The organism is Bradyrhizobium sp. SOJA106 (assembly GCF_059448745.1).
Map to the genome: position 1 here is coordinate 6165856 of NZ_CM182549.1, position 54990 is coordinate 6220845.

Annotated in this window: 57 protein-coding genes and 5 pseudogenes (1 of these 62 only partly in view); 35 read left to right on the top strand and 27 right to left on the bottom strand. The window is 63.6% G+C overall.

The window, feature by feature from the left end; all coding sequences use genetic code 11:
• Positions 1–43, bottom strand: the start of a protein-coding gene (locus AC5V87_RS29005; RefSeq protein ID WP_495371966.1) for a hypothetical protein. Its footprint begins 257 nt before the window's first position; the window shows 43 of its 300 coding nt (coding positions 1–43); the start codon lies at positions 41–43; the stop codon falls past the left edge of the window.
• Between the two features lie 807 nt (positions 44–850).
• On the opposite strand from AC5V87_RS29005, the gene AC5V87_RS29010 reads away from it, so the two are divergent.
• Entirely contained in the window at positions 851–1048 is a 198-nt protein-coding gene (locus AC5V87_RS29010) for a hypothetical protein (RefSeq protein ID WP_495368525.1), read from the top strand.
• Positions 1049–1192: 144 nt separating this feature from the next.
• On the top strand, positions 1193–2719 hold the full coding sequence (locus AC5V87_RS29015) for an FAD-dependent monooxygenase (protein WP_456843266.1): 1527 nt from the start codon (positions 1193–1195) through the stop codon (positions 2717–2719).
• Positions 2720–3459: 740 nt separating this feature from the next.
• Here the strand turns inward: AC5V87_RS29015 and AC5V87_RS29020 are convergent.
• Positions 3460–3648, bottom strand: a complete 189-nt coding sequence (locus AC5V87_RS29020; RefSeq protein ID WP_456836994.1) for a hypothetical protein — start codon at positions 3646–3648, stop codon at positions 3460–3462.
• A 331-nt stretch (positions 3649–3979) separates the two neighbouring features.
• On the opposite strand from AC5V87_RS29020, the gene AC5V87_RS29025 reads away from it, so the two are divergent.
• Together AC5V87_RS29025 and AC5V87_RS29030 are read left to right on the top strand one after the other, a co-directional pair.
• Entirely contained in the window at positions 3980–4180 is a 201-nt protein-coding gene (locus AC5V87_RS29025) for a hypothetical protein (RefSeq protein WP_456836993.1), read from the top strand.
• Entirely contained in the window at positions 4177–4398 is a 222-nt protein-coding gene (locus AC5V87_RS29030; RefSeq protein WP_456836992.1) for a hypothetical protein, read from the top strand. Before AC5V87_RS29025 ends, AC5V87_RS29030 begins: the two co-directional genes overlap by 4 nt.
• Here the strand turns inward: AC5V87_RS29030 and AC5V87_RS29035 are convergent.
• The 5 genes from AC5V87_RS29035 to AC5V87_RS29055 all read right to left on the bottom strand — a co-directional run bounded on the left by AC5V87_RS29035 (position 4384) and on the right by AC5V87_RS29055 (position 6327).
• Entirely contained in the window at positions 4384–4569 is a 186-nt protein-coding gene (locus tag AC5V87_RS29035; protein ID WP_456836991.1) for a hypothetical protein, read from the bottom strand. The two genes, AC5V87_RS29030 and AC5V87_RS29035, sit on opposite strands and share 15 nt — an antisense overlap.
• A 198-nt stretch (positions 4570–4767) precedes the next feature.
• A complete protein-coding gene (locus AC5V87_RS29040) occupies positions 4768–5055 on the bottom strand; it encodes a hypothetical protein (RefSeq protein WP_495368527.1) in 288 nt (95 codons plus the stop codon).
• A gap of 114 nt (positions 5056–5169) precedes the next feature.
• Positions 5170–5418 (bottom strand): hypothetical protein, encoded by a 249-nt coding sequence (locus tag AC5V87_RS29045; protein WP_456843265.1) that lies wholly within the window; start codon positions 5416–5418, stop codon positions 5170–5172.
• Between the two features lie 232 nt (positions 5419–5650).
• A complete protein-coding gene (locus AC5V87_RS29050; protein WP_456836990.1) occupies positions 5651–5869 on the bottom strand; it encodes a hypothetical protein in 219 nt (72 codons plus the stop codon).
• 5 nt (positions 5870–5874) lie between these two features.
• Positions 5875–6327 (bottom strand): hypothetical protein, encoded by a 453-nt coding sequence (locus tag AC5V87_RS29055; RefSeq protein WP_456836989.1) that lies wholly within the window; start codon positions 6325–6327, stop codon positions 5875–5877.
• A gap of 168 nt (positions 6328–6495) precedes the next feature.
• On the opposite strand from AC5V87_RS29055, the gene AC5V87_RS29060 reads away from it, so the two are divergent.
• Both AC5V87_RS29060 and AC5V87_RS29065 read left to right on the top strand, forming a co-directional pair.
• Entirely contained in the window at positions 6496–6681 is a 186-nt protein-coding gene (locus tag AC5V87_RS29060) for a hypothetical protein (RefSeq protein ID WP_027562464.1), read from the top strand.
• 255 nt (positions 6682–6936) lie between these two features.
• On the top strand, positions 6937–8223 hold the full coding sequence (locus AC5V87_RS29065; protein ID WP_456836988.1) for an NRAMP family divalent metal transporter: 1287 nt from the start codon (positions 6937–6939) through the stop codon (positions 8221–8223).
• A gap of 378 nt (positions 8224–8601) precedes the next feature.
• On the opposite strand, the gene AC5V87_RS29070 is transcribed toward AC5V87_RS29065, so the two are convergent.
• The 4 genes and pseudogenes from AC5V87_RS29070 to rocF all read right to left on the bottom strand — a co-directional run bounded on the left by AC5V87_RS29070 (position 8602) and on the right by rocF (position 11071).
• Entirely contained in the window at positions 8602–8886 is a 285-nt protein-coding gene (locus tag AC5V87_RS29070; protein WP_456836987.1) for a hypothetical protein, read from the bottom strand.
• 110 nt (positions 8887–8996) lie between these two features.
• A pseudogene (locus AC5V87_RS29075) lies at positions 8997–9508 on the bottom strand (c-type cytochrome).
• Positions 9444–9931: pseudogene (locus tag AC5V87_RS29080) on the bottom strand (molybdopterin-dependent oxidoreductase); the annotation flags it as partial. The pseudogenes AC5V87_RS29080 and AC5V87_RS29075, both read right to left, overlap by 65 nt.
• Before the next feature lie 165 nt (positions 9932–10096).
• Positions 10097–11071, bottom strand: a complete 975-nt coding sequence (gene rocF / locus AC5V87_RS29085; RefSeq protein ID WP_456836986.1) for an arginase — start codon at positions 11069–11071, stop codon at positions 10097–10099.
• 267 nt (positions 11072–11338) lie between these two features.
• On the opposite strand from rocF, the gene AC5V87_RS29090 reads away from it, so the two are divergent.
• Positions 11339–11599 (top strand): hypothetical protein, encoded by a 261-nt coding sequence (locus AC5V87_RS29090; RefSeq protein ID WP_456836985.1) that lies wholly within the window; start codon positions 11339–11341, stop codon positions 11597–11599.
• A gap of 13 nt (positions 11600–11612) precedes the next feature.
• Here AC5V87_RS29090 and AC5V87_RS29095 read toward each other — a convergent pair.
• Positions 11613–12078: pseudogene (locus AC5V87_RS29095) on the bottom strand (EAL domain-containing protein); the annotation flags it as partial.
• Between the two features lie 202 nt (positions 12079–12280).
• On the opposite strand from AC5V87_RS29095, the gene AC5V87_RS29100 reads away from it, so the two are divergent.
• On the top strand, positions 12281–13111 hold the full coding sequence (locus AC5V87_RS29100) for an alpha/beta fold hydrolase (RefSeq protein ID WP_456836984.1): 831 nt from the start codon (positions 12281–12283) through the stop codon (positions 13109–13111).
• A gap of 273 nt (positions 13112–13384) precedes the next feature.
• A complete protein-coding gene (locus AC5V87_RS29105; RefSeq protein ID WP_456836983.1) occupies positions 13385–13705 on the top strand; it encodes a c-type cytochrome in 321 nt (106 codons plus the stop codon).
• Between the two features lie 192 nt (positions 13706–13897).
• Here the strand turns inward: AC5V87_RS29105 and AC5V87_RS29110 are convergent, their stop codons facing one another.
• From AC5V87_RS29110 to AC5V87_RS29120, 3 genes are all read right to left on the bottom strand, one after another.
• Positions 13898–14242: a phasin gene (locus AC5V87_RS29110; RefSeq protein ID WP_456836982.1), complete on the bottom strand. Its 345-nt coding sequence runs from the start codon at positions 14240–14242 to the stop codon at positions 13898–13900.
• A 144-nt stretch (positions 14243–14386) separates the two neighbouring features.
• Positions 14387–14572 (bottom strand): hypothetical protein, encoded by a 186-nt coding sequence (locus AC5V87_RS29115; RefSeq protein ID WP_007612798.1) that lies wholly within the window; start codon positions 14570–14572, stop codon positions 14387–14389.
• A gap of 379 nt (positions 14573–14951) precedes the next feature.
• Entirely contained in the window at positions 14952–15368 is a 417-nt protein-coding gene (locus tag AC5V87_RS29120; RefSeq protein ID WP_495368529.1) for a hypothetical protein, read from the bottom strand.
• 14 nt (positions 15369–15382) lie between these two features.
• On the opposite strand from AC5V87_RS29120, the gene AC5V87_RS29125 reads away from it, so the two are divergent.
• Positions 15383–15739 (top strand): hypothetical protein, encoded by a 357-nt coding sequence (locus AC5V87_RS29125; RefSeq protein WP_456836981.1) that lies wholly within the window; start codon positions 15383–15385, stop codon positions 15737–15739.
• Positions 15740–15786: 47 nt separating this feature from the next.
• On the opposite strand, the gene AC5V87_RS29130 is transcribed toward AC5V87_RS29125, so the two are convergent.
• Together AC5V87_RS29130 and AC5V87_RS29135 are read right to left on the bottom strand one after the other, a co-directional pair.
• Complete coding sequence (locus AC5V87_RS29130; RefSeq protein WP_456836980.1) at positions 15787–16362, bottom strand: hypothetical protein; 576 nt, start codon at positions 16360–16362, stop codon at positions 15787–15789.
• A gap of 50 nt (positions 16363–16412) precedes the next feature.
• A complete protein-coding gene (locus AC5V87_RS29135; protein ID WP_456836979.1) occupies positions 16413–16943 on the bottom strand; it encodes a GcrA family cell cycle regulator in 531 nt (176 codons plus the stop codon).
• A 165-nt stretch (positions 16944–17108) separates the two neighbouring features.
• Here AC5V87_RS29135 and AC5V87_RS29140 point away from each other — a divergent pair, with 165 nt between their 5' ends.
• Both AC5V87_RS29140 and AC5V87_RS29145 read left to right on the top strand, forming a co-directional pair.
• Positions 17109–17717: a S24 family peptidase gene (locus tag AC5V87_RS29140; RefSeq protein ID WP_456836978.1), complete on the top strand. Its 609-nt coding sequence runs from the start codon at positions 17109–17111 to the stop codon at positions 17715–17717.
• Positions 17718–17817: 100 nt separating this feature from the next.
• Positions 17818–18092, top strand: a pseudogene (locus AC5V87_RS29145) (hypothetical protein).
• A 43-nt stretch (positions 18093–18135) separates the two neighbouring features.
• On the opposite strand, the gene AC5V87_RS29150 reads toward AC5V87_RS29145, so the two are convergent.
• Positions 18136–19110, bottom strand: a complete 975-nt coding sequence (locus AC5V87_RS29150) for a quinone oxidoreductase family protein (protein ID WP_456836977.1) — start codon at positions 19108–19110, stop codon at positions 18136–18138.
• A gap of 224 nt (positions 19111–19334) precedes the next feature.
• On the opposite strand from AC5V87_RS29150, the gene AC5V87_RS29155 reads away from it, so the two are divergent.
• The 3 genes from AC5V87_RS29155 to AC5V87_RS29165 all read left to right on the top strand — a co-directional run bounded on the left by AC5V87_RS29155 (position 19335) and on the right by AC5V87_RS29165 (position 22000).
• Entirely contained in the window at positions 19335–19520 is a 186-nt protein-coding gene (locus AC5V87_RS29155; protein ID WP_456836976.1) for a hypothetical protein, read from the top strand.
• Positions 19521–19667: 147 nt separating this feature from the next.
• Positions 19668–20615 (top strand): AAA family ATPase, encoded by a 948-nt coding sequence (locus AC5V87_RS29160; protein ID WP_456836975.1) that lies wholly within the window; start codon positions 19668–19670, stop codon positions 20613–20615.
• A gap of 5 nt (positions 20616–20620) precedes the next feature.
• Complete coding sequence (locus tag AC5V87_RS29165) at positions 20621–22000, top strand: vWA domain-containing protein (RefSeq protein ID WP_456836974.1); 1380 nt, start codon at positions 20621–20623, stop codon at positions 21998–22000.
• A gap of 21 nt (positions 22001–22021) precedes the next feature.
• Here the strand turns inward: AC5V87_RS29165 and AC5V87_RS29170 are convergent, their stop codons facing one another.
• Positions 22022–22204, bottom strand: a complete 183-nt coding sequence (locus tag AC5V87_RS29170; protein ID WP_456836973.1) for a hypothetical protein — start codon at positions 22202–22204, stop codon at positions 22022–22024.
• A 351-nt stretch (positions 22205–22555) separates the two neighbouring features.
• On the opposite strand from AC5V87_RS29170, the gene AC5V87_RS29175 reads away from it, so the two are divergent.
• The 3 genes from AC5V87_RS29175 (at position 22556) to AC5V87_RS29185 (ending at position 25335) form a co-directional block, all read left to right on the top strand.
• On the top strand, positions 22556–22777 hold the full coding sequence (locus AC5V87_RS29175; protein ID WP_456836972.1) for a hypothetical protein: 222 nt from the start codon (positions 22556–22558) through the stop codon (positions 22775–22777).
• Positions 22778–22912: 135 nt separating this feature from the next.
• The gene (locus AC5V87_RS29180) at positions 22913–23926 is read left to right on the top strand and encodes a formamidase (protein ID WP_456836971.1); all 1014 of its coding nucleotides are present in this window, start codon (positions 22913–22915) and stop codon (positions 23924–23926) included.
• Between the two features lie 89 nt (positions 23927–24015).
• Complete coding sequence (locus AC5V87_RS29185; protein ID WP_456836970.1) at positions 24016–25335, top strand: dicarboxylate/amino acid:cation symporter; 1320 nt, start codon at positions 24016–24018, stop codon at positions 25333–25335.
• Between the two features lie 12 nt (positions 25336–25347).
• Here the strand turns inward: AC5V87_RS29185 and AC5V87_RS29190 are convergent, their stop codons facing one another.
• Entirely contained in the window at positions 25348–26721 is a 1374-nt protein-coding gene (locus AC5V87_RS29190; RefSeq protein ID WP_456836969.1) for a hypothetical protein, read from the bottom strand.
• Positions 26722–26824: 103 nt separating this feature from the next.
• Positions 26825–28099, bottom strand: coding sequence for an allantoate amidohydrolase (locus tag AC5V87_RS29195; RefSeq protein WP_495371967.1), 1275 nt, complete (start codon positions 28097–28099; stop codon positions 26825–26827).
• A 389-nt stretch (positions 28100–28488) separates the two neighbouring features.
• Here AC5V87_RS29195 and AC5V87_RS29200 point away from each other — a divergent pair, with 389 nt between their 5' ends.
• The 6 genes from AC5V87_RS29200 to AC5V87_RS29225 are packed head-to-tail and all read left to right on the top strand — an operon-like array spanning position 28489 to position 34350.
• Positions 28489–29601 (top strand): BMP family ABC transporter substrate-binding protein, encoded by a 1113-nt coding sequence (locus AC5V87_RS29200; RefSeq protein ID WP_495368530.1) that lies wholly within the window; start codon positions 28489–28491, stop codon positions 29599–29601.
• On the top strand, positions 29598–30710 hold the full coding sequence (locus AC5V87_RS29205; RefSeq protein ID WP_495368531.1) for an ABC transporter permease: 1113 nt from the start codon (positions 29598–29600) through the stop codon (positions 30708–30710). The genes AC5V87_RS29200 and AC5V87_RS29205 overlap by 4 nt, the downstream gene beginning before the upstream one ends.
• A complete protein-coding gene (locus AC5V87_RS29210; RefSeq protein ID WP_495368532.1) occupies positions 30710–31636 on the top strand; it encodes an ABC transporter permease in 927 nt (308 codons plus the stop codon). Before AC5V87_RS29205 ends, AC5V87_RS29210 begins: the two co-directional genes overlap by 1 nt.
• A gap of 11 nt (positions 31637–31647) precedes the next feature.
• Positions 31648–32331: a biuret amidohydrolase gene (biuH, locus tag AC5V87_RS29215; RefSeq protein WP_456836964.1), complete on the top strand. Its 684-nt coding sequence runs from the start codon at positions 31648–31650 to the stop codon at positions 32329–32331.
• A complete protein-coding gene (locus AC5V87_RS29220; protein WP_495368533.1) occupies positions 32328–33860 on the top strand; it encodes an ABC transporter ATP-binding protein in 1533 nt (510 codons plus the stop codon). Before biuH ends, AC5V87_RS29220 begins: the two co-directional genes overlap by 4 nt.
• A 4-nt stretch (positions 33861–33864) precedes the next feature.
• On the top strand, positions 33865–34350 hold the full coding sequence (locus AC5V87_RS29225) for a nucleoside deaminase (protein ID WP_456836962.1): 486 nt from the start codon (positions 33865–33867) through the stop codon (positions 34348–34350).
• Positions 34351–34536: 186 nt separating this feature from the next.
• On the opposite strand, the gene AC5V87_RS29230 is transcribed toward AC5V87_RS29225, so the two are convergent.
• The gene (locus tag AC5V87_RS29230) at positions 34537–35646 is read right to left on the bottom strand and encodes a hypothetical protein (RefSeq protein WP_456836961.1); all 1110 of its coding nucleotides are present in this window, start codon (positions 35644–35646) and stop codon (positions 34537–34539) included.
• 567 nt (positions 35647–36213) lie between these two features.
• On the opposite strand from AC5V87_RS29230, the gene AC5V87_RS29235 reads away from it, so the two are divergent.
• The 4 genes from AC5V87_RS29235 (at position 36214) to AC5V87_RS29250 (ending at position 40916) form a co-directional block, all read left to right on the top strand.
• The gene (locus AC5V87_RS29235; RefSeq protein WP_495368534.1) at positions 36214–37785 is read left to right on the top strand and encodes an ABC transporter ATP-binding protein; all 1572 of its coding nucleotides are present in this window, start codon (positions 36214–36216) and stop codon (positions 37783–37785) included.
• A complete protein-coding gene (locus tag AC5V87_RS29240) occupies positions 37769–38860 on the top strand; it encodes an ABC transporter permease (protein ID WP_456836959.1) in 1092 nt (363 codons plus the stop codon). The genes AC5V87_RS29235 and AC5V87_RS29240 overlap by 17 nt, the downstream gene beginning before the upstream one ends.
• Complete coding sequence (locus AC5V87_RS29245; RefSeq protein WP_456836958.1) at positions 38847–39764, top strand: ABC transporter permease; 918 nt, start codon at positions 38847–38849, stop codon at positions 39762–39764. The genes AC5V87_RS29240 and AC5V87_RS29245 overlap by 14 nt, the downstream gene beginning before the upstream one ends.
• A gap of 75 nt (positions 39765–39839) precedes the next feature.
• Positions 39840–40916, top strand: coding sequence for a BMP family ABC transporter substrate-binding protein (locus AC5V87_RS29250; protein WP_456836957.1), 1077 nt, complete (start codon positions 39840–39842; stop codon positions 40914–40916).
• Between the two features lie 110 nt (positions 40917–41026).
• Here the strand turns inward: AC5V87_RS29250 and AC5V87_RS29255 are convergent, their stop codons facing one another.
• Complete coding sequence (locus AC5V87_RS29255; RefSeq protein ID WP_456836956.1) at positions 41027–42376, bottom strand: 8-oxoguanine deaminase; 1350 nt, start codon at positions 42374–42376, stop codon at positions 41027–41029.
• Positions 42377–42524: 148 nt separating this feature from the next.
• Here AC5V87_RS29255 and AC5V87_RS29260 point away from each other — a divergent pair, with 148 nt between their 5' ends.
• Both AC5V87_RS29260 and AC5V87_RS29265 read left to right on the top strand, forming a co-directional pair.
• Positions 42525–43352 carry an FAD binding domain-containing protein gene (locus AC5V87_RS29260; protein ID WP_456836955.1) on the top strand — a complete coding sequence of 276 codons (828 nt, stop codon included), beginning with the start codon at positions 42525–42527 and terminating at the stop codon, positions 43350–43352.
• Entirely contained in the window at positions 43349–46090 is a 2742-nt protein-coding gene (locus AC5V87_RS29265; RefSeq protein WP_495368535.1) for a molybdopterin-dependent oxidoreductase, read from the top strand. Before AC5V87_RS29260 ends, AC5V87_RS29265 begins: the two co-directional genes overlap by 4 nt.
• Before the next feature lie 67 nt (positions 46091–46157).
• Here AC5V87_RS29265 and uraD read toward each other — a convergent pair whose 3' ends face one another.
• The 4 genes from uraD to AC5V87_RS29285 form a co-directional block, all read right to left on the bottom strand.
• The gene (uraD, locus tag AC5V87_RS29270; RefSeq protein ID WP_456836953.1) at positions 46158–47045 is read right to left on the bottom strand and encodes a 2-oxo-4-hydroxy-4-carboxy-5-ureidoimidazoline decarboxylase; all 888 of its coding nucleotides are present in this window, start codon (positions 47043–47045) and stop codon (positions 46158–46160) included.
• Between the two features lie 4 nt (positions 47046–47049).
• The gene (puuE, locus tag AC5V87_RS29275) at positions 47050–47985 is read right to left on the bottom strand and encodes an allantoinase PuuE (RefSeq protein WP_456836952.1); all 936 of its coding nucleotides are present in this window, start codon (positions 47983–47985) and stop codon (positions 47050–47052) included.
• Positions 47986–48399, bottom strand: coding sequence for a DUF3830 family protein (locus tag AC5V87_RS29280; protein ID WP_456836951.1), 414 nt, complete (start codon positions 48397–48399; stop codon positions 47986–47988).
• Between the two features lie 87 nt (positions 48400–48486).
• On the bottom strand, positions 48487–48765 hold the full coding sequence (locus AC5V87_RS29285) for a hypothetical protein (RefSeq protein ID WP_456836950.1): 279 nt from the start codon (positions 48763–48765) through the stop codon (positions 48487–48489).
• Between the two features lie 223 nt (positions 48766–48988).
• Between AC5V87_RS29285 and AC5V87_RS29290 the strand changes: the two genes are divergently transcribed.
• From AC5V87_RS29290 to AC5V87_RS29310, 5 genes and pseudogenes are all read left to right on the top strand, one after another.
• Positions 48989–49207, top strand: a complete 219-nt coding sequence (locus AC5V87_RS29290) for a hypothetical protein (protein ID WP_456836949.1) — start codon at positions 48989–48991, stop codon at positions 49205–49207.
• A gap of 353 nt (positions 49208–49560) precedes the next feature.
• Positions 49561–50661 (top strand): IS4 family transposase, encoded by a 1101-nt coding sequence (locus AC5V87_RS29295; protein ID WP_495368536.1) that lies wholly within the window; start codon positions 49561–49563, stop codon positions 50659–50661.
• Between the two features lie 392 nt (positions 50662–51053).
• Positions 51054–51398 carry a hypothetical protein gene (locus AC5V87_RS29300; RefSeq protein WP_456836947.1) on the top strand — a complete coding sequence of 115 codons (345 nt, stop codon included), beginning with the start codon at positions 51054–51056 and terminating at the stop codon, positions 51396–51398.
• A gap of 2439 nt (positions 51399–53837) precedes the next feature.
• Positions 53838–54187, top strand: a pseudogene (locus tag AC5V87_RS29305) (response regulator).
• Between the two features lie 102 nt (positions 54188–54289).
• On the top strand, positions 54290–54463 hold the full coding sequence (locus AC5V87_RS29310; RefSeq protein ID WP_495368537.1) for a DUF6894 family protein: 174 nt from the start codon (positions 54290–54292) through the stop codon (positions 54461–54463).
• Positions 54464–54990: the final 527 nt, after the last annotated feature.

Here is a 54990-nt window from a genome sequence, read left to right on the forward strand (position 1 = left end):
TTTTGGCGACAATCGCTCGAATCTCGTCGACTTGAACCTTCACCGCTTGATGATCTTCGCAACATTCTCGAACCCGCGATTGGCGAAGAAGGACACCACGAGATTGGCCGCAATGGCGGCAAAGCCGACCAACGCGTCGGTCGTAATGAGGGCGAGAACCTTGTCCCAGGCAACGAGCTTGACCCCAAGCGCGATCGAGAATCGCGTTAGCGGCGGCGACGCGCGCCGGCGGCGTTGCGTTATCGCTGCGCATTATGCCGACGAGCACATGGATAGCCGTTCTGGTATAGCTGCGCGCGAGCGAGCGGATCTCAGTCAGGGTGCGCGCCCTCGACATCTTCCTGGTCGCCAGCAAGCGAACCGGCGCACGCTCGAGCTCGCATTCGATAATTTCCTCGTTCACGAGAACTCTCCTACAGCACGATTGCAACAGGGAGGCGAGCGCGCGCAATATTAGATAAGCGCTCATAATCTCTCCTTCATAAGAAGATGCGCGGCAGATCGCGTGACCAAGCGCGATCGTTTCAGGCGCGAACCCTGTCTCCGGCCTTGGAAAACGCAGCCGCACGAGCGAACAGGCCCAGCATCGCGAGGCCGGCACGTTCGCAGTGCACGGCCAGCACTGGTTAGGACGTCGCCATGCCGATCGCTCAACGCGGATAAGCGAGTGCGTGGCCGGGACGCGTGGGCCACCGTCCGATTCTGGAATCGAAAATGAAAAAGCCCGCCGCGGATTGTCCGCGCGGGCTGAACCAAACTCGTTCGATGATGCCAGTATGCCAGTGTTTTGCCCGGCGTGTCAAACGAACGAATTGGGGGAAGCGGCGTTAGCCAATCGAGGGCACCGCCAATGACAATCAAGACCCCACGCAAGACATCGCGAGATCTGCCGGGATGGAAGTCACGCCACGAAAAGAAGCGCGACACGCAAGAGGCGATCATCGGGGACGCCGGCGAGAGCGAGGACAACGGCCGCGATCTCCTGCACGGCGATGGCGGCACCGTCGCTGTTCCCACTAAGCCCGGCGATATGTCGCAGGACGATTAGGCGGACCGGGAACGTGTCAAAGCGGCGCGCCTTGACGTAAAGCCCCTCCTCCCAGCTCAACATGTGGTGTGCAAGGGGCTTGCTTCAAGTCCCCGCTCCTGCAGTAGAACCCGCCGGCTCAAGCACAAGCCGAGGGGGCACCACATGCCTGTAGTGATTCCGACATCCAGCTCGCGCGGCCGAGCCAGCGCAACGCGCGCGGCCAGGGACGGCCATGCGGTCGTCATCGCTGGCGGCGGCCCGACCGGGCTGATGCTCGCCGCGGAGCTCGCGCTCGCCGAGGTCGACGTTGCCATCGTCGAGCGGCGCGCGGGCCACGAGCTCGTCGGCACGCGCGCCGGCGGCCTGCACGCGCGCAGCATCGAGATCCTCGATCAGCGTGGCGTCGCGGACCGTTTCCTGCGCGAAGGACAGGTTGTCCAGCTCGCGGGCTTCGCCTGGACCCGGCTTGACATCAGCGACCTGCCGACCCGCCACCCTTACGGCCTTGCGCTGCGGCAGAGCCAGATCGAGCGCATTCTGGCCGGCTGGGTCGAGGAGCTCGCGGTGCCGATCTACCGAAGCACCGAGGTCACGGGCTTCTCGCAGGACGAGACCGGCGTCGAGGTGACCCTGTCCGGAGACAAGACGCTGCGGGCGGAGTATCTGGTCGGCTGCGACGGCGGCCGCAGCCTGGTGCGCAAGACGGCCGGCATTGACTTCGCCGGCTCCGATCCGACGCTGAGCAATCTCATGGCCGAGGTCGAGATGAGCGAAGAGCCCGCCTGGGGCCTGCGCCACGACGCGCTCGGCTTCCACGGCCTCAGCAAGGCGGAGAGCGGACGCGTGCTGGTCGTCCTCACCGAAACGAAGCTCGAGCGCACCGGCGAGCCTGGCCTGCGCGATCTCAGCGAGGCTCTCGTCGCCGTCTACGGCACCGATTTCGGCCTCAAAAATCCCGCTTGGATCTCCCGCTTCACCGATGCGGCGCGGCAGGCCGTCTCCTATCGCAAGGGACGTGTGCTGCTCGCCGGCGATGCCGCGCACATCCATCATTCCGTCGGCGGGCAAGGCCTCAACATCGGCGTGCAGGACGCGGTCAATCTCGGCTGGAAGCTGGCGCAGGTCGTCAAAGGCATCTCGCCGCAAAACCTGCTCGACACCTACCACGCCGAGCGTCATCCCGTCGCCGCGCGCGTGCTGCGCAATACCAGGGCGCAGATCGCCCTGCTCCGCTGCGCCGAGGACGGCCTCAACTCCGCGCGCGAAATCATGTCAGAGCTGCTTGCCATGGACGAGCCGCGAAAACGCTTCGGCGCAATGATGAGCGGGCTCGAGATCCGCTACGATCTCGGCGAAGGCCATCCGCTGCTTGGGCGCCGCATGCCTGACCTTGATTTGATGATCAATGGACAGCAACGGAGATTATTCACGCTGCTACGTAACGCGCGATTCATGCTGCTCAATCTCGGCGTTGCGAACCGCTTTGACACCACAGCCTGGTCGGATCGTATTAGGCTCATCGACGCCAGTTACGAAGGTCCTTGGGAACTCCCCGCTATCGGACAGGTCACCGCACCTCAAGCCGTGCTGGTGCGGCCCGATGGACACGTGGCATGGGTGGGCGATGAGAGCCGGCGCGGCCTGATGGACGCACTCACGACGTGGTTCGGTTCGGCCGCTATGGCGTAAGGCACTCGGCTCAACATCTAGACATTCGCGCGATCGCTGCCGACAGCCTCGTCGACTTTGGCGAGCTTCTCAGGTGGCGGCGGCCGGCACGCAGGAGAGGGCATCGCGTCCCCACTGAGGCCAAGCGCCAAATCCACATTCTGTTTTGTTTGCAGCGAGTTTGGCGAGCTTGGAGGCAATATCGGCGTTTTCACGGTCATCGCGGCACCTTTTCGAGAGACAGAACCGCTTGCGGGCCTTCCAGCGACGGGGCCTCAATGGATCGCATTGGTGAGTTGCGGGAAGGCGTTCCGGATGGATGATGACGCGCTCGATCAGGTGGATCTGTTCAAGCGGCTCCTGATCGGGTTGCCAATGGCTGGACCGGTTTGCCCCAGCCGCGATCTGAAGGGCATTGGCTGTGACCAGCCGCGCGAGTGCAGACCTAGTCTCCCTGAACATGATGACGGAAAGCCGTTGATGACAGCTTCGGACTTGGTTCTTGCCAGCAGCCGAACATCCAGCAGCGTCGGGATCTGGAAAGCTTCGGTTGTCGAGCCGATTCGTCCCAAAGCTCTGCCGGTCAACCTGACCTCAACGGAAAATGGGATATTGAGCTCAGCGCGCGTTGGCATGAGGCCAAGGCACTGCAAAGCACCTAGCCGGATGACTAGTTGAGCATCGTGGTGCGCGGAGCTGACCAGGAAGATATGGCTTAAGCGGCAACCCACTCCAGCCCGCCATAAGTCACTTCACAAACCTCATTCCGCACGGTCGTCGCCACCTGCCTCTCCGCCCTGCTGGTCTTCCATCCGCGGCGCATCCATCGTCTTGCGTCCCAGAAACGTATCGGGCGGCGGCTGCATCAGCACCTCGCGGCATTCGCGTACGAGTTGCCGCATGAATTCGGCCTGATCATGATCAATAGGCAATGGGCGATAGATCCGCATCACGCGCGCTCCCTGGCATTGCAGGCGGGAGCACGCTCGGTCTCTCAGCCACCGGCGCCCACGGACGAAGCCTTGGCCGGTGATGTCTTGCCAACGGCCCGAGGCCGCTATTGTTCAAAAGTGAACGCAAAGATCCGTCGCGGAGCGAAATGAGTAAATCGCTCAAACCTCTCAGACTTTGCCGAAAGATTCTTTGCAGGACGTATCAAATGATTAGGACTCGCGGCGCGTTGAAGGACTACGGTTGATCCATCAGCGCAAGGCTCGAGACATCGATCGGTGATGAGAACGCCAGTTGCGCTCCCGCCCTACTCGAAAGAGGGAGCACGCCATGCTGAAGCGGCGTCGATTCAAACAGACTAAGACACTCGACCAGCGGCTCGCCGAAGAGGTAAAGCGTCTGCGCGACCAGGCGCGCGCACTGCCGCCCGGCCGTAGCCGCGAGATGCTGCTGCGCAAGGCGCGGCAGGACGAGACGGCAATCCAGATCGAGGCCTGGCTTCGCTCACCGGGCCTGAGGGCTCCGACATGACGCAGCAATACCGCGCTTATCTCGTCGGCGAGAACGGTGTTTTCCGCTCCGCCGAAGCATTCGAGGCCCCGTCGGACGAGAAGGCGCTGGCCTTCGCGCGGCAGTTCACCCGACAAGGCAATGTCGAGGTCTGGCAGCTCGGCCGCAAGATCGCCCTGCTCAAGGCGACGTCCGATGCCGCTCCGCCACGCATCATCAATCCGTCACGCCCGTCCTGAATCCTCTTCTTTCGGAAAAGGCTCATAAGTCTTGCGGCCGAGGAAGGTGTCTGGCCTCGGCTCCTTCAGCACACTGGCCGCTTGCGCCGTCATCTCCCGGAGGCGGGCATTCTGCTCGTTGATGTGGGCAGCCGCCTCGTGCACGCTGTCGATGAGTGATCTGACGGTCATGGCCGGACTCCCTTCGCTGGCAGGCGGGAGCGCGATCGGTCTCTCAGCCACCGGCGCCTACGGGCAGAGCCTCGGCCGGTGATAATAACAGCATATGCCTTTCGACGAAAAGTTGTAGCGGCATTTTACCTCCAGATGCGTTTGCCGCACGCGCAGCGGCGGCGGAGGTGCACCACTGAATCTACGCGCTTTTCGCCCTCATCTGTCATTGTCATGCGCAGAAGAATGCAGCCTTCGAAGGGGCGTTCCTGCTCCGGGGTTACTCGGGAGCAATTCGGTTTCGGACCCGCTTTCGGACCGAGCTTCCGAGTTGGGCCAGACTTCGGGCCAGATCTGGGGTACGGGCGCGGCCAGCAGCGCCTCCGCGGACGCGATCATCTCGATGGAGCGTTGCAGCATCCGGAGCGTGACCTCGTTCCCGGTGCGGATGCGACTAATACGCTTCTGAACAACGATCTCCAGCCATTCCCGGTCATTCGGCAACATGGCGACTGCTCGCGGACAGAACCGGCAACTTAACTCATGTTAAGCTGATTGGTTCCTGCCAGTGAAGTCGCCGACGGCGATGCGAGCGCGGCAAGATCGGCAGCCGCGTTCGCCTCATTCCTCAGCCAGCTTGCGCTCGATGTAGGCATCCACCGTCTTGGCGAACGAGCGCTGCACGCCGATCGCAACGCCGTACTGATCGAGCGGGTCGCGCTGGATCACGCGCAGGCCGCGCCCGCGGGTGCTGAGCGGCGCGACGTTCAGATATTGGTCGATGGCGCCTTTGGCGAGCGGGATAGCCCTCGGATCGCCCCTTGCGATCAGCAGGCGCAAGAGGCTCTGGCACTCGGCAAGCCCAGGTATGGTGTCGTTCACCCTTGCCGCGATTTCGGCTTCGGCTTCTTTACGGGCTGGGTATGGGTGCCGAACAATGCCAGCAGAAACGCAACTTCTTCCTTCGAACCGATCTGGATCATGACCGTCTCCTTTGTCGCTCCGTTGGTCGGTGCCGGGAGCGAAGGAGTTCAGGACGATCTGGTTTCAGGACTGTTTCAGGCGTGCTTCGTCAGGATCTTGCGCCTGCGCGTGGGTGGCCTCAGCTCCGGTCGTCGCGGCGGGCCTTGCTCTCGGCGCGGGACATTGCGCTTTCGAGGATCGCGAAGCGAAGGGCCTCGATCTGCTCGGCATATTCGCGGTCGAGGCGCATTTTGTCCTCGCGCAGCCTGCGATTTTCCTCGATGACAAGAGCGGCGCGTCTGTGCAGCGAATCCGGCATGAGGCAGATATGCCAAGCCAGGGAAATCTCCGCCTTCACATGCGTTAAGTGAAGTGTCTCACGCCCGTAGCCCGGAGGGACAATGCTTCAGGCGCGCTCCGTCGTCTGGGCCACTGGCCTTCTGCTGCAATACCACGCAGCAAGGCCCGCAACCGCGCCGGCGGCGGCGTAGAGCATCCGGTCCCGGTCGAAGGGGCTGACGAGATAATTCCCGGACCAGCCCAGCGCCGCACCGATGCGACGAAGAGAGGCACGACAAGCTCCAGTCGCGCCTTGCGCACGCCGCACATCAACAGTCCGGCCGAAACGGCGGTGAACATGGCGATGAAAGCGAAGTGAACGACGCCGACAAAGAGCCCGGCGAATAGCAAGGCGAGCGTCAATCCCTTCGCCACCGCCGACACCAGTCCGCACACAAAGAGGACCGCCGTTGCCGCCGCGCAACCCGCGAACCAGCCCTTGATGTCTGCCGGGATCTCCGCGCCCCGTTCGGTCATGACCGCCATCCTGATACCGTCACCTTGCCGCTGGTTTGCCAGAAGGATCAAACTTTAATTCAAATGCAACGATGCGGATTCGGCGGAATGCAATGTCTTCGCGCCATGCTGGGACATGTCGGGCGAGATGATGGCGCCCGTGCTTCAATCGGGCTGGAGACATTGCCGATGTATTACGTCGCCGCTGCATTGCTGGTGCTGTCGGGACTGTTCTACTCCGCGAGCCATCACGAGCTCGGCCAGTTCGGCGCAAACATGTGCAGCTATGGCAGCGCGTTCTGCGAGAACCCGCTGATCGTCTTTTCCGGCGCGGCGCTCGCCGCGGCCTGGGGCATGTTCGTGAGCGTCAAATAGATTGCAAGGGGTCGCGTACGCGCATCTGCGGCGATCGAATTCCGCCGGCGGATGCGGTCGAGCCCGCTGCCAAGTGACCGCGCTTCGAGAGCTTTCGGGATGATGCCAATCTACAGGTGTTTTGCCCGACGGGTCAAGCAAATTTAGCATAATCAGAAATGCGCGACGGCAGCGAGCCGCAAGCCCAGGGAACTTTCGTTCCCTCCTTTGCATTTGTCAGGGAGACGCCGCACCGACCGACCCGAGCCCTTCGCCATGACTGACAGCGCCCTCACGCCGACGAAATCGGAGCCCACTCTGCTGCAGCGGCTGGGGCCGGGCCTCGTCACCGGGGCGGCGGACGACGATCCGTCGGGCATTGCCACCTATTCGCAGGCCGGCGCGCAATTCGGTTATGGACTGCTCTGGACGGTGTTTCTGACGACGCCGTTCATGATCGCGATCCAGCTCGTCAGTGCGCAGATCGGGCGCGTCACCGGTAAGGGGCTTGCCGCCAACGTCATGCGGATCGCGCCGCGCTGGGCGGTGCTGGCGCTGGTGGCCATGCTCGTTGCCGCCAACACGTTCAACATCGCCGCCGACATCGCCGCGATGGCCGAGGCGCTCTCGCTCGTCATCGGTGGCCTCAACCACGAGCACGCGCTGATCTTCGCGGCCGGCTCGACCCTGCTCCAGGTGTTCCTGCCCTATCGCCGCTATTCGCCGGTGCTGAAATTCTTAACCTTGGCGCTGTTCGCCTATGTCGCAACTGCCTTCACCGTGAAGATCCCATGGAGCACGGCGCTGCTGGCCGCGGTGTGGCCGAAGGCGAATGTCAGCGCCGACTATTTCATGATGGTGGTCGCTGTGCTCGGCACCACCATCAGCCCTTACCTATTCTTCTGGCAGGCCTCCCAGGAGGTGGAGGAAATGAATTGCGGCAAGCCCGACAAGCCGCTGCGCGAGCTGAAGCACGGCGGCAAACCGGAGCTTGCGCGTATCAGGACTGACACCATCTCCGGCATGCTGCTCTCCAACGGCATCGCCTTCTTCATCATCCTGACCACGGCGTCAGTCCTACATGCCAACGGCGTCACCAACATCAACTCGGCGACCCAGGCGGCCGAAGCGCTGCGGCCGCTCGCCGGTGATTTCACCTTCGCCCTGTTCGCAACCGGCATCATCGGCACCGGCCTGCTCGCGATCCCGGTGCTGGCGGGCTCGGCGGCTTACGGCGTTGCGGAGATCTTCGGCTGGCGCGCCACGCTGGAAGCAAAGCCCGACGAGGCGGTCGGGTTCTACACCATCATCGCCGCCGCGACCGCGATCGGCTTCGGCCTTGGCTTCACCGGGATCGATTCCATCCACATGCTGGTCTGGAGCGCGGTGCTCAACGGCGTCGTCGCGGTGCCGATCATGGTGATGATGATGCTGATCGTCTCGAGCCGCGCGGTCATGGGCCGCTTCCGGGCGCGGTCATGGCTGATCGCGCTGGGCTGGCTCGGCACAGGGCTGATGGCATTGGCCGTGCTCGCGCTGCTCGGGTCGTCCTTGATCGGCTGACCACGGCGCGATGAGATCGGGATGAATCGAGATCGCGCTTTAGGTTGATGTTTGCGCATGATCTTTTTGGAGAATCGCTTCGCACTTTTCCGGATCACGCTTCAAAGCGGCGACAATGCCGCCGAGATCTGCGAGGCGATGATGAAGGCCGCGAACACGGCCGGCACGGCGATGAACCGCAGGAGCTGATCAATCGAAAGCATTGCCGTCGTCCCCCAAAGACAAAGCGCCCTCGCCCGCCGCGTCCCCTCGGGCGTCACGGCGATCCGTGGTTAGAGTAACAATCGCGGCTGGGGTGGGGCTTGCGACCGGGCCTGGAGCGAATTCGACGAAGGCTTTGGCTCGACGACGCCGCGGCCCCAAGTCCGCCCGCGCGAGCTACGGCGCCACGGGATTGACGGTCGGCGATGTCTTCGGCCCCGGCCGCGCCGGTTCGAGCGGCGATTTCGGTTCGGTCGGAAGCACCGAGGCGCCCGCGGCACGCGCAGCCTCGCCCGTGGTTGCGTACATCGCGACATGGGCCGGCTGAGTCTTGGCGCGGCTCCAGGGACCGTGGTCGACGATCAACATTGCAGCGATCGTCAAGCCGGCCACGATCAGCGCAATCACACCAGGATGGCGAAGCGCCGAGGACATGGAGTTTGCGAAACGATCCGTTGCCATCGGAACACCCGCTGGTTTCCTCTCGCAGGTTAATTCAAATTGGTCAGGTGAGTTCCCCCTCGCATTGGCAGCTCCGAGCTGCTGCGCGGAACTTGATCGGTCCCACGGGTTCACTTCTTCACATCCGGGCGTGCATCGCCGACGAACTTGTCCCGGTTCGGCATTCTGATGGCCGCCGGCGATTTGGCGTCAAGGATCGCGTCGCCTGAACAAGCGCGTTGAGGTTCAGGACATAGGCCGAAAGCGCATAGACATCATCGTCGCTCAGCGATTGCGGCGCATTCTGCGGCATCGCGGGGCGGATGTAGTCGAACAGCGTCGGCGCAGAGGGCCAGTAGCTGCCAACGGTTCGGACCGGCTTTGCAGTTCCGATCGTGCCCGTCGGCCGGCGAGCCGGTCACCAAGGCGCCCTCGCCTTTGTCGCAGTGACACGACGCACATTGCTGGGCGTACACCTACGCCCATGCGCGACCGAGCCGCTTCCCTTCGGCAGATTGCTGCCGTCGCGGCCGATGTCGATGTTCCAGCCTGCGATCGCGGTGGTCGTTGCCGGCCCCGTAGCCGGGGTTGCCGGAGCATTCGAGGAACTGGATGCGCCACTCCGATGGAAATCGTCTGAGATCGTCCATCGTGAACATCAGCGGCCGTTCGACGAGCCCGCGCAGGATCAGCCTGTGCGGCGCCGGATCGATGGTGGGGACGCCGCCGTGATGCCGCTCGTAGAACAGCCCGTTCGGCGTGATGATGCCGTCGAGCTCCTGCAGGGGCGTACGACTGGACGCAGAGATGTACTGCTCGAGAGTCTTCGAGATGTTTTTGACCACGCCTTTCTCGAACGGCGAGGGCGCGCCGTAAGGCTGGCTTCCCGTGGGGTCGCCCGGCGCCTTCATCCACTCAGGAAGGTTTGGCGGAAGATTGTCCGTCTCTGCGGCAGCAGCAGCGCCCGCGCCGAGAACGCCACCTCCGATCGCTGCCGAGCCGGCGGTCAGGAGACGGCGACGCGTGATGGCACGGGATCGTCGTCGGAATGCGTCGTACTGGTCATTGCGGGCCCTCGGCTGGCGCTGAGCCCGCATCAAACAGTCCGACTGCGGCATTTGCAATTCGCAGCCGTTTGAAGAGCAGGCGATTTCGATCGGAGCTGATCTAAATCCACCGGCCGCAGGAGCAGTTCCTTTCCTTGCGGCGCACAAGCACGAGTGGCGCCGGGTCACTCCCCCGGTGCAATCGCATTGCTCGGCGTCGGCCGATCGGTGATCTGCTGGCCGAACAAGCTGCCAATCAGCTCGACCGCGGTGCGCGCGGTCCGGCCACGCTCGTCGAGGAATGGGTTGAGCTCGACGATGTCGACCGATCCGACCGCTCCGGAATCGTGCAACAGCTCCATGATCAGATGCGCTTCGCGATAGGTCGCACCGCCCGGCACGGTGGTGCCGACACCCGGCGCTACGCAGGGGTCGAGGAAATCGACGTCGAAGCTGACATGGAGCACGCCATTGCTCGTCTTGACCCGCTCGATGACGCGTCGGATCAGCACGGCGACGCCGAACTCGTCGATTTGGCGCATGTCGACGATCCTGATGCGTCGCGCGCGCATCAATTCCTTTTCGAGCTTGTCGATCGAGCGCGCGCCGAACAGATCGAGCCTGTCGGGATCGATCGAGGCGCGCGGATCGTCGCCCAAGAGGCGGTCAAGGCCCGGCTCGCCGCAGAGGAATGCCGCCGACATGCCGTGCATGTTGGCAGTGATCGTCGTCTCCGGCGTGTTGTAGTCGGCATGCGCATCGAGCCAGAGCACGAACAGCTCGCGCCCGCGCTCCTGCCAGTGACGCGCCATCGCGTTGACCGAGCCCATCGACAAGGTGTGATCGCCGCCAAGGAAGATCGGCAACGCACCGGTTCGCGCGATCTCGTAGCCTCTGCGGCTCAGCACGCGCGTCCAGCGCTGGATCTCGCGGTAGTGATTCGCCTTCTCGGGCGGCCTGTCGGCGAGGTCGGAGATCTCGGCGACCGAGAGATCGCCGTAGTCGACGACGTCGAAGTCGAGACTTTCGAGCAGCGTCGCAAGGCCGGCCGTGCGCAACGCCGCCGGGCCCATCAAGGTGCCGCGCTGCGAGGCTCCCATGTCGATGGGCGCGCCGAGCAAGGCGATGCGCCGGGCTCGATCCATGGTCCGGTCGGTCACGGCAATCTCCCGGGTTCAGCGAGGCTGCACCAACCTAACAGAGATTCGCACCCGGCGTTTCCCGGGGATTTCGCAACGAGATATGCCTCCGGCCGGAACTAATTCCCGTGCGGCGCATTTCCACTGCAGGCCGGCACCCGCCGTTTAAAACCGGCGCCTGTCGCGGATAGCCAAAGGTCTTCGGGCCCGCTGTTCCAAAACGAGCGCTCGCGCGGATAGCCAAAGGTGCCGGCCTCAATCTTTCGATCAGGTTCGGAGATCGCGCGCTTGAGCACGGAAATACCGCAGCCCAGTCCTCAGCCCGGCATGGCCGAACGCGCCATCGACGTCGCAACCGACGTCTCGCAAACCATCGGCGAGGTCGCAGGTGGCCTGCACGCCGCCGTCGATCGTCTCACCCATGCAATCGATGAGGCGCGAAAGCCCGGCCGACCGCTCGCAACCATCGCGGCGATTACCCGCGAAGCGCCGTTGGCCAGCCTGTTCGTCGCCTTCCTGTTTGGCGTGGCGGTCGCCCGCCGGCGCTAGCGGCCGAGGCGTTTCAGGCGGCACTGACGACGTCGAGTTCAGCCGAGAGAAATTGTGTCTCGAACGCCGCGGCCGGCATCGACCGCCGAAGAAATAGCCCTGCCCTTCCTCGCATCCCATGCTGACCAGGAAGTCGGCCGCGGCGCGGTTCTCGATGCCTTCAGCGACGACCGTCAATCCGAGCTGCTTGCTAAGACCAATCGTCGATCCGACGATCGCAGCGTCGTCGGAATCGGCGAGCAGGTCGAGCACGAAGGACGGTCTATCTTGAGGCCGTCCAGCGAAACTTCTTCAGATAGCTCAGACTAGCGTAGCCGTACCGAAATCGTCGAACAAGATGCGCACCCCGAGCTGCTGAAGCGCTTGAACATGTCGATCACGCGGGCCTCGTCATGGAGCAGGATGTCTCCGGTGACCTCGAGTTCGAGCAGCGAGGGCGTGAGGCCCGTCGCTTCGAGCAGGTTCGCGACCGAATGTGCAGCGCATTCCGGCTCTGCCCCGAACGCGGCAAGGGCGGCTGCCTCGAGCGGTATGAACCGTCGCCGCCGCATGCCTTGATGCGGCCCTTTTGCGGCGCTTCTCACAGGCTTGCCTAAATTTAATCCCGTAACCTGCTCACGATCGCTCGATCCGGGGGGTCCCAATGACCATGTTCAGCCGAAAGTGATCGGGGACGGGACAATGAAGAGGGTGTTTGCAATCCTGGCGTTTCTTTGCGCCCTCGCCATCGGCCAATATTTCGTGGTCAGCCGGTTCGCGATCCGCCACGAGACTTTGGCCTTGTTCGACGCCTCCCGCCAGCGGCCGATCTCGGTCGAGATCGCTGTGCGGCGCGATTACGAAAACAAGGCCAATCTCGGCCTCTGGAAGCTCCCGCTTGCCATCATCAGCAACGGCAACACCGTCAAGGCCACCGAGTATTCCTTCCTTGCCAACGTGCTCGCCGCGCGCGGCTATCTCGTTGCCAGCATCCAGCAGGACCTGCCGAGCGACCCCCCGCTGATGACCCATGTCGGCCAGCAATATGTCGGGCGGCGCGAGGTCTATATGCGCTGCGAGGCCAACATCCTCTTCATGCTGGGCGAGCTGAAGCGGCGGCAGGAGAACGTCGACTACGACCACATCACCCTCGTCGGGCATTCCAACGGCGGCGACGTCTCCATGTATGTCGCCCACCAGCATCCGGAGCTGGTGTCGAAAGTGATCACACTCGACAATTTGCGGGTGCCCTTCGTGCTCAGCGACAATTTGAAGATATTGTCGTTCCGCTCCAAGGATCCGCACTTCCAGACCGATCCCGGCGTGCTGCCGACGCCGGAAGAGGCGAAGGCGCGCGGCATCGACATCGTCCATACCGGCGCACAGCACACCGAGATGAGCGATCGCGGCCCCGACACGGTCAAGGAGAAGATCCAGGCGACGCTCGACCGCTTCCTGCGCGACAGCGCCAGCAGCGCGCTCGCGCCGGCCGACACAAGAAGCCCGATGATCATGAATCCGGGCGACTATTAGCCGGAAATCCTTTGCGGCAGATCAAGGCCGGCCACGGCCGGCCACGCTAGGAAGGGCCTCATCATCCCGGAGAGGCACGTGTCGCACTCCATCGAAAGCCTTGATACGAAAAGCTTAGGTCTGCCCGCGACACGGACGCCGGTCTTCGCGCGGCATCTCTATCGCTCCGTCCGCAAGCTGCTGCGATCAATCATCGCTCGCATCGATCTCTCGCAATTTCCGGGGTCGTGCTGCGGCTGAGCGCGGCCGCAAGCCATGCATGGGGGTTACTGGGTGCGCCAGCATTTGAGACGAAGCTGCCTGATGCTTGTCATGGCCTCGAGCCTCGGTGCGTGCTCTGCCCTCGCCGCCGACGCCAGTCACGGCGCCGAGCTCGCCAAACGCTGGTGTGCGAGCTGCCACGTCGTGGGGAACGGGCAGGCCCAGGCTAGCGCCGACGTTCCCACCTTTGCGTCGGTTGCGCGCAGGCCGGACTTCAGTCCTGAGAGGCTCGCCTTCTTCCTCCTCGACCCGCATCCCAAGATGCCGAACTTTCCCTTGAGCAGGACCGAGGCCGGCGACATCGCGGCCTATATCGCATCACTGCGCCAGTAGCACACTGCGTAAGCGCGACGCATCCCACGAAATGCAAATCCCTGCCGGAGGACCGACAGGGATCAGCAGAAAGGATGACGGACGGCGAATGAGCCCATTCGGTGGCCCGTCATGGACCTGCATCAGCATCGAAATGCGGATCGCCGCGTCAGGCAAGACCAATTTGTGGGCACGCCCTGCGCGAGCAGGGAATCAGGACTTGCCCTTGTTGCCCGGTTGCATGAAGCTGCCGGTCATCTGGCGCATGTGATCTCCGGCGCTGGTGAACTGGCTGCGCAGGAAGTCGGACTGGATTCGCATGGCTTCCTGAAGGTCGGTGGCATGGACGAGCTTGCGCGCATGCTCGAAGGCCGACTTCATGTTCTGCTCGGTGAAGGCGAGCGCCTGCTTCGAGACTTCGGTGCCCGCGCCGGGAACCGACGTCATTGATTTGGTGGCAGCTTCAAAAAACATGCCGAAGGCCTTTTCGGCCTGGTCAATCGTCTTCTCGGCCAGGTCGCGCAGTTCGGCCGGAACTTCGAGCTTCGGTTCGATCATGGTCGCACTCCTCCCTTTTTCTTAGCTAGTTACCACACTTGCCGGATCGGCTGCCAGCGGCCAGGCCGGGGACAAACGACGCCCGGCGGTCCGGCTCCCGGCAGAAAACGAAGGACAAGGCGTAAGGCCGGCGCGCCGCCAGGCTCAGGACAGGGGGTGTTCGGGCAGGGTTTCTTCGGTGGCGAGGTCTTCGACGAGCTTGATGACCTCGAAGCGCTGTCGAGGCGCGAGCTTCAGAAACGCGCGGAGCAGGCGCAGGCTTTCGACGGTGCCGCTTGCAGGGGCGCCGAGCTTGAGGTGCAGTTCAGCCGCGAAATTGAGGTTTTTCATCTCGCACCTATGACAAGCATCGGCATTCGTGATCCAATATCGAGGCCCCAGTCTAGAACCGAACGCCATGAGCGGATGTCATGGTGACGATCAGTTCGCGGCCGGGTGGCCCCGGCGGGGTAACACGCTGAACGACGTATCCGCACGGTCGAGCTCAACCGAGCAGGTTGCAATTATGTCAAGGAACAACCCATCCGGCAAGTCCAGCCATCGGCAGAGCGATGCTTCGTCCGCATCGGACCACGGCAATTCCGGATAACAGGAATATCGATCCTCGTCACCCACCTGCGTCAAGAAGCAGCATCAATCAGGCACACAGTCTCGATCGGTGTCAATTGGCACAGCGTTTCTGATGTGAACGGGGATGAGCGAGGTCGGACTAAAGTTTCTTCAGAGTGTACACGTAATTGTTGAGTCCGACTTCGGCGGTTGTATCGTCAACGGAATGAACGTCGATCTCACAGAGCTGCATCTCGTCGAATGCAGTCTGGAAGATCATATCGTGGGTGTAGCAGGTTACCTTGTACCGCGGCTTCGCACAGGCAAAGGGACGGGGCCCCGATCTCTCTTTCGCCTTCAAGCCAACCGCCTTGCCCATCAGCCGCGTCCGCTCGGTGTCGTCGGGCTTGCGGTGTGGATCGGACCAAGGGCGAGCGGCGCCGTCGTGATTGTCCAGCTGCTCACCGCCCGTGAACCGCCATTCAGGATCGCGCGACAAAGCGGTTGCGAAACGGCCACGCAGATCACGGGCGCCATGGGCCGATGGACTGAAATCGATTTGGGCGCGCCTCAGCACCAAAGGACGACGGCATGCTTTCTCGCTGCGATCTCATCAAGGGCGCCGCGGTCGCGCTTTTCACCCTCTTGATACAAGGCGCGTGGGCGCAGGAGACCAGGATCAACCTGTTCAAGATCATCACCATCAAGGACGAGATCGTCATCGGATTGTCGGCGGAGGAGCTGCAAGCGCTCGGCGGCAATGATGCGAGCGCGGTTGCGCATGCGCTGGCGCAGAAGCGCGATCTCACCGTCTGGCAATACAACGTGCATCGCGGCCCGAGCGGCGAATTGCAGCAGGCGCCGACCGCCAAGATCGGGCTCCTGGCCAACGCCTCGCTCCGCGTCGAACCCTACACGACGCCTTACCAGATCGTGCCACACCCGTAAGCGACGGACCGGCACGCCTACGGCCGAAGACCGCAGGCGTGGCGTGATCATTTGCGGCGGTCTGCACGCTTCGTCCCCGCTTCCGTCGCAAAGCCGTAGATCAGAGCCAGCCGGTCCAGGCATTCGCGAAAGCGGCGCGCAAAATAGTCGTTCCAGCGCTGCGTACGGACGGCGCGACGCTCTCCGATCTGGTTCATGGTCAGGCCCAGCACCAGCACGTCGTGCACCAGCGCCGCGCCGTCGGTGCCGAGCTCGCGCTCAACCCGGTTCAGCCGCAGCACCGCCTGGCACTGGCTCTCGGTGAGGGGCTCGCGCGTGCTAGTGCCGTCGACATATTCGCGCGTCGTATCCACCGCCTGAGGCCCCCGCTCCGCCCTCTCCCAATCGTTCTGAAAGGCGCGTCCGCCGCGGTATTGCGCCTCGTCGATCTGATGGTGCGAGTGCAGCCGGCCAAGTGGATCGCTGCGGACCGAGCGGATGGCCATGATCTTCTCGCCGGGGTCGAGCGCGAATGGATTGTCGATCTCGACCTCGGCCACGTCGGCATTGAACGGCATGTCGCGCGAGCGCCGGTCATGGATCCCGGTCAATTTGTAGGATTTGTTGCGTCGGGCACGTACCACTCGGATGCTCCTTGCAAGATTGACGATTGGACCGGCGGGTGGCCGCCGCTTCAGGCGGCGAAAACCAGCCTCAGCACGGCGGCACCGGCTGCACGGGCGGGCCCGGCTCCGGACCGGCGCGTCAGGCGCGCATGCGGCGTGCAATAGCTGGAGCCTGGCTGGCGCGGATGTCCGCAGAAGGTGATCTCCTCCCCGTCCTTGTCGCCGCCATAGGGATAGCGGCAATCGCCGGACGCGAGTTCGGCGAAGGAGATCAGGCGCGGCCGGACACCGATGCAGCGCAGCTTGACCGGCGCGGCCGGCTTCATTGCGGATTTCGCCGGCAGAATCAGGTTCGGCAACGGGCGACGTGCCGAAACCAGACAGGTCTCGCCTGGCAAGGACGGCACGATCGGCGGACTGGTCACCCGTGCCGCGCCGGCAAGTCCGAGCCGCTTGACCCGGCCGGCCACGGCGTTGCGCGTGTAAGCCGTTCCAAACCTTGCGTTAATCTGTCTCCCGATCTCCGCATAGGATAGTCCCTTGAGAAAATAGTCGCGAAGCGCGTCGGAGTGCTCCGACGGCCAATGACCCGGTTCCATGCTGCTGTCCTGTGATGCGCCTTGTCCGGTCGAACGACCGGAAGCGGCACACACATTCCGGTATTCCGAAGAGAGAGTCAAGGGACAATTCTGATATTCATAATTGCATTTATTCCGAATTCCGGACTACAACAGGACAGTCGATGGGCAATCGAGGGAATCACCATGTTGGACGTTGCGATGATCGAGCGGGGGCTGGAGAAGACGGGCAAGAGCAAGGGCGGCCTGGCGGCGGCAATGGGCGTGCGGCCTGGCGCTGTGTCGGAGATCCTCGGCGGCGAGCGCCTGGTGAAGGCCTCCGAAATCATTCCGATCATGGAATATCTCGAGCTCAACCTCGCGCCGATCATGGGCCGCGTCGGCGCCGGCGCGGTGATCGAGCCGGACTATGAACAGGTTCCGCCCGAAGGGCTCGGCGACATCACGCTGCCCTTCCCCATCATGGAAGAGACGATCGCGTTCGAGATCGTGGGCGATTCGATGCTGCCCAAATACGAGAACGGTGACGTGATCGTGGTCTACAAGGACCAGCGCCATCCGCTGTCGAGCTTCTACGGCGAAGAAGCCGTGGTCCGGCTCAAGACCGGGGAACGCTATTTGAAGACCATCGAGCGGGGCAAATCGCCTTCGGTCGTCAATCTGACCAGCTTCAATGCCAAACCGATCGTCGGCGTGAAGCTCGACTGGGTGGGAGAAATCTGCCTCTCCATGCCCAAGGGCCAGCTCGAGCGGCTCCGCGCCAAATCGGCCCGCCCCCGCAAGAAAGGCAAGTAGGGCAGCCTATTTCTGATTTTTAGAAATAGCGCTTGACTTTATTCTGTTTTTCCGAAACACTCTGCCGCGCATCCGACAAGGAGCGCGGCAGGATGGCTTTATGCAGTATTTCGTCGTGATGATCGACTACGGAGGGCGCGGCCGCGAGGCGATCGTCGACCCCGAAATCACGCGGCGCGAGATCATCTCGCGCGTCGTCTCGGGTGAATACCAGAACATCTCGTTCATCCACGAGATCGAGGCGAACTCGGTCGAGGACGTCACCGAGGCCATTCTGACCGAGGCCGCCCTCCCCCGATCCCGCCCGAAGATGTCGATGTCCAGGCGAGCCGGCTCGATCGCGCCTGCGACCTGCGCAAGCACGAGCGGACGTGACGCAGGGATAGCGAGCCTGCGCCAGCGCCCGACGGGAGATCGATCACACCGTCAGCACCGTCGATCCGGTGGTCTTGCGCGCGGCGAGGTCGGCATGCGCCTTGGCCGCGTCCTTCAACGGATAGGTCTGGTGCACCTCGATCTTGACCGCGCCGGACTTCACGACGTCGAACAGCTCGTTCGCCATCGCCACGAGGTTCTCGCGTTTGGCGGCGTAGGTGAACAGCGTTGGCCGGGTAACGTAGAGCGAGCCCTTCTGGGCCAAAAGGCCGAGATTGAGCGGCTCGACCGCGCCGGAGGACTGACCGAACAGCGCGACGACACCGAGCGGCGCGAGACAGTCCAGCGACTTCAGGAACGTGTCCTTGCCCACGGAATCGTACACCACCGGCACCTTCTTCCCGCCGGTGATCTCGTCGACGCGCTTCACGAAATCCTCGCGCGTATAGATGATCACATGGTCACAGCCATGCGCCTTGGCGAGCTTCGCCTTCTCGTCATTGCTGACGGTGCCGATCACGCTCGCGCCGAGATGCTTGGCCCACTGGCTCAGGATCAGTCCGACGCCGCCGGCGGCGGCATGGAGCAGGATCGTGTCGCCCGCCTTCACCCGATAGGTCTGCCGGATCAGATATTGCGTCGTCAGCCCTTTCAGCATCATCGCCGCCGCGGTCTTGTCGTCGACGCCGTCAGGCAGCTTCAACAGGCGGTCGGCAGGGATCAGCCGGGCCTCGGAATAGGCGCCGAGCGGCGAGGCGCCATAGGCAACACGATCACCCGGCTTCAAATCGGTGACACCGGGTCCCACTTCCTCGACCACGCCGGCCGCCTCGCTGCCGAGCCCGCTCGGCAATTGCGCGGGATAGAGACCCGAACGGTTGTAGATGTCGACGAAGTTGAGACCGACCGCGGTGTGGCGAATGCGCGCTTCGCCCGGTCCAGGCTTGCCGACGCTGACCTCCTCCCAGACCAGGACTTCCGGACCGCCGGTCTTATGAAAGCGAATGGCATGGGTCATGGGCGTTGCTCCCTTATTGTTGAGGTGAAATCCGAACACCGGATCGGCCTGTGAAATAGGCATTTGGTCCGCCCGTTACAGTACAGAGCCGTAACAAGAATGTCACAGCGAACCACAAACGTCGGCCGTTCCGTCTATGTTCGAAAGAGTTGATGACGGCCTTCAGGCAACCGGCAGTAGCCTTCGCGCGGGGTTTGATGGGTCGCCTGCGAAGGAGAGCCGAGATGCCAGCTTATGTACAGCATCATCAGGATATCGAAATCGCGCCTGTGATTTGCCCGACGTGCATAGGGTTCCTGCCAATGTATGTCCGCGAGGTCGAGCCGCATTGGAGCCTTGCCAAGATCGACTTCGTCTATGAATGCGCCGATTGCGGCGCCGAGGTCAGACAGACCATCCGCAAGCACTGATCACGCGAACGGCGACCTACGTAACTATTTGCGTTTCGCGGAAAAAACGCCGTTCGCGCGGAGCTGATGTCTCCCAAACGAGGCTTGTTCTTTGCCGGGAACGCAGGCAGAACAAGCCTCCAACAGGACCTTTGGGAGCGCCATTTCGTGGCTGATCAGAAGGCCTCGACGTCGATCGAGGCAGTGGAGAGCGGCCTCGCCGCGCAGGGCTATATCGCGAGCCGGCAGATCGCGACCGCTGTCTATTTGTCGCAAAAGATCGAAAAGCCGATCCTGGTCGAGGGCCCCGCGGGCGTCGGCAAGACCGAGCTCGCCAAGGCGATTGCCGCCTGGCGCGGCATGAAGATGATCCGCCTGCAATGCTACGAGGGCCTCGACGAGGCCAAGGCGCTCTACGAGTGGAAATACGCCAAGCAGCTGCTCTACACCCAGATCCTCAAGGACAAGCTTGGCGAAGTGCTCGGCGGCGCGCAGACGCTGCACGCCGCACTCGACCAGTTGCACGATTTCGGTGACGTCTTCTTCTCCAAGGAATTCGTCGAGCCGCGCCCCCTGCTCCAGGCGCTGGAGCAGCCGGGCGGCTGCGTCCTGCTGATCGACGAGATCGACAAGTCGGATGCGGAGTTCGAGTCCTTGCTGCTGGAGATCCTCTCCGACTTCCAGGTCACGATCCCCGAGCTCGGCACGGTCTCCGCGATCACGCCGCCGACGGTGATCCTCACCTCCAACAGCGAGCGCGATCTCGGCGACGCGCTGAAGCGGCGCTGCCTGCATCTGCATATCGGCTTCCCGGAGCAAAGGCTCGAGGAACGCATCGTCGAGAGTCGCGTGCCCGGCATCTCGCAGGCGCTGCGCCGGCAGATGGTCGGCTTCATCCACGAGGTCCGCTCACTCGATCTGAAGAAGCTGCCCTCGGTCAGCGAGACCATCGACTGGGCGCGCGTGCTGGTGCTGCTTCAGGCGACCGAACTCGACAGCGAGATCGTCAAGGACACGCTCAACGTGCTCCTGAAGTATGAGGCCGACATCGAGGCCGCATCGCCGCAGGTGACGACCTTCATTGCCAAGGCGGCGCGGTCCAACGTCTTCGGTTGACGCCGATGCGCGAGAACCTTCATCGTTTCTTTCGGGCGGCGCGCGGCGTCGGCGTCCACGTCTCGCCTGCCGAAAGCATCGATGCGATGCGGGCGGTGTCGCAGGTCGGCTTTTCCGACCGCGCGATCCTGCGCGACGCGCTGCTGCTGACGCTTGCCAAATCGCAAGACGAGAAGCTGGCGCTCGGCGATTGTTTTGATCTGTTCTTCAGCCAGCCCGAGCCGCGGCAGGATCAGCCGGAGGCAGACGATAACGACGGCGCCTCACAGGACGCGGACCAATCTCACTCATCTGCCTCGGCGAGTGAAGCGGGCGAAGCTCAGCCTTCGGAAGGATTGGGCCCGCTGGCGCAGATGTTGCTGGCGCAGGACCGCAACGCGATCCAGGCTGCCATCGCAAGCGCTTCCGGTGCAGCCTCGCTGTCCGACATCCGCTACTCCACCCAGCGCGGCATCTTCTCCAGCCGCATCCTCGACGCCATGGGCCTGCAGCGCCTGCGCGACGATCTCGACGAACTCGCGGCGACCAATCCGTCGCTGGCCGAGCGTCTTCGCGCCGCGCTCGATGGCTTGCGCGAGGCGGTCCGCGACACGGTCTCGCAAGGCCTTGCCCTCTACGCCCGCGAGGAGGCCGAAAACCTGCGCAACGAAATCCTGCGCAACGCGCCGCTCGCCCGCATCGAGCGGCGCCAAGTCGCGGAGATGCGCGCCCTCATCCGCCAGATCGCGCGGCGCCTGCGCGAGCGATATTCGAAGCCGCGCAAGCGCCAGCGCCGCGGCCATCTCGACGTCCGCCGCACGCTGCGCCGCAACGCCGCCTGGGGCGGCGTGCCGTTCCTCACCGCATGGAAGCGCAAGCACCGCGACCGGCCGAAGATCGTTGCGCTCTGCGACGTTTCCGGCTCGGTCGCGCAGGTCTCCGATTTCTTCCTGCTCCTGATCCACTCGCTGCACGAGGTCGTGGACGACGTCCGCTCCTTCGCTTTCTCCTCGCACCTGATCGAGGTCAGCGGCGTCCTGGAACAGAAATCGCCGGAAGAGGCGATGGCGGAGATCATGTCCAATGTCGGCTTCGGCTCGTCCGACTACGGCTCTTCGCTGGTCGATTTCGAGAAAGATTTCATGAGCACGCTGACACCGCAGACCACGGTGATCGTGCTGGGCGACGCCCGTAGCAACAATCTCGATCCGCGCGCCGACATCCTGCGCCGCATATCCGAACGCTCGAAGCGGCTAGTCTGGCTCAATCCCGAGGGAAGGCTCGCCTGGGGCTTTGGCGATTCAGAGATGCCGCGCTACGCGACCTTTTGTACGGTCGTGCGTCAATGCGCCAGCGCGCAGCAACTCGAGCGCGCGGTGTCCGATATCGTGGCGACTTATCAGTAAGCCGAGAGGACGCGGCACAAATCAGCCTCGCGCAAGCTCCGCGTGAGAGGCGTTGCATTCCCGGAAGTGATAGGCGATTTCGTCGAGCGCGCGTTGCTCCCATTCCTGGGCTTGCGCGAGCCAGAAAACGCGGCGTTCCGAATCGAGCGCAGCGCGTTCCCGGCACAAGGATTCCTGACTGCGAATTGCCAGCAGCCTGTTCATGCACTCCACTCCTGCCGTGTGAAGCCATTCCTGCAAATTCAAGCTAACAGAGTCTCGAACCGGTCGTCTCGTAATTTCTGTGCATGCTGCGACGCAGAATGGGACAGCAACGTTTCCAGTGCAGCGCAGTAGCTTGCGGCGCAACATCAAGCCTGGATCATCAATATGTGATTGCGACGAGGGACGATATTTGCGCCCACGCGATCTTAACCTTTGTGGCGCAACGAAGTGCCGCAATTCGTGAAGAGAAGTTCTAAACACTTCACCGAATTCCCGACTCATTGTCGTCGCATGGTCTTCATGCAGCGCCGCTAACAGGGGCGCGCGAACTGCACTATCGCTCGAGGCAATATGAACGACGATTTCGACTTCGATCTTTCACCGGACCAATGGGAAGCCCTGCGCACGCTTCGCAACCCGCTGTCGAACGGTCGCCTCTCCAAAGCCTATCTCGTCGAAAGCCTTGTCAAGCTCGGCCTCGTTGTCATGAATGAGGGCGTGCCGGCCATGACGCCCATAGGACGCAAGGTGCTGGTGCGCGGATCGTGCCGGCTGCTCGATCTCGTCGCGTGATGAGGTCGCCTGCTGCCGAGCAACCGCGCCATCGCCTGAAAAATAATCTTTAGCTCTGCACCGAAATCGGATTTGCTTCTTGCGACAAGATCCGCCGCGCAGCGACGCGGCGCCAGACAGCTAAGGGAGCTGATCATGAACGGGCTTGGCGGGCTGAACAAATCTCCCAACGGCGTGGTCATCGGGCTGGTGCAGTTGCAACTGCCAAATGTCGTGACCAAGGCCGATCTGGCCAAGCAGACCGAGCGCATCGTCTGGATGGTCGGCAAGGCGCGCCGCAATCTCTCCACGATGGATCTGGTGGTCTTCCCCGAATATTCGCTGCACGGCCTCTCGATGGATACCAATCCCGAGATCATGTGCCGCCTCGACGGGCCCGAGGTCGCGGCCTTCAAGCAGGCTTGCATCGACAACAATATCTGGGGCTGCTTCTCCATCATGGAGTTCAACCCGAATGGCAATCCCTACAATTCAGGTCTGATCATCGACGATCACGGCGAGATCAAGCTCTACTACCGAAAGCTCCATCCCTGGATTCCGGTCGAGCCATGGGAGCCCGGCGACATCGGCATTCCCGTGATCGAGGGGCCGAAAGGCGCCAGAATCGCGCTGATCATCTGCCATGACGGCATGCTCCCGGAGATGGCGAGGGAATGCGCCTACAAGGGCGCGGAGATCATGATCCGCACCGCCGGCTACACCGCGCCGATCCGCGAAGCCTGGCGCTTCACCAACCAGGCCAACTCATTCCAGAACCTGATGGTCACCGCCAATGTCTGTATGTGCGGCTCGGACGGCTCGTTCGATTCCATGGGCGAAGGCATGATCGTCAATTTCGACGGCACCGTGCTGGCGCACGGCACCACCGGGCGCGCCGACGAGATCATCACCGCCGAGGTGCGGCCCGACCTCGTGCGCGAGGCTCGCATCAATTGGGGCGTCGAGAACAACATCTACCAGCTCTGGCACCGCGGCTATGTCGCGGTGAAGGGCGGCGCGATGGACTGCCCCTACACCTTCATGCAGGATATGGTCGCGGGCACCTTCCGGTTGCCTTGGGAAGACCAGGTCAAGGTGACCGATGGCACGTCCTGCGGTTTCCCGGCACCGACGCGGATGTTCGGCAAAACGGCGAAAGCGGCAGAATAAGACCGCTTCCACCAGCGATCCGCGACATTCTGGCACGGTTGTTGCTCCTTTGTGACGTCCAAGTCGCGTCAAACCGGGGAGTTTCGCCCATGTCGACCATCACCGCGGCACCCACCGCCGAACCGAAGCCGCTCTACACCTCGCTGTTCGTCCAGGTCCTGGCCGCGCTGGTGCTCGGCGTCGTCCTGGGCATGGCCGCTCCGGACTTCGCCATCGGGCTTAAAATCCTCAGCGACGCCTTCCTGAAGCTGATCTCGATGATCGTGGCGCCGATCGTGTTCTGCGTCGTGGTGCACGGTATTGCCGGTGCCGGCGACCTCAAGAAGGTCGGTCGGGTCGGCGTCAAGGCGCTGGTCTATTTCGAGGTGATGACGACGGTCGCGCTCGTCGTCGGCCTGCTGCTCGCCTACATCTTCGGCCCCGGCCACGGCATGAACATCGATCCCTCGACGCTCGACGCCAAGGCGCTCAACACCTACGCCGACAACGCCCATAAGCTGTCCGGCGGCGGCATCGGCGCCTTCCTGATGAACGTGATCCCGACCACGTCCTTCGACGCGCTGTCGCGCAACGACGTGCTCCAGGTGCTGTTCTTCGCCGTGCTGTTCGGCGTCGGACTGGCGCTGGTCGGCGGCGAGAAGGGCGGGCTCGTCACCTCAATCATCGATGCCGCCTCCACCGTACTGTTCCGCGTCATGGGCCTGATTGTACGAGTCGCGCCGCTCGGCGTGCTCGGCGCGGTCGCCTACACCGTCGGTAAGTACGGCGTTGGCTCGCTGAAGCAGCTCGTATCACTGGTGATGCTGTTCTACGTCTCGGTGGGCATCTTCGTGCTGGGCGTGCTCGGTGGCGTCATGGCACTCGCCGGACTCAATATTCTCAAATTCCTCGCCTACCTGCGCGAGGAGCTCACCATCGTGCTCGCGACCGCCTCCTCCGACGCGGTGCTGCCGCAGATCATGAAGAAGCTGGAGCGGATGGGCGTGAAGGATTCGGTCGTCGGGCTCGTCATTCCGACCGGCTATTCCTTCAACCTCGACGCCTTCTCGATCTACCTCACACTCGCGGTCGTCTTCATCGCGCAGGCGACCAACACACCGCTGTCGTTCGGCGACCTGCTGCTGGTGCTCGGCGTCTCGTTGATCACGTCAAAGGGCGCGCATGGCGTGCCGGGCTCGGCGATCGTGATCCTGGCCGCGACGCTCAACGCGGTGCCGAGCATTCCCGCGATCGGCCTCGTGCTGGTGCTGTCGGTCGACTGGTTCATCGGCATGGCCCGCGCGCTCGGCAACCTCATCGGCAACTGCGTGGCGACGGTTGTCGTGGCCGCCTGGGAAGGCGACCTCGACCGCGCCAAGGCGGCCAAGGTGCTCGAGGGTGGCGAGGTCGTGGACGTGACCGCGGGATAGCGCCCTCGAGGCTCAGTCGTTCCACTGGAGGAGCGGCGCTCCATACGCCCTCCTCCAGACCGACAGGAAGCGCGGAAACCAGGAATGCGCCACGGCGCCCTTGTAGGCCCAGGTGCTGTACTTCAGTCCCTGCTCCGAGATCAGCTCCTGATAGCCGCCGTGAACCTCGGTCGCGGTGCGGATGTCCTTCAATATCCCTCGCGCGCAGGCGCGGTAGGTATCGCTTCCCGAAAATTCATCGAAGTCCAGCATGCGATCGGCGAACTCGACGTTGAACGTCGGCCAGGAGGAACGCCCCTGGTAGGCCGGCGCGGCGATCTTGTGGATCATCTTGCTGCGCGGATTATCCGCCGACACCAGGAAGTGAAACGTGCTGGGGACGCGGAAGCGCGGCTCGGCGATGATCAGATCCGTCGTCGCCGCGAACAGCGCGCGCTCGCTCGCATCGTTCATGTTCCAGAAGCCCCGATGCACGCCGACGAAATCCAGTGCAACCTGAGACACCGGCGTGCCCGCCGGGCTATCCAGGGAATGCCTGATATAGCCATTCTTGCCGAACAGACGGAGCAGGCCGCTCTTGTACTCTGCAAGATCGCGCCCGAGCAGCCGCTTCAGCTCGTTCTCCTCGACAATGCCGAGCTGCACGCCCCACACGAACGTCGTGTAAACGCAGGCATTGGTGACGAAACGCCGGCGCTCGGCGCGGGTATCTGTCGCCGCAGAGCGCGGCCCGCCGGCGTCGCAGAGCAAATATCTGGTGCCGTCGGCGTCGAGCGGTTCGAGCTCGCTTGCGAGCTTCAGCATCGCGCGCTTCAAATCGCTGCCGTACTCGGCCAACAGCAAGCGGCCGGCATGGGCGCATTGCGACATCGCCAGATAGGCCGAAGCCCGCTCCTCCGCGGAGATCATCTGCCGGAGACCGGCGAGAACGCCAAGCAGCGTATCCGACGGGCGCGAGAAATAGTTCACGCCGAGGTAGCGGCCACGCCCCGCCGGAACGATGGTCGTCGTCACGACGTCGGCGCGAACCGCCTCGAGCAGCAGGCGAATGCTCTTGTCGAGCAGCCGCGTCCGCCGCACCGCGTCCTGCGGATCCATGATGGTTTCAGGGTCGAGAACGTCCGGATAGAACCAGGCGAAATCGCGGGGATAATAAGCCGATGCGTGCGGTGCGCCGGTGACGAGGAAGGCCTCGGTCGCCGAAAAGGCGCTGTCCATCGAGTGTCGGTAAAGGTCTTCAATGGTCGACGACGAATGGGGTGATTGTCTCAGGAATCGATCACCGAGGAAATTGACCGCCTGAAGAGCGTTGGCGACGAAGGTCGCAGCCATGCCCTGGTAAAACCGGTTCTCCCGATGTGACGGAAAGGAAATATCGCTGTTCATCTGTGCAGGTCGGTGATGTCTCGTGACCCCCGTGACGGCGGTCGCCCATTTTACACATGTCCAATTCGTGTCTCTACCCGGTGACTTGCGGGCTTCATGACCGTCAGCTTGCGCCGGCGCGGTTTTGGTGCGGCCTGAAATTCTCGATCACCCTGAGCAGCACCCGCGCGCCGGCATCGGCATCGGCAAGCTCGACATGCTCGTCCGGATGATGGCTGATGCCGCCACGGCAGCGGACGAAGATCATGCCGACATCGGCGATGTCGATCATCGCCATGCCGTCGTGTCCCGCCCCGCTCGGCAGCTCGAACACGGCAAAGCCTTCCGCGGCGATCGCCTGCGCGATCTGGTCCTTGAGCCATGGCGCGCAAGGCGCGGTGCGGTTCTCGTGGGTGACGTCGAGCTGAAGCGTCAATTGCCGGCGCTTTGCAATCGCCTCGATCTGCCTGACGACATCGGCCACCGCGCGCTTGCGGTGCATGTCGGTCGGCGCGCGCATGTCGATGGTGAACGACACCTCGCCCGCAATGACGTTGGTCGCGCCGGGCCTCGCCTGGATGTAGCCGACGGTGCCGACCAGCCCGCCCTCGTCGGTTCGGCAAAACTCTTCGATCGCGCCGATGCATTCGGCGGCGCCCGCCAGCGCATCGCGCCGCAGCGCCATCGGCACCGTGCCGGCGTGTCCGGCCATGCCGGTCAGCCGCGCGGCAAGCCGTGTTGCCCCGGCAATTGCCGTGACCACGCCGACAGGCAGGCCTTGCGCTTCCAGCACCGGCCCCTGCTCGATGTGCAATTCGAGATAGGCCAGCAGCTCGCGCCGCGTCCGCGCCGCCTTGCCGATGTGCTCCGGATCGAGCCCGAACTGAACCAGCGCATCGCGCATCGAGACGCCGTCGCGGTCACGCGTGTTCAGAACGCTCTCGTCAAAGGTGCCTGCGACCGCGCGGCTGCCGAGCAGCGTGGAGGCAAAGCGCACACCTTCTTCATCGGCAAATCCGACCACCTCGATCGCGAACGGCAGCCGCTTGCCGCGGCGGTTGAGGTCGGCGACGCAGGCGATCGCGGTGATGACGCCGAGCGGGCCGTCCCATTTGCCTGCATCGCGCACGGTGTCATAATGCGAGCCGAGCATCAGGCTGGGCGCGCCCGGCCGCTCGCCTTCGTAGCGGCCGCAGACATTGCCGATCGCATCGAGATGCGCGCTCATGCCGGCCTCGCGCATCCAGCTCAAGAGGAGGTCCGCGGCGTTGCGCAGCTCCTTGCTGAGATAGATGCGGGTGAGCTTGTCGCCATCTTCCGAGATCGCGGCGAGCTGGTTGATGCGGCGGACGATCTCATTTCCGAGCGATGCGTCTTGAGCAGCGGTAGCAACCCCCATCTCGGTCGAGCTTTCCATCCTGAAGATCGCGCGCGGCGATCGTGACAACAATCGATACAAGTTCGGTGCCAGCGAAAATCACTCGGCGCGCCGTGGTTAGCATGAATGCGGCCGACCGGCAGACAGTCCAGCTCACATCGGCACATCGTGAGCGGGTTAATGCTGCTTAACTCCCTTGCATACAATGACGTTATGCTGCCTACAAATTAATCTGCCGATTTCCTCACCAGGATTCATCTTGGATGGATAACTAATACCTATCAATGTCTTACCACAAAATGCCCACTTCCTGACCTCTGGCACGAAGCTTGCGACACCCTCTCCCGGGCTTCGCCAGTCCGGCGCAGCCGCGAGATCGAAGGCGGGGCAGCCGCCAAGGGGAGCGAGCAATGGATTCTGGCAAGATTTCACGACGTCATGTGTTGCAGGGCGGTGCGGCCCTCACCCTCGGCGCTGCAGCGGGCCTTCGTCCGGCCTTCGCGGCCGAGACCACCATCGGCTTCATCTATGTCGGCTCGCGCGACGACTACGGCTACAATCAGGCGCACGCGCAGGGCGCCGCGGCGCTGAAGAAAATTCCAGGCCTCAAGGTCATCGAGGAAGAGAAGGTGCCTGAGACCGATGCGGTCGAGAAGACGATCGAATCCATGATCAATCTCGACGGCGCCACCCTGCTCTTTCCGACCTCGTTCGGTTACTACAATCCCCACATGATCAAGATGGCCACCAAGTACCCGAAGCTGCGCTTCGAGCACTGTGGAGGCCTCTGGAGCGACAAGGACCCGAAGAACGCCGGCAGCTATTTCGGCTATATCGACGAAGCGCAGTACATCTCGGGCATCGTCGCCGGCCTGACGTCGAAGAGCGGCAAGCTCGGCTTCGTCGCGGCCAAGCCGATCCCGCAAGTGCTGCGCAACATCAATGCCTTCGCGCTCGGCGCCAAGTCCGTCAATCCGAAGGCGACAACGCAGGTGATCTTCACCGGCGACTGGTCGATGCCGGTTAAGGAGGCCGAAGCCACCAACAGTCTGATCGACCAGGGCGTGGACGTGCTCACCTGTCACGTCGATGGGCCCAAGACCATGGTCGAGAACGCCGCACGCCGCGGCGCCTTCGTCTGCGGTTATCATACCAACCAGTCGGCGCTGGCACCCAAGGCCTATCTCACCGGCGCCGAGTGGAATTGGGAGGCGCTCTATCCGAAGTTCGTCCAGATGATCGCCTCCGGCGAAGGCATTCCGAACTTCTACCGCGGGGGCCTGAAGGAAGAGATCGTGAAGGTCTCGCCCTATGGCGAAGCGGTGTCGGCCGAGGCGCGCAAGGCGGCCGACGAGGCCAAGGCAAAATTCCTGTCTGCGGACGGCTTTGCCATCTTCAAGGGCGGCCTCGTCGACAATAAGGGCAAGACGGTCATCCCGGCAGGCACCGATCGTGGCCAGAAGGATCCTGAACTCGAGAAGATGGACTATCTGATCGAGGGCGTGATCGGAGCGACTTCGTGACCACCGAAGCCGCGGATTCCGCTGAAGCGGTCGGGGCAATCGCCCCGGCCGCCGATCCGGGCTTTCTCCAGCGCTACGGCGCCAGCATCGAATACGTGCTGATCCCGGCAGCGGCGCTGGCCGGCGCGCTCGTGGTGTTCGGCATCTTTGTGGCGATGTTCGGCAAGAACCCGCTCGATCTTTATTTCTACATGTATTACGGCGCGTTCGGCACCTGGTTCTCCTGGCAAAACACGCTGACGCGCGCGGCGCCCCTGATCCTCACCGCGCTCTGCACCGCACTGCCGGCGCAGCTCGGCATGGTCATCATCGGCGGTGAAGGCGCGCTTCTGATCGGCGCACTGTCGGCGACGAGCGCCGCGCTCGCGCTTCAGGGCATGCCGCCGCTCGTCGTGCAGATCGCCATGGTCCTCGCCGGTGTGATTGGCGGTGGTCTGTGGATCACGCTGTCAGGCGCACTGCGCCAGTATCGCGGCGTCAACGAAACCATCTCGAGCCTGTTGCTGGTCTACATCGCGCTCGCGATCCTCAATCATCTCGTTGAAGGCGCGATGCGCGATCCCGCCAGCCTCAACAAGCCGTCGACCCGCGAGATCGGCGCCGTCAACATGATCGGCACAATTCCCGGCACCGACGTGCATTGGGGCCTGGTCTTCGGCCTGATCGCCGCGATCGCCGCCTATGTCCTGATCTATCACACCGTGTTCGGCTTCGCCGCGCGCGTTGCAGGCGGCAACATCCGCGCCGCGAAGATTGTCGGCCTCGGCGTCAGCAAGCTGATCCTGACCATCTGCTTCCTCGCTGGCGGCGCGGCTGGCCTGGCCGGCATGGTCGAGGTCGCCGCCGTGCAGGGCCGCACCAACGCCAACCTCGCGGCCGGCTACGGCTTCACCGGTATTCTCGTCGCCTTTCTGGCGCGCCAGAATCCGCTCGCGATCGTTCCCGTAGCGATCCTGCTCGGCGGCATCAGCGCCAGCGGCGGCCTGCTGCAGCGCCGCCTTGGACTGCCCGACGCGTCCGTTCTGGTGCTCCAGGGCATCATCTTTGTCTTCGTCCTGGCCAGTGATGCGCTCTACGGCCGCATCGGATTCCTGAAAGGCAAGTCCTGATGGCAGACGGCTCGATCGGACTCTGGACCGTTCCGCTCGCCGTGCTCGGCGGCGCCATTCGCGTCTCGACGCCCTTCCTGTTCGTGAGCCTGGGGGAATGCATCACCGAGCGCTCCGGCCGCATCAATCTCGGCCTGGAGGGGACGCTGGTAATGGGCGCAATGAGCGCCTACGGCATCTCCTATCTCACGGGATCGCCGTGGCTCGGTGTGCTTGCCGCCGGCATCAGCGGCGCACTCCTCGGCGCGCTCCACGCCGGCATCTGCTCGTTGCCGCGCGTCAACGACGTTGCTGTCGGCATCGCCTTGATGCTGTTCGGCACCGGCCTTGCCTTCTACCTCGGTAAGCCGCTGATCGAGCCGACCGCGCCACGTCTGCCCGCGATCGATTTCGGCTGGTGGAGCGACATCCCGCAGGTCCGCGCCGCGCTGCGCGTCAACGTGCTGTTCCTGGTCGGCGTCGCGCTCGCATCAATCCTGTACTCGGCCTTCCGCACCACGCGCTGGGGTCTGCTCATCCGCACCGCCGGCGAAAGCTCGGATGCCGCACGCGCCATGGGTCATTCCGTGCTCTTGATCCGCCTGCGCGCCACCATGGTCGGCGGCTTCCTCGCTGGCATCGGCGGCTCCTTCCTGTCGCTGTTCTATCCCGGCAGCTGGAACGAGGGCCTGTCCTCCGGCCAGGGCATCACCGCGGTGGCGCTCGTGATCTTTGCGCGCTGGGACCCCCTGCTCTGCCTGTGGGCTTCGCTCGCCTTCGGCGGCGCCGCGGCGCTGGGACCGGCGCTGCAATCGGTCGGCGTCACCTCCGGCTATCACCTCTTCAACGCCGCGCCCTACATCCTGACGCTGGCGATCATGATCATCACCTGCTCGCCGAAACGCACGCTGACCGGAGCCCCGGCCGAATTGTCGATCACTCGCTAGGAAGCGAAATCATGCCCGAGCGCTACATCAAGTCCGAGCCCTATGCGTGGCCCTACAACGGCGATCTCCGCCCCCAAAACACCGCGCTCATCATCATCGACATGCAGACCGATTTCTGCGGCGTCGGCGGCTATGTCGACAAGATGGGCTACGACCTATCGCTGACGCGGGCGCCGATCGAGCCCATCAAGAAGCTGCTCAGCGTCATGCGCAAGCAGGCCTTTCACATCATCCATACCCGCGAAGGTCATCGACCCGATCTCTCCGACCTTCCCGCCAACAAGCGCTGGCGCTCGCGCCAGATCGGCGCCGGCATCGGCGATCCCGGCCCCTGCGGCCGGATCCTGGTGCGCGGCGAGCCCGGCTGGGACATCATCGAGGAGCTCAGCCCGCTGCCGGGCGAGCCCATCATCGACAAGCCAGGCAAGGGCTCGTTCTGCGCCACCGATCTCGAATTGATCCTGCGCGTCCGCGGCATCGAGAACATCGTGCTCACAGGCATCACCACCGACGTCTGCGTTCACACCACCATGCGCGAGGCCAATGACCGCGGCTTCGAATGCGTGCTGCTGCACGATTGCTGCGGCGCGACCGACAAGAGCAATCACGACCACGCCCTGAAGATGATCAAGATGCAGGGCGGCGTGTTCGGCGCGGTCTCGACCTCCGACGCCTTCATCGGAGCGATTTCGTGATCATCGGCGAAACACCGTCTCCGGCGGGCGCCTTCGGCGTCGACGCCATCGCCATGACCATGCGCTTCGGCGACTTCCTGGCGCTGGACAATGTCGAATTGAAGGTGCGGCCCGGTTCGTTCCACGCCTTGCTCGGCGAGAACGGCGCCGGCAAGTCCACGCTCGTCAAATGCATCATGGGCTATTACCACGCGACCGAGGGCGACATCCTCGTCGGCGGCCGCGAGCCGGCGATCGCCAATCCGAAGGATGCCCATGCGCTCGGCCTTGGCATGGTCTACCAGCACTTTACGCTGGTGCCGGCGATGACGGTCGCCGAAAACCTCGTGCTGGCGCGCGACGATGTGCCGGCCGTGGTGAACTGGCCTAAGGAGATGAAAGAGCTCGAGACGTTTCTCGCCCGCATGCCCTTCAAAGTGCCGCTCTCAGCAAAGGTCTCCGACATCTCGGCCGGCGAGCGCCAGAAATGCGAGATCCTCAAACAGCTTTATCTGAAACGCCGCTTCCTGATCCTGGACGAGCCGACCTCGGTACTGACGCCGGGCGAGGCCGATGAGGTGCTCGGCATGCTCCGCGACATGGTGGTCAAGGGCGAGCTGACCATTTTGATGATCACGCACAAGTTCCGCGAGGTCATGGCCTTCGCCGACGACGTCACCATTCTCCGCCGCGGCAAGCTCGCCGGCGCCGGCAGGGTCTCGGAGCTGACGCCCGACGCAATGGCGCGCACGATGATTGGCGCCGAGGAGCTGACCGTGCAGCCGCCGCGGACCGGCAAAGCCGGCAAGGCACGGCTGGAGCTGGACAAGCTGCGCGCGCTCGATGATGCCGGCGCCGTCGCGGTACATGACGTCTCGCTCACCATCCGCGCCGGTGAGATCGTTGGCATCGCCGGGGTCTCCGGCAACGGCCAGCGCCAGCTTGTCGAGGTGCTAGCGGGACAGCGCGAAGCCGAGAGCGGCGTGGTCCGCATCGCCGGCGATGCCTACCACGCCAGCCGCGAGGAGATGCGGCGCCACAAGATGTCGCTCCTGCCCGAGGAGCCGCTGAAGAATGCCTGCGTCGGCGGCATGAGCGTTGCCGACAATATCGCCTTCCGCGAGTTCGACCGCGCGCCCTTCGCCAGCGGCGGCTGGTGGCTCAACCGCGGCGCCTTCCGGGACGACGCGAAGAAGAAGATCGGGCAGTACAAGATCAAGACCCGCACGCCGGAAACGCCGATCTCGGCGCTGTCGGGCGGCAACGTCCAACGCGCTGTGCTCGCGCGCGAGCTTGCGGGCGACGTCGAGGTGCTGATTGCGGCCAATCCCTGCTTCGGCCTCGATTTCGCGGCGGTGGCGCAAATCCACGCCGAGATCATGGCCGCGCGCAACCGCGGTGCGGCGGTGCTGCTGGTCAGCGAGGATCTCGACGAACTGCTCGAACTTTCCGATCGGCTGGTGGTGATGTTCCACGGCGAATTCGTGTATGAAGCGCGGACCAGCGAGGCGGATCTCACGGTGGTCGGTCGACACATGGCGGGACACTGACAGCATGAGCGGCGCAGCCGAACGCGACGAACAGTTTTTACGCCTGTCCTTCGCGGTCGCCCGCCGGTCCCTCACCCACGGCAATCATCCGTTCGGCTGCATCGTCGTCGATGCCGACGGCACGGTGCTGATCGAGACCGAAAACGGATACATGCCGGATCACGACGGCACCGCACATGCCGAGCGCCTCGCGGCGACGCAGGCCTGCCGCACGGTCAGCCGCGAGGTGCTGGCCAGGGCTACACTCTATTCCTCTGCTGAGCCCTGCGCGATGTGCGCGGGCGCGATCTACTGGGCCGGCATCGGCCGCGTTGTCTACGGCCTCAGCGAGCACCGTCTGCGCGGCGTCACCGGCAACCATCCGGAGAACCCGACGCTCGATTTGCCCTGCCGCGAGGTCTTTGCCAGAGGCCAGCGGGCGACGGAGGTCGTGGGACCGCTGCTGGAAGACGAGGCCGAAGCGCTGCACGACGGCGTCTGGACGAAGTAGCTATTCCAGCAACCTGTAACGTGGGCAAAGGCGCGCTCGCGCCGGTGCGCGCCATGAGCATGCATGGAAGCAGAAGTGGTGGGCACGCTTCGCTTTGACCACTCTACAGCAGCGGTTCTTTTCGCAACGCGAATGGCGGCGCGCATCGCTGCACGGCGCCATTCGATCTCGAAATCCCTTGATCGATCAGAACTTCACGGTAATGCCGGAGTAGAGCGAGGACTCGGTGCACGAGCCGGTGCTCACCCGCGCGCCACCAACCAGGGTGGTACAGGCAACCGCGTTGTTGTGGTCGAGGCCGAACTTGTTCTGCCAGTAGCGATAGGCGACCCAGACGTCGACGAAGTGCGAGTACTTCTCACCCCAGATCGCCTTCGAGGCATCCATGGTCAGGCGGATCGGCTCCGAGTTGAACTCGATTTTGGTGGGATAGACGCCGTTGGCAACGCTGGCCGGAAGCGGCTCGGTGTCCGTTCCCTTCTTGCCATACCAGCCGGCGCGGCCGCTGATCGAGAAGTACTGCATGTTCGGTGGCAGGAAGCCGAGGTCCATGTAGTAATTGGTCTCGACCGCCCAGGTCGGCTTGAACGAGGTGTTGCCGTCGGTGAGACACGGGGCCATCCAGCCCGCGCCGCACTGCGAGAAGGAGTTGTGGTTGGCGAACTCCCAATACACCAGAGGCGCCACGTTGAAGTAGCCCTTGTAGGGAAGGTCGAAGGCGAACTGCAGACCGGCGACGACGTCCCGCTTGGCGGCGCCGAAATACCGGTTCTCGGTGTTGGCATCCATGCCAACCTCGAACGAGATGTTGTGCAGCGGACCTTGCGTGAAGGCCTTGGTGTTGAAGAGCTCGTTCCAGCCGAAGGTGGAACGGAACAGGCCGTAGATCTCGGTCGCGCCGGCGCAGCTCGCCGGTGTGAATGCGAAGCCCGCCGCCGGCGAAACGATGCCGCCGGTTTGCGTGCAGGGACCGGCCGGATCGTTGTGGTCCGACTTGAACATCGAGATGGTGAAGAAGTTGGTGCCGTAGGCCCAGAGGTCGAAGTGGGTGAAGGAGTAGACCTGCTTGGTGGTCTTGGCGTTGATCACACCGTTGGTGTTGGTGAACGCGCCAGGCTGCGAGGCATTGAAGATGTAGGAGAAGGTGACGCGGTCGTCGATCACCAGGAAGAACGGAAGGTCCGGCGCCTTCTTGGCGGCCTTGACCGGCAGGTCCGCAGCCTGAGCCCAGCCACCGGTGGCGAGCGTAGCAAGTGACAGCACCGTTGCTGCAACTGCCCTAGAACGAAACGACATCCTGAATACCCCCAAGTTTGGACACGTAAAAATGAACGTCCCTCGGGTGCGACACTTGCGCCGATCTCCCGATGTGAGAAGCCTCAACTTTCTCCAGCGCATGCCGCTTGTTTCGGCAGCGGACAGCAATTCTCTGCGGGCTTCGGCGCTTGTCGTGCTTCGCCGCTGATTGCGGGCAGCTACGCACCGTCCAGGTCGCGGCACACATTCCTGCCTGATATTGTTAGGCATTGGCGAATTTCTGAAAATTGGAATACGCTTGGCCGCGACGGCTGCCGAGCCGGGCGGGCATTGCATACGCGTGCTGGCGCGAATTTGCGCATCTTCACATCACCCCTGCACAGCGGGTTCCGATTTGGCGTAGACCGTCACAAATTTGCAACAGGCTGCCTGCGGGCGCGGTCAGGAAGCCGATCGAAGGTGATCGAGGCCCCCGCGAGGCGGGCGACTCGCGAGACCAAACCGCCTGCCGAAGCGTTGAGCAAGGGATGACGCTTTTTCGCATCTTACGCAGCAGCGCAAACTAGCCCACAATTGAGGCACTCACCCATGCAAGCGCATCAGCGAATGTTGGATCCGACACCCACTAACCTGCATTCCAGCGAGACCCCGCTGCTCCAGACGATCGGGCTCACCAAGCGCTATGGCGATTTCCTCGCCAACGATTCCATCGACATCGACATCTGGCCCAAGGAAATCCACGCCCTGCTCGGCGAGAACGGCGCCGGCAAGTCGACGCTGGTCAAGGCGATCTACGGGCTGATCCAGCCCAGCGCCGGCGAAATTCGCTGGCAGGGCGAAAGACTCGTGCTGTCGGGACCCTCGGAAGCCCGCAGCCGCGGCATCGGCATGGTGTTCCAGCACTTCTCGCTGTTCGAGAACCTCACGGTCGCCGAGAACGTCGCGCTCGGCCTCGACGGCAAGGAATCCTTCAAGGACATGTCGGCGCGGCTGGAGCAGGTGTCGAAGACCTATGGGCTTCCACTCGATCCCAAACGCGAGGTCTGGCAACTCTCCGTCGGCGAACGCCAGCGCATCGAGATCGTCCGCGCGCTGATGCAGGATCCGAAATTCCTGATCCTGGACGAGCCCACCGCAGTGCTGACGCCCCAGGAGGCCGATCAGCTCTTTATCGTGCTTGAGCGGCTCAAGGCCGAAGGCCGCGCCATCCTCTACATCAGCCACAAGCTCGAGGAGGTGAAGCGGCTCTGCGATACCGCGACGATCCTGCGCGGCGGCAGGAAGGTCGAGACCTGCAATCCCCAACTCGAGACCGCCGCCTCGCTGGCGCGCATGATGGTCGGCGGCGAGATCAAGCAAGTGAAAGCGCCCCCGGGCCGGAAGACCACCGTGCCGCGGCTCGTCGTCAACGATCTCTCGCTTGCGCCGGGCGAAGCGCACGGCGTGCGGCTCGAACACATCTCGTTCGAGCTGAAGGGCGGTGAGATCCTCGGCATCGCCGGCGTCGCCGGCAACGGCCAGGATGAGCTGTTCGCTGCGCTCTCCGGCGAGCGCCTGTCGAAGGACCCCGGCACGGTCGTGATCGAGGGCATCGCCGCTGGTCACCTCTCGATTACCCAGCGCCGCAAGCTCGGCGCCGCCTTCGTGCCCGAAGAGCGGCTCGGCCATGGCACCGCGCCTCGCATGAAGCTGTCGGAGAACGCGCTCCTCACCGGGCACGCCGCCAGCGGCATGGTCCATCACGGCTTCATCGACACCGCTGCCACGCTGAACACCGTCGACCGCGCAACCGAGACGTTTGACGTCCGCAAAGCCAAGCGCGATCCCGAGGCCGCTTCCCTGTCCGGTGGTAACCTGCAAAAGTTCATCGTCGGACGCGAGATTCTGCGTAACCCGGCGGTGCTGGTGGTGAGTCAGCCGACCTGGGGTGTCGACGCCGGCGCCGCCGCCGTGATCCGCCAGGCGCTGCTCGATCTCGCAACAGCGGGCGCCGCCGTGCTCGTGACCAGCCAGGACCTCGACGAGCTCGCGGAGATCGCCGACCGCATCGCCGTGATGTTCCACGGCCGGCTTTCCGCGCCGCTCGCGACAAGCGAGGCGAGCCGCGAGAAGCTCGGCCTTCTCATGGGCGGCAGCAGCCTCGACCCGAAGGAGGCCGCGCATGCAGTTGGTGCTTGAGAAGCGCGCCGAACGTTCGAACACGATCGCGCTGGTGTCGCCGCTGATCGCGATCGGGCTGACCATCGCCACCATGGTCATCCTGTTCGCGATCCTCGGCAAGAATCCGCTGCTCGCCCTGCATGCCTATTTCATCGCGCCGCTCACCGACGGCTATTCGCTGCAGGAGATCGCGGTGAAGGCGACGCCGCTGGTGATGATCGCGATCGGGCTGTCGCTCTGCTATCTCGCCAATGCCTGGAATATCGGCGCCGAGGGTCAATTCCTGATCGGCGCGGTCGCGGGAAGCTGGATCGCCGTGAAGACGCAAGGCACCGACGCCGGCGCCTGGGTTTTGCCGGCGATGCTGGTGCTCGCGACCGCCGCGGGCGCGCTGTACGCGCTCATCCCGGCGATCTGCAAGGTGAAGTTCGGCGCCAGCGAGATCCTGACCAGCCTGATGCTGGTCTATGTCGCGGACCTCTTCCTCGATTATCTCGTGCGCGGCCCCTGGCGCGATCCGCACGGTTTCAATTTCCCGACCACGGCGGAGTTCGATCCCGTAGCAACCGTCCCGCTGCTGATCGAAGGCGGCCGCCTGCATCTCGGCTCGATCATCGCCCTGCTCGTCGTCGCCGCGGCGGCGGTGCTGCTGGGTCGCACCATCAAGGGCTTCGAGATCCGCGTGGTCGGCGCGGCGCCCCGCGCTGCACGGTTCGGTGGCTTCAATGCCAACCAGCTCGTCATCCTGACCTTCGCGGTCTCGGGCGCACTGGCAGGTCTTGCCGGCATCATCGAGGTTGCGGGGCCGGTCGGCCATCTCCAGCCGGGCATCTCGCCCGGCTACGGCTTTACCGCGATCATCGTCGCCTTCCTCGGCCGGCTGAACCCGCTTGGAATATTAATTGCAGGTCTTTTCCTCGCGCTGACTTTTATCGGCGGCGAGCAGGCACAGATCGCGATGAAGATCCCGTTGGATGTCACCAAGGTTTTCCAGGGTATTTTGCTGTTCTACGTGCTCGCCTGCGATTCCCTGATCCTCTACCGCTTCAAGCTGGTCTTCCCGAACCGACAGGTGGCCCGTGGAGCTGGTTGAAGCCATCATCCTCTCGGTGCTCGCCGCCTCGACACCGCTCCTGATCGCGGCGGCCGGCGAGCTCGTGACCGAGCGCTCCGGCGTGCTCAATCTCGGCGTCGAGGGCATGATGATCGTCGGCGCCGCCTGCGGCTTTGCCGGCGCGTGGTTGACCGGGTCGATTCTGGTCGGCGCGCTGTTCGGCATCATTGCGGGAACGCTGATGTCGCTGATCTTCGCGCTGATGGCGCTCGGGCTCGCAGTCAACCAGGTGGCGACGGGGTTGGCGTTGACCATCCTCGGCATCGGCCTCTCCGGCCTCATCGGCGCCGGCTTCGTCGGCGAGCGCATCACGCCGGCGGCGCACCTCGCTATTCCCGGTCTCACCGACATTCCGCTGATCGGCCGCGTACTGTTCGGCGAGGACGCCTTCGTCTATTTCTCCCTCGCGCTCATCGTCGGCGTCTGGTGGTTCCTGTACCGCACGCGGACGGGATTGATCCTGCGGGCGTGTGGCGACAACCATGTCTCCGCGCATGCGCTCGGCTATCCCGTGCTGCGGATCCGCACCCTCGCCGTGATGTTCGGCGGCGCCTGCGCGGGTCTTGCCGGCGCCTATCTGCCGCTCGCCTACACCCCGTTCTTCATTCCCGGCATGAGCGCGGGCCGCGGCTGGATCGCGCTGGCGCTGGTCGTGTTCTCGTCGTGGCGGCCGGGCCAGCTCGTCGTCGGCGCTTATCTGTTCGGCGCGGTGACGATCCTGCAACTGCACGCGCAAGGCTGGGGCGTCGGCATTCCCTCGCAGTTCATGTCGGCGCTGCCTTACCTTGCGACCGTCGTCGTCCTGGTTCTTCTGTCCCGCGCGCGCACCGGCGGCTCGACCGCGCCGGCTGCGCTCGGCACCGTGTTCGTGCCTGACCGCTGATGTTTTTCCGCGAGATGCGCGATGGGGCGCGCATGTTGCGGATCGTGGCTTTCCCCTGATGTTTGGAGATTGATGATGAGGAAATCACTTCTTGCGCTGGCTGCCGGGCTGTTGCTCGCCGGAAGCGTCAGCGCCGCCTCCGCCGCCGACAAGCTGAAAGTTGGCTTCATCTATCTGGGTCCAATCGGTGACTTGGGGTGGACCTACCAGCACGATCTGGCGCGCCAGGCGCTGGTGAAGGAGCTCGGCGACAAGATCGAGACCACTTATCTCGAAAATGTCCCAGAAGGTCCCGACGCCGAGCGCGCCATCGAGCAGCTCGTCCGCGCCGGCAACAAGCTGATCTTCACGACCTCGTTCGGCTACATGGACCCGACGCTGAAGGTCGCCAAGAAATATCCGAACGTGCATTTCGAGCACTGCTCGGGCTACAAGCGCGACAAGAACATGTCGACCTATTCGGCGCGCTGGTACCAGGGCCGCTACATCCAGGGCCAGGTCGCGGCCAAAATGTCGAAGACGGGCGTGCTCGGCTATATCGGCTCGTTCCCGATCCCGGAGGTCGTCTCGGGCATCAACTCGACGATGATTGGCGCACAGAGCATCAATCCGAATATCAAGGTCAAGATCATCTGGGTGAACTCCTGGTTCGACCCGGGCAAGGAGGCCGACGCGGCCAAGGCGCTGCTGGACCAGGGCGCTGACGTGATCATGCAGCACACGGACTCGCCGGCCCCGATGCAGGTCGCCAGCGAACGCGGCAAGCTCGCCTTCGGCCAGGATTCCGAGATGATCAAGTTCGGTCCCAAGACCCAGCTGACCTCGATCCTCGATACCTGGGGTCCCTACTACATCGAGCGCGTCAAGGCCGAGCTCGCCGGCACCTGGAAATCCGAGGACACCTGGGGCGGCCTCGACAGCCACATGTTCGCGATGGCGCCCTACACCAACATGCCTGACGACGTGAAAAAAATGGCCGAGGATGCCCAGGCCGCGATCACCGCGGGCAAGTTGCATCCCTTCAAGTGCCCGGTCGTTGGGCAGGACGGCAAGCCGATCGAGTGCAAAGGCGGCGATCATCTCGACGACGGCCAGATCCTCGGCATGAATTTCTACGTCAAGGGCATCGACGACAAGCTGCCGGGCAAGTAGCACGCTTCTTGCATTGACCAAATCACCTGCTCCTCCCGGAGGAGGTTCGGAAGGGGGTGGCCAGAAGCACCCGGCACTTGTGGTCGCCCCCTCCGTTTGTTCGGCCTCGATCATCCCGCCTGCATGGCCCGCGCCGCCGCGCTGTGACGGCGGATGAGATCGGCAACATCAAGGCCCGGGATCGCCCCGTCGACCACCGCCCATTTCCCCGCCACCATCACCCGGTCGGCGCGATGCGCTCCGCACAGCACCAGCGCGGCCAATGGATCGCCGTGGCCGGAGAAGCGCAGCTCGTCGAGCTTGAACAACGCGAGATCCGCGGCCTTGCCGATGGCAATCTCGCCGAGTTCCGGCCGGCCGACACAGGCTGCCGAACCCTTCGTGGCCCAGCGCAGCGCATCCTTGTGGCTGACCTTGCTCACGCCATAGCGGGCGCGCTGCAGCAGGAACGCCGCGCGCACCTCCTGCATCAGGTTCGATCCGTCGTTCGAGGCGGAGCCGTCGACGCCGAGTCCGATCTGGACACCGGCCTCCTCCATCTCGCAGACCGGACAACAGCCAGAGGCGAGAAGCTGGTTGCTGCACGCGCAGTGACTGATGGTGGTCTTCGCCTTGCCGAGCCGCTTCATCTCCGCGGCATCGAAAAAGATTCCATGGGCAAGCCAGGTGCGCGCATCGAGCCAGCCGCATTGCTCGAGATAGTCGAGCGGGCGGCAGCCATACATCTCCTGGCAGAACTTGTTCTCGTCCTCGGTCTCGGCGAGATGGGTGTGCAGGCGCACATCGAGCTTGCCCGCGAGATCGGCGGTCGCGCGCATCAGCGACGTCGTCACCGAGAACGGCGAGCATGGCGCCAGCGCGATCTGCACCATCGCATCGGCGCCGCGCTGGTGATGTTTTGCGACCACGCGGGCGCTGTCGGCAAGTATGGTGTCCTCATCCTGCACGACGCTGTCAGGCGGCAGGCCGCCGTCGCGTTGTGACAGGTTCATCGAGCCGCGCGTCAGCAGCACGCGCATACCGAGCCGCTTTGCGACGGCCACCTCGATATCGATGGCGTCTTCGAGTCCTGCCGGGAACACGTAATGATGATCCGTGGTGGTCGTGCAGCCCGACAGCAGCAATTCGGACATCGCCGCGGTGACGCCGAGCTCCAGCGCTTCCGACGTCAGCTTCGCCCACACCGGATAGAGCGCCTGCAGCCAGGGGAACAGCTCGCGGTCCATTGCTGCCGGCAGCGCGCGGGTCAGGGTCTGGTAGAAGTGGTGATGGGTGTTGATCAGGCCCGGCAGCACGACATGCTCGCCCGCATCGAACACCGCGACATCCGCCGTCGCAGGCACGCCGCCGGTCGGCACAAGCTCGGCGATCCGGCCATCCCTCACCACGACACCGCGCTCGGCACCGTCTCCGAGAATGGCGAGCGGATCCTTGATCCAGACCGGATTTGCGTCGCTCATGATCCCGCTTCTCCTCACATTCGCGCGACGGACACCCAATGCGGCCAAGTGCCCGAACGCCCTCCCGCCGTGACTTGTTTGTTGCGACTTGGCTCCGGTCTTGCAAGACTCATCCCACGATTCACCGGGCGAAAGCGCTGGCGCAGCCATGGATTTGAATACCATCACGACGGTCGCCCATCCACAAACGCGCGCGCAGCTGCCTGTCTGGACGGCTGGCGATGCCTGGCTTGCAGGCGGCACCTGGCTGTTCTCGGAGCCGCAGGTCCACCTACGCCGGCTGATCGATCTCACCGACCTGAAATGGCCAGCGCTGACGATCACGGACAGCCATCTCACCATCGCCGCCACATGTACCGTCGCGCAGCTCGATGGCCTCGCCTGCCCGCCCGACTGGCTCGCGGCGCCCCTGATCGGCCAGTGCTGCCGGGCCTTCCTCGCCTCGTTCAAGATCTGGAAAACGGCGACGGTCGGCGGCAATCTCTGCATGTCACTGCCGGCAGGTCCCATGATCTCACTCACCGCCGCGCTCGACGGCGTGTGCACCATCTGGAAGGCCGGCGGCGGCGAGCAGAAGATTGCCGTCGTCGACTTCGTCACCGGCAACCAGCGCAACCGCCTGACTCCGGGCGACCTGATCCGGCAGATCGATGTCCCGATCGCCGCGCTGAGGCGCCGCACGGCGTTTCGCCAGATCTCGCTCGCGCCGGTCGGCCGTTCGGCCGCGCTTCTGGTCGGCAGCCTTGATGTCGACGGCACGCTGACGCTGACGGTCACGGCATCGACGGTGCGGCCGATCCAGCTGTCGTTTCGCAAAGCCCCGGAGGCGAGCGCGCTTCGCGAGGTGATCGCGCAGCAGATCACGGACGATTTGTACCACACCGACATCCACGGCAAGCCGCTCTGGCGCAAGCACATGACGCTACGGCTTGCCGAGGAGATTCGCGCCGAACTCCTCGGGGCAATGCCGTCATGAGTGTCGAGGTCAACGGCAAGTCGTTTTCGGATCAGCCGCGCCCAGGTCAGTGCCTGCGGACGTTCCTGCGCGAGCTCGGCCATTTCGGCGTGAAAAAGGGCTGCGACGCCGGCGATTGCGGCGCCTGCACCGTGCTGCTCGACGGCGAGCCCGTGCATAGCTGCCTGATCCCGGCGTTCCGCGCCGAAGGCCACGCCGTCACCACGATCGAAGGTCTCGGCGGCGATCACGGCGCCCATCCGATGCAGCAAGCCTTCCTCGATGCGCAGGGCTTTCAATGCGGCTTCTGCACCGCCGGCATGATCCTGACCTGCGCCTCGCTGAACCAGGCGCAACGCACCGATCTCGGTTCGGCGCTCAAGGGCAATATCTGCCGCTGCACCGGTTATCGGTCGATCGAGGACGCGCTGCTCGGCAAGCTCAATGTCGAGGAGAGCGTCGAGCCCGGCGCCCCGTTCGGCCGCAGCCTGCCGGCGCCCGCAGGCCCCGACGTGGTCCGCGGCAAGGCGCGCTACACGTTCGACACCGCCATCGAGGGCCTGCTGCACATCAAGCTGCTGCGCTCGCCGCATGCGCACGCCAGGATCGTCGCGATCGACAAGTCGGAGGCGCTGCGCGTCCCCGGCGTGCACGCGGTGCTGACGCATGAGGATGCGCCCTCGGTCCTGATCTCGACCGCGCGGCACGAGAAGGACTGGATGGATCCCGAGGATACCCGCATCCTCGATAACGTCGTCCGCTTCATCGGGCAGAGGGTTGCAGCGGTCGTGGCCGAGAGCGAAGCCGCCGCCGAGGAGGCGTGCCGCCGCATCAACATCGATTACGACATCCTGCCGGCGCTGATCGATCCCGAGCAGGCGATGGTGCCGGGCGCGCCCGTTCTTCATCCCGACCGCACCAGCGCGAACCGCATCGCCGATCCCCAGCGTAACCTGGCAGCAGAGACGCATGGCGAGTTCGGCGATGTCGCCGCAGCACTTGCCACCTCTGCAGTCACCTATGAGGCCACTTTCCACAGTCACCGCGTGCAGCACGCGGCACTGGAGACCCATGGCGGCCTCGCCTGGCTTGATGCCGCAGGCGTGCTCAATGTCCGCACCTCGACGCAGGTGCCGTTCCTGACCCGGCGCGCGCTGTCCGACATCTTCCAGCTTCCCATGGATAAGGTCCGCGTGTTCTGCGAGCGCGTCGGCGGCGGCTTCGGCGGCAAGCAGGAGATGTTCGTCGAGGACATCCTTGCCCTCGCCGCGCTCAGGACGGGACGTCCGGTCAAGCTGGAGCTGACCCGCGAGGAGCAGTTCATCGCGACCTCGACACGGCATCCGATGCGGGTGCACATCAAGGCCGGCGCCGACGCCGACGGCAAGCTGACCGCACTGCAGCTCGAGGTGCTCTCCAATACCGGCGCCTACGGCAATCACGCCGGCCCGGTGATGTTCCACTCGCTGTCCGAGTCGATCGCCGTCTATAACTGCCCGAACAAGCGGGTCGACGGCTACGCCGTCTACACCAACACGGTGCCGGCGGGCGCGTTTCGCGGCTATGGGCTGCCACAGACGCAAATTGCCATCGAAGCCGCGATCGACGAATTGGCCAAGCAGCTCGGCATCAGCCCCTATGACATGCGCCGGCGCAACGTCGTCAAGCCGGGCGACCCCATGCTGTCGCCGCCGCCGTCCGAATTCCACGACGTGCTCTATGGCTCCTACGGGCTCGACCAGTGCCTCGACCTCGTCGAGCGCGCGATGCAGGCCGACGGTCCGCAGCCGGCGCTGTCGCCGGAATGGCTGATCGGTGACGGCGTGGCGCTGACCATGATCGACACGGTGCCGCCGGCCGGTCATATCGCCGATGCCATGATCGCGCTCAATGACGACGGCGGCTTCGATCTCACCGTCGGCACCGCCGAGTTCGGCAACGGCACCAGCACCGTGCACCGGCAGATCGCCGCGACTGTTCTCGCGACCACGGTGGACCGCATCCGTCTGCGCCAGTCCGACACCGCCCATGGTGGCCACGACACCGGCGCCTATGGCAGCGCCGGTACCTTCGTTGCGGGCAAGGCGACGCAGGCGTCCGCAACGCAGCTTGCGACCGAGCTGAAGGCGGCTGCCGCCAGTGCGTGGCTCTGCGACACCGCGGGCTGCACGCTCGCCGACGAGGCGGTCGTCAGTGGCGTGCGGCGGATGCCCTTCGCAGAGCTCGCGGCTTTCGCGCGCGAACGCGGCCGGCCGTTCGCCGCCACCGGCAATTCCGGCGGCACGCCGCGCTCGGTCGGCTTCAACGTGCAGGGCTTTCGCGTCGCCGTGAACAAGGGCACCGGCGAGCTCAAGATTCTCCGCAGCGTGCAGGCCGCGGACGCGGGCGTCGTCGCCAATCCCATGCAGTGCCGCGGGCAGGTCGAAGGCGGCGTCGCACAGGCGCTTGGCGCTGCGCTGTACGAGGAGATGGTGATCGACGCCGAGGGGCGCGTCACCAACCCGAAATTCCGCGACTACCACCTGCCGTCCTTTGCGGACGTACCGCGCACGGAAGTCTTCTTCGCGGAGACCTCGGACACGATCGGACCGCTGGGCGCGAAGTCGATGAGCGAGAGTCCGTATAATCCGGTCGCGGCTGCGCTCGGCAACGCCATTGCCAATGCCACCGGCATCCGCTTCACCGCGCCGCCGTTCAAGCCGGATCGGCTGTTTCCGGCGCTGCTCGATAAGTTTGGGGGCTTCGACCGGATTCGATAGCAGCGACCATGGCGACGCCATGCTGCCTCGCCTCGCCTGCGGGGAGAGGCGAAGAGCGTGCTTGCAATCAGCTCCCGCGATAGGTCGAGTAACTCCACGGCGTCACCAGCAGCGGCACGTGATAGTGGCCTTCGGGCTCGCTGATTGCGAACTGCAGCGGAATCTGATCGAGAAACGGCGGATCGGGCGTCTGCACGCCACGCTCAGCGTAATATTTTCCGACGCTGAATCTCAGCTCGTAGCGACCGATCGGCAGTGGCCGGCCGCCGATCAGCGGCTGGTCAGTGCGGCCATCCGCATTGGTCACCGCCCGCGCGATCACACGGTTGGCGCCGAGATTCGCAAGCTCAACGAGCTCGACTGCAATACCGGGCGCGGGCTTGCCGGCGTGATTGTCCAACACATGGGTCGAGAGCCGGCCGTGTACATTCAACTTGTCGTCGGCAATCACGAGCTGATCGAGCCGCAGCGCGGAGATGCGGCCGATCTCCTCGATCGCGCGCCGCGTCTCGGTTTTGGCAATGTTGCGCAGCCGCGTCTCGAAGTCGCGCAGGACGGAATCCTTGGTGTGACGGCGTACGCAAACGATGTAGGGGAAGCCGAATTTTTCACGGTAGGCGCTGTTGACGCGCTCGAACGCCGCGTATTCGGCATCCGACAGCCGGTCGAGGCCGGCGCTGTTCTGCTCGTCGGTCGATTCCGCCGTCAGGCCCGCAGCGCGCTGGGTCTTGTTGGCGAGATCTGGATGGGCGCGGATCAGCGCGAGCTGCACGTCAGGCTCGGCACTCTGGATCGCCGCCACGAGCGCGATGTGCAACTGGTTGATGCCCGCGAACGGCCGCTGCTCGGCAAGCTTCTCCGCGATCCACGGCGAGTATTCGACAACATTGGCGAGCGCGGCGACGAAGTCGGCCTGGCTGGCGGCATTGAGATCGGCGAGCGAGAGCTGCGGCATCGCGTTACCCGATCTCGAACGCAGCAGACGCGAGATGAGCATGCTTGTCGTGCCAATGCTGCGCGATCTGGAGCCGGGTCGGCACCCAGACGCGCTCGTGCTTGCCGATATAGTCCAGGAAGCGGATCAGGCCCGCGGCGCGGCCGGGACGTCCGGCGAGACGGCAGTGCAGCCCGACGGACATCATCTTTGGCGCAGTCTCGCCTTCGGCGTAGAGCACGTCGAAGGCGTCCTTCAAATAGGTGTAGAACTGCTCGCCTTCGGCAAACCCTTGCGGGTTGATGAAGCGCATGTCGTTGGCGTCCAACGTATAAGGAATGATGAGCTGCTTGCCCTTTGCGCCCTTGACCCAATAGGGCAGATCGTCGGCATAGGAGTCGCAGAGATAGAGGAAGCCGCCCTCCTCCATCAGCAGGCGGTTGGTGTTGATCGAGGAGCGGCCGGTGTACCAGCCGAGCGGCCGCGACCCGGTCACCTCGGTATGGACGCGGATCGACTCGCCGATCTCGGCGCGCTCCTGCGCCTCGGTCATGTCCTTGTGCTCGATCCATTTCAGGCTGTGGCTGGCGATGTCCCAGCGCGCCTCCTTCATCGCCGCGACAATCTCGGGATTGCGCCTCAGCGCGGTGGCGACGCCGAACACGGTGGTCGGCCAGTTCCGCTCATTGAATATCCGCCACAGCCGCCAGAAGCCGGCGCGCGCGCCGTATTCGAACATCGATTCGATGTTGGCGTGGCGCTGACCCGGCCAGGGCTGCGCGCCGAGCACGTCGGACAGGAATGCTTCCGAGGCGCGGTCGCCGTGCAGGATGTTGTTCTCGCCGCCTTCCTCGAAATTGACGACGAACTGCACCGCGACGCGCGCGTTGCCCGGCCATTGCGGGTGTGGCGGGTTGCGACCGTAGCCGCGGAGATCGCGCGGGTAGCGGGCGTCAGTCACTCAGACTTCCTCAAAGCGGATTGGCAGCGCGCCTTTCCACAGCACGCTCTTGCCGAGAGTCGCGAGATTCTCGAGGCCCGAGGTCAGCGTGATGAAATGGTTGCCGGCGAGCTGGCCCATCTTGCTGGCGAAATGCACGCCGCCATAGGCGAGCAGGATCTCAGTCTCGCTGATGCCGCCGGGATAGAGGATGATCTGGCCCGGCGCGGGATAGCTGGTGTGGTTCTCGTAGCCGACACCGAAATCGAGATCGCCGAGCGGCATCCACACGCCCTCGCCGCTCCAGCGCACATGGATGATGTGGCTTTCGAACGGCAGCGCCTTGCGGAATGCGGCGACCGTCTTGGGCGCCAATTGCTCCTCGAAGCGGGCGTCGAAGGTGAAGTCGCCAGCGCGGATAATGAGTTTGCTCATCTCATCTCTCTGGGTCGGGGCGATGGCCCCACGGGAATTTTCAAGCAAAGAGCATTCCATGGGCCGTCGCGCAAGTGGCGCGGACCTTCACCGGCGGTCGTAGGACCAGCCGAAGATGCCGCTCCGCCGCACCTCCGGCTCCGCCTCGGTGGCGGGCGGCGGCGCCTCCTTCGCTTCGGCCTGGGGCGGCGGCGCGGGCGCTGCCGGAAGGTTCTCGCATTTCATCGAGTAGACCAGTTTGCCGTCCGCCGTGCGCCCGATCGGAGCGCAGGGGTCCGGATGCGCAGCCGTGGCCTTCGGGGTCAATTTGACCTGCGCGGCCGCCGGTGAGGCCGTCAACAACAGGACCAGCAGATATCTCGACATCGTTGTCGCCTGGAAAGCCAATTCGGCCCATTGAACCGGATTGCGGCGGGCGAGTCCACCGCGTTACGGGTGTGATTGCCGAATATTTAGCCGAGATGAAAGAATTTGCTCGCTCCAACGTGAACGCGACGCCGCTGATATTCGGAAAGGCGCATCGCCATGTCAGCGGCGACGACGAGCACACAAGACACCCCAGCCGGAGCGTCGTCACGGGAGAAACGACATGGAAAAATTCTTCGCCATTCTCGGCGGCGCCCTGATTGCCGCGGCCACCATCCAGGCCGCCGCGGCGAGCGACCGCCGCGACGTCCGCAAGGCGCAACCCGCCCCCGTCACCCATTCAGTGCGCGACTCCAATGCCGCAATGTGGCCGTCGCAGCCGACCACGCCCGACTGGTCGCGCTACGCCAATGGTGCGATGTCCGCACCGGCGGGACGGTGATGACAATATCAATTCCGTCATCCGCTGCGTAACGGCGAAGCCGTTATCGCTGGAGGTGCGTGGCATGGGACGCAACGTGTCCCATGCGGAGCCTAAGGATGTACGGCCGAATTGCAGCCGGGCCATCGCCCTCTAGTCTGCAGCGCTGCGCACGGCAGAGCGCGCGCCTCCAGGGTGACGGTGACAGATTGGCGCTCGTTGCACATGTTCAAACACGCCTTCGCATCCTCGCGGCTGATGTCGCCCGAGCTTTGCTTAACCTCTCCACCCTCGAATCCAAGAGGGCGCAGGGAAGGCCGCATAGGCGTTAAGTTTATTCTTGAGTGTTGGAATCACACGTGATTCCAAGGGGCATGGCAGACGAATCGCTTCTAAATGAGGACTGGACGAGAGTGGTTGCGCAGCTGGGTGGGGCTGAGCAGCTTGAGATAAGCGCGCGCCAGACGAAGGCTTTCGCGCGGCGGCGCCAAATTCCAGACGCGGTGGCGTTGCTTCGGCTGATGCTGGCCTATTGTTTAGGGGAAAGAGGATTGAGATCGACAGCTGCGTGGGCGGCTTCTGTTGGCCTTGCGGACCTCAGCAGCGTGGCGTTGTTCTATCGCCTGCGTCAATGTGGCGATTGGTTTGCAGTGCTGGTGGAGAGCTTGCTCGATGCGGCAGCGCCGAAGGCGAGCCGAGGCCGCCTGATCCGCATCGTCGATGCGACGACAGTACCTCAGGCCGGGCCGACTGCCCGCAGGAGCAGTGAGCTTTGGCGGCTTCATAGTGCATTTGATCTGCCAAGTGAGCGCTTTGGTCACTTCGAGCTAACGGATCAGCAAGAGGGCGAAACGTTTGACCGGATACCAGTAGTCAAGAACGAGATCCGCATTGCTGACCGCGCTTATCTGCAACCTGACCGCATCGCGGCTGTCCGCGCGGCTGGTGCCGACGTTCTGATCCGAGCAGGCTGGAAGAACGCGCGCTGGCTTGATGCCCAAGGCCTTCCATTCGATCTGATGGCCCAATTGCGTGCGGCAAAGGCACGCGGACTGATCGATCGGAGGATTTGGATCAAACGCAAGGACGGGACGCCTCTGGCTATGCGTCTGGTTGCGGTCAAGAAGCCCACCGGTGCGGCCGCGGCTTCGCGTCGTAAAGCTCGGCGAGACGCACGAGACGAAAACCGCATCATCTCCAAAGGGACTCTGGAAGCCGCGGATTGGGTCATTCTGGTCACGTCGCTCGCACGGGACGAGTTCTCCGCCAAGGATGTGCTTGCACTCTATCGACTGCGATGGCGGATCGAACTTGGCTTCAAGCGACTGAAAAGCCTGATTGGTCTCAAGACACCGCCTGGAACTGATCAGCGTTCGGCGAAGCCCTACCTGCTGGCTCACCTCTTGATTATCCTGCTGCTCGAGCCGCTTGTCCGCGACTTCGAGGACTCTCCCCACTGGAAGCAGGCCGCCTGACGACACCTGGCGGTTGGCGTATCTTGCAACAACTCGTTGCATCCTTGCTGCAAGCAATCATTCCACAACCAACCATCCGCCGCTTGCGCCGCAGTAAGCGAGCGCTTGGGCGGCACCTGCGCGAGCCTCCCCGAAAACGTCAATATCAATCAATGCTTGCGCTACCTTAACGCCTATGGGGAAGGCCGGGTGCCGGCTGGCACCCACGGTCCACTGTGCGAAGAGTAGCGCGAAAGAACCGCACAGCAGCATACAGGTGAACCCCAACACACGGCCTTCCCTGCGCGATGGTTGGACGGCTTATGCCGTGCTCTCCCGGGAGCCGAGTTCGTTCTGGCCTCCCTCACCCTGACAGAAGTCGCCGGCAGCACGCCGGTTGACGCGACTGCCGCATGAGTTCGGCCCCCCGACAAAGACTTTTACTGGTCCTCGAGGACTTCCGCGACGGCGCGGCCTTCCGCGAGACCGACGAAGGCATCGACCATTCCACGCCGATCGATGACCTGCTCAGCGGGCAATATGACCGGGTGCTTCGTTTGGTCGCCTTCAACCCGGCCGAGGGCTGGTCGCGCGACGCGCCCGAAGACATCGCGCGCGAGCTCGAGCACCGCATCGCCTCCGATGGGCTTGAGATCTCTCCCGCGTTGAAGGATTTCGCGGAGAGACAGCTTGGCCGCGCGATCGGCGTTCAGCTGGCACTTCCGCTGCGACACGCAAACGCACACATCCGGCTATGAGCCGCGAGCTCACGCTCCCAAAGCTCGCACACGCGTCCTCCGGTCTCGTCTTCCAGACCCGTTGAGGCGGAGCAACGCCTGAAGGAAGAAAGCCCCAGCCACGGAGCTCGCTGACAGCGAGACGAACCTGGTGCATCCAACCCGGAACGATGGTCCAAGGCGAGACTTGGCTCTGCATGCGTTTCCGACGCATGAGGCTCTCCGACGGATAGCCCGAGCGGCCCCAGCCCTGGGCCAACGTCCAGGCCTGGGGCCGTTTCATTGCATACACAGGCCGCCAAGATCAGCCGCCTCTTGTTAGGCTTGGGCGTCTGAGAATCCGCAGCAGCCCGAGACGGCCGGGATCAGGCCTGGGAAAAACATGCAAACAATTCATGTTTGTTAATGCCGGAACAGCTAAGCGATGGGAGCGTGCGTTCACCGGGGCTGGCGTCTTTCATGTCGTATCAGTTTTAAAACCCGGTAGGGCCCTGTTCCCGAGCAGGGCCCTTACTTTGTCGACTCCCAACTCGGGCCGAGCAATGCCCAGCTATCCCCAATGACCGAGCCGGCCTCTTTGAAGCGAGCCATGGTGGCTGGTCCTAACAGGATGACCGCTAGATTAAATTTAGTACACTCTATCATTTGAGACTCCGGGAGTGAATCCCGGGCGGGACGCTATAAACCGGCGTGCCGCGTTGAGTATGGTGCGTCGGGCGGTCTCGGTGCGTCTCGGTCCTCCAGCCCCGGAGATGCCCGGGACCGTTCGTACCCGAAGAGGGGAATTCGGACATCGGATGTCGCCGGACCTCGCCCGGCTGCATGTTCAATGAAGCTGTCAGGTCCGCACCCAACTCCAGTTCAACTAGGCTTGCTGTCCAACCTTCGGGAATGGTCGCGAGCACTCGATCCACAGCAGCGCCTCGCTCCGTCGCTGCCAGCCAGCGCTGGTGTTCGCCGCTGTCGGTTCTGACCCGAACCAAATAAACCCGTTGCAGGCCGTATAAGTACCAAAACGGGCTTAGGTTTCTGTGAGGCCGCCTTAGTTCATCTTGCCGCGTAGGTTCCTGATGATCTCCCGCAGCTCCGCACCGTACTGCTCGATTAGCGCCGCGCCTTAATCAGCCAGGACGGCTTGGCTTCCTTATCCTCAATCTGTTTGTCGGGCCGGGCATGGCTCGATGGTCCGGCGCGGACGCATGCACCGCTTAAGATAAATCAAGCCTCCCGATCGTTGTGCATGGGGAACGGCTCGTGCGTCTTGCGACCTAGGAACGTGTCTGGCTTGGGCAACTTGAGCGCTTCAGCCGCTTGCGCCGTCATTTGCCGAATGCGAGCGCACTCTTCTGCGATCTCGGAAGCCAGTCCGTGTATTTGCTCGTGAGTAGCCGTGACGGCGCTCCCTTCGCTTTGCAGGCGGGAGCTCTCTCGGTCTCTCAGCCACCGACGCCTACGGGCAGAGCCTTGGGCGGTGATGAAGGGTAAACTACCTCAGGGCTGTTTGGTTCAAAACTGAGCTTATGGCTCAGGCGATTGCCAACCAATCCGCCAAGAGCTTGTATTCGCGAGCCATTTCCAACAGCTCCAGCTTGGCCGCCGGGGTAGTTGTGACGGCTGCCTGATGGCGGCAGAGGGCCTCAAGCGACCGATAGGACTCGGATCGAGGATGCATCAGGAGCACCGTGGCGCTCGATGCGGTTCGCGTCCATCACTTGTGTTACAAAGTATACATTCGACGATGTGCGCCAGACCCAGCGGCCTTAGTCGTTCTCAGTCCTTGCTTGCTCGATCGCTCTTTCGAGCTCTGCGGCGAGGACCTTATAGTGAAAGACCACCCGCTCGAACGCCGCTCGCTTGATCTGCGACTTGGCCGTATCTCTCAACTGCTCACATTTTCGATCTGCTCGCGCAACGTGGCGAGATGTTCGAGCATGTCCTTCATGGCACGTTCCCCCTCGGGAACTAGCTTAGGGGCCAATCAGGACGCGGGCAAGTCAGTTCAACACTCGGAATCAAATAGGGAGGGGAGCGCTTACAGGAATAGCGGCTCCGGCCACCTGGAGACACTTCTATGGGAGGGTCACAAGGGCCGGAGCCACCTTCCGCCTGAGCGCGGACAGGCATCCTGCACGAAAATCAGTGAGCAGCCGTTAAAACAGATCAAGTGATTCGCAATTGCCAGTCCCCCCTCTATTTCTAGGTAGACGATTGGAGGCGGCCGTGCTGGACATCGAAGGTCAGCTAACCACGTGTCGCGCTCGAATTTCGGAATGCGAAAAAAATTCGCGATCGAGCGATCGACCTTAAACAGCGTGAGCTGTTCGCGAAGCTTGCTGATCAGCACAAAGTGCGAGCTGCTGAGGCAGGAGACGTCACATTGAACGAGCTCCGCACCATCGCACTGCAAGCAATCCCGCAGGCGACGAAGATCATTCGTCAATAACAGGGGACGAGGACAACATGGCTCGTGTGCTGCTGGTGGAGGACGAAGCGCTCATCCGGATGATGGTAGCGGAGATGGTGACGGAGCTAGGTCACACAGTCGCTGCCGAAGCCGATGATGTATCAACAGCCCTTGAGCGCGCCCGGCGCGATGAGTTTGACGTCGCCATTCTGGACATGAAGCTAGGCTCCCGAGCGCGGAGCCCGTGGCCGACGCTCTCGCCCGCCGCAACATCCCCTTCGCGTTTGCAACCGGATACGGCAATGCTGGGCTGCCGGAAGCATTTCGAGACCGTCCGTACCTCACCAAGCCCTTCACGGCGGAAGTGCTCGAACAGTGCATTTCGAAGCTATTGTCGGCGAGATGACCCGGAACAGGGTGAGAGAAGCCGCGTTGCTCGTCCAAGATGCCCCGCTATTTTTTTCACGTCCGACATGGACAAAAGCATATTGATCACGAAGGTGAGGAGTTGCCCGACAAGCAGGCGGCTTGGAAGGAGGCCACGGTGATGGCCGGTCAGACCCTCCAAGGGCTAAACGGCAACTTGCACCCGGGGCGCGAATGGCGGATGGAAGTCACGGACGAATTTCAGAACGTCCTTTTCGTTTTGCATATTTATGCTGAGAAGCCACCGCAGCCATGAACTCCGAGACCGCAGCGAAGATATACCGTCCGAAAGCGGAAGAATGCCAACGAGCAGACATCCACCCTGATTGGTGAGCGATCAAGCCAGGTCGACAGAAGTTCAGAGGTACGATCCGAGAATAGACCGGATGGCAAAGAAGGAGCCAGCCGCGGCAATAGCCGTCGCAGTTATGGCGACGGCGATTCTCCCAGTCTCGTCCAATCGCGCCTCGTACAGAAACTGAAGTCGTGGCGGCCCCAGCATCGGGCCGGGGGCATGATGATGCTGGGCCTCCGGACAGGCTCTTGCCTCGTGGGACTGAGGCCGTCACCGGCAACACAAGCGGATGTTGGTCGCTGGGTTCCTTGGATTGCTCCATATTCCCAGAAGTGTGCCCCCATCCACACACGACGAGTGGCGAAGAGAAAGCCTGGGGCTATGGCCAAGGCCGCCAGCGTGAACAACTGCCAGTTACCTGGCGCACAAACAAGTACGGCTCCAGGTTGGGCAACACTGGAGCCGCCATTTCCAATCTTCTGCCCACG

Excerpts from the sequence above, each read along its gene's own strand:
- AC5V87_RS29110 (WP_456836982.1), bottom strand. The coding sequence starts at position 14,242 with ATGATCGAACCGAAGCTCGAAGTTCCGGCCGAACTGCGCGACCTGGCC.
- AC5V87_RS29285 (WP_456836950.1), bottom strand. The coding sequence starts at position 48,765 with ATGTCGAGATATCTGCTGGTCCTGTTGTTGACGGCCTCACCGGCGGCC.
- AC5V87_RS29150 (WP_456836977.1), bottom strand. The coding sequence starts at position 19,110 with ATGACCCATGCCATTCGCTTTCATAAGACCGGCGGTCCGGAAGTCCTG.
- AC5V87_RS29030 (WP_456836992.1), top strand. The coding sequence starts at position 4,177 with ATGACGCAGCAATACCGCGCTTATCTCGTCGGCGAGAACGGTGTTTTC.
- AC5V87_RS29155 (WP_456836976.1), top strand. The coding sequence starts at position 19,335 with ATGCCAGCTTATGTACAGCATCATCAGGATATCGAAATCGCGCCTGTG.
- AC5V87_RS29280 (WP_456836951.1), bottom strand. The coding sequence starts at position 48,399 with ATGAGCAAACTCATTATCCGCGCTGGCGACTTCACCTTCGACGCCCGC.
- AC5V87_RS29055 (WP_456836989.1), bottom strand. The coding sequence starts at position 6,327 with ATGACCGAACGGGGCGCGGAGATCCCGGCAGACATCAAGGGCTGGTTC.
- AC5V87_RS29290 (WP_456836949.1), top strand. The coding sequence starts at position 48,989 with ATGGAAAAATTCTTCGCCATTCTCGGCGGCGCCCTGATTGCCGCGGCC.
- AC5V87_RS29025 (WP_456836993.1), top strand. The coding sequence starts at position 3,980 with ATGCTGAAGCGGCGTCGATTCAAACAGACTAAGACACTCGACCAGCGG.
- AC5V87_RS29240 (WP_456836959.1), top strand. The coding sequence starts at position 37,769 with ATGCAGTTGGTGCTTGAGAAGCGCGCCGAACGTTCGAACACGATCGCG.
- AC5V87_RS29070 (WP_456836987.1), bottom strand. The coding sequence starts at position 8,886 with ATGGCAACGGATCGTTTCGCAAACTCCATGTCCTCGGCGCTTCGCCAT.
- AC5V87_RS29035 (WP_456836991.1), bottom strand. The coding sequence starts at position 4,569 with ATGACCGTCAGATCACTCATCGACAGCGTGCACGAGGCGGCTGCCCAC.
- AC5V87_RS29200 (WP_495368530.1), top strand. The coding sequence starts at position 28,489 with ATGGATTCTGGCAAGATTTCACGACGTCATGTGTTGCAGGGCGGTGCG.
- AC5V87_RS29015 (WP_456843266.1), top strand. The coding sequence starts at position 1,193 with ATGCCTGTAGTGATTCCGACATCCAGCTCGCGCGGCCGAGCCAGCGCA.
- AC5V87_RS29250 (WP_456836957.1), top strand. The coding sequence starts at position 39,840 with ATGAGGAAATCACTTCTTGCGCTGGCTGCCGGGCTGTTGCTCGCCGGA.
- AC5V87_RS29100 (WP_456836984.1), top strand. The coding sequence starts at position 12,281 with ATGAAGAGGGTGTTTGCAATCCTGGCGTTTCTTTGCGCCCTCGCCATC.
- biuH (WP_456836964.1), top strand. The coding sequence starts at position 31,648 with ATGCCCGAGCGCTACATCAAGTCCGAGCCCTATGCGTGGCCCTACAAC.
- AC5V87_RS29040 (WP_495368527.1), bottom strand. The coding sequence starts at position 5,055 with ATGTTGCCGAATGACCGGGAATGGCTGGAGATCGTTGTTCAGAAGCGT.
- AC5V87_RS29060 (WP_027562464.1), top strand. The coding sequence starts at position 6,496 with ATGTATTACGTCGCCGCTGCATTGCTGGTGCTGTCGGGACTGTTCTAC.
- AC5V87_RS29225 (WP_456836962.1), top strand. The coding sequence starts at position 33,865 with ATGAGCGGCGCAGCCGAACGCGACGAACAGTTTTTACGCCTGTCCTTC.
- AC5V87_RS29255 (WP_456836956.1), bottom strand. The coding sequence starts at position 42,376 with ATGAGCGACGCAAATCCGGTCTGGATCAAGGATCCGCTCGCCATTCTC.
- AC5V87_RS29230 (WP_456836961.1), bottom strand. The coding sequence starts at position 35,646 with ATGTCGTTTCGTTCTAGGGCAGTTGCAGCAACGGTGCTGTCACTTGCT.
- AC5V87_RS29065 (WP_456836988.1), top strand. The coding sequence starts at position 6,937 with ATGACTGACAGCGCCCTCACGCCGACGAAATCGGAGCCCACTCTGCTG.
- AC5V87_RS29185 (WP_456836970.1), top strand. The coding sequence starts at position 24,016 with ATGTCGACCATCACCGCGGCACCCACCGCCGAACCGAAGCCGCTCTAC.
- AC5V87_RS29115 (WP_007612798.1), bottom strand. The coding sequence starts at position 14,572 with ATGAAAAACCTCAATTTCGCGGCTGAACTGCACCTCAAGCTCGGCGCC.
- AC5V87_RS29265 (WP_495368535.1), top strand. The coding sequence starts at position 43,349 with ATGAGTGTCGAGGTCAACGGCAAGTCGTTTTCGGATCAGCCGCGCCCA.
- AC5V87_RS29020 (WP_456836994.1), bottom strand. The coding sequence starts at position 3,648 with ATGCGGATCTATCGCCCATTGCCTATTGATCATGATCAGGCCGAATTC.
- AC5V87_RS29260 (WP_456836955.1), top strand. The coding sequence starts at position 42,525 with ATGGATTTGAATACCATCACGACGGTCGCCCATCCACAAACGCGCGCG.
- uraD (WP_456836953.1), bottom strand. The coding sequence starts at position 47,045 with ATGCCGCAGCTCTCGCTCGCCGATCTCAATGCCGCCAGCCAGGCCGAC.
- AC5V87_RS29125 (WP_456836981.1), top strand. The coding sequence starts at position 15,383 with ATGCTTTCTCGCTGCGATCTCATCAAGGGCGCCGCGGTCGCGCTTTTC.
- AC5V87_RS29135 (WP_456836979.1), bottom strand. The coding sequence starts at position 16,943 with ATGGAACCGGGTCATTGGCCGTCGGAGCACTCCGACGCGCTTCGCGAC.
- AC5V87_RS29195 (WP_495371967.1), bottom strand. The coding sequence starts at position 28,099 with ATGGGGGTTGCTACCGCTGCTCAAGACGCATCGCTCGGAAATGAGATC.
- AC5V87_RS29300 (WP_456836947.1), top strand. The coding sequence starts at position 51,054 with ATGAGTTCGGCCCCCCGACAAAGACTTTTACTGGTCCTCGAGGACTTC.
- AC5V87_RS29190 (WP_456836969.1), bottom strand. The coding sequence starts at position 26,721 with ATGAACAGCGATATTTCCTTTCCGTCACATCGGGAGAACCGGTTTTAC.
- AC5V87_RS29210 (WP_495368532.1), top strand. The coding sequence starts at position 30,710 with ATGGCAGACGGCTCGATCGGACTCTGGACCGTTCCGCTCGCCGTGCTC.
- AC5V87_RS29180 (WP_456836971.1), top strand. The coding sequence starts at position 22,913 with ATGAACGGGCTTGGCGGGCTGAACAAATCTCCCAACGGCGTGGTCATC.
- AC5V87_RS29010 (WP_495368525.1), top strand. The coding sequence starts at position 851 with ATGACAATCAAGACCCCACGCAAGACATCGCGAGATCTGCCGGGATGG.
- AC5V87_RS29295 (WP_495368536.1), top strand. The coding sequence starts at position 49,561 with ATGGCAGACGAATCGCTTCTAAATGAGGACTGGACGAGAGTGGTTGCG.
- AC5V87_RS29235 (WP_495368534.1), top strand. The coding sequence starts at position 36,214 with ATGTTGGATCCGACACCCACTAACCTGCATTCCAGCGAGACCCCGCTG.
- AC5V87_RS29140 (WP_456836978.1), top strand. The coding sequence starts at position 17,109 with ATGTTGGACGTTGCGATGATCGAGCGGGGGCTGGAGAAGACGGGCAAG.
- AC5V87_RS29165 (WP_456836974.1), top strand. The coding sequence starts at position 20,621 with ATGCGCGAGAACCTTCATCGTTTCTTTCGGGCGGCGCGCGGCGTCGGC.
- AC5V87_RS29170 (WP_456836973.1), bottom strand. The coding sequence starts at position 22,204 with ATGAACAGGCTGCTGGCAATTCGCAGTCAGGAATCCTTGTGCCGGGAA.
- AC5V87_RS29175 (WP_456836972.1), top strand. The coding sequence starts at position 22,556 with ATGAACGACGATTTCGACTTCGATCTTTCACCGGACCAATGGGAAGCC.